This window comes from Streptomyces sp. NBC_00425 (genome assembly GCF_036030735.1).
Classification (GTDB): domain Bacteria; phylum Actinomycetota; class Actinomycetes; order Streptomycetales; family Streptomycetaceae; genus Streptomyces.
Genome location: NZ_CP107928.1, coordinates 8,513,762 through 8,568,209, shown reverse-complemented (window position 1 = coordinate 8,568,209; position 54,448 = coordinate 8,513,762). Strand labels below are relative to the sequence as shown.

At 73.0% G+C, this 54,448-nt stretch carries 59 protein-coding genes and 1 pseudogene (2 of these 60 cut by a window edge); 30 read left to right on the top strand and 30 right to left on the bottom strand.

All coding sequences use genetic code 11. The features are described from left to right. Positions 1–1,655, bottom strand: the 5' portion of a protein-coding gene (locus OHS82_RS37730) for a lipase family protein (protein WP_242433368.1). It extends 664 nt beyond the left edge of the window; the window shows 1,655 of its 2,319 coding nt (coding positions 1–1,655); the start codon lies at positions 1,653–1,655; the stop codon falls past the left edge of the window. 279 nt (positions 1,656–1,934) lie between these two features. Between OHS82_RS37730 and OHS82_RS37725 the strand changes: the two genes are divergently transcribed. Beyond that, positions 1,935–2,765 carry a DeoR/GlpR family DNA-binding transcription regulator gene (locus OHS82_RS37725; protein WP_057582515.1) on the top strand — a complete coding sequence of 277 codons (831 nt, stop codon included), beginning with the start codon at positions 1,935–1,937 and terminating at the stop codon, positions 2,763–2,765. Positions 2,766–2,820: 55 nt separating this feature from the next. Beyond that, positions 2,821–3,291, top strand: coding sequence for an SRPBCC family protein (locus tag OHS82_RS37720; protein WP_057582516.1), 471 nt, complete (start codon positions 2,821–2,823; stop codon positions 3,289–3,291). A 31-nt stretch (positions 3,292–3,322) separates the two neighbouring features. Here OHS82_RS37720 and OHS82_RS37715 read toward each other — a convergent pair whose 3' ends face one another. After that, positions 3,323–4,447, bottom strand: coding sequence for a PLP-dependent cysteine synthase family protein (locus OHS82_RS37715; protein ID WP_057582517.1), 1,125 nt, complete (start codon positions 4,445–4,447; stop codon positions 3,323–3,325). Positions 4,448–4,755: 308 nt separating this feature from the next. On the opposite strand from OHS82_RS37715, the gene OHS82_RS37710 reads away from it, so the two are divergent. Together OHS82_RS37710 and OHS82_RS37705 are read left to right on the top strand one after the other, a co-directional pair. Then, complete coding sequence (locus OHS82_RS37710) at positions 4,756–5,079, top strand: hypothetical protein (RefSeq protein ID WP_057582518.1); 324 nt, start codon at positions 4,756–4,758, stop codon at positions 5,077–5,079. A gap of 246 nt (positions 5,080–5,325) precedes the next feature. After that, positions 5,326–5,826 carry an ATP-binding protein gene (locus tag OHS82_RS37705; protein WP_057582671.1) on the top strand — a complete coding sequence of 167 codons (501 nt, stop codon included), beginning with the start codon at positions 5,326–5,328 and terminating at the stop codon, positions 5,824–5,826. Positions 5,827–6,064: 238 nt separating this feature from the next. Here the strand turns inward: OHS82_RS37705 and OHS82_RS37700 are convergent, their stop codons facing one another. Further along, a complete protein-coding gene (locus OHS82_RS37700; protein WP_057582519.1) occupies positions 6,065–6,358 on the bottom strand; it encodes an SHOCT domain-containing protein in 294 nt (97 codons plus the stop codon). 196 nt (positions 6,359–6,554) lie between these two features. Here OHS82_RS37700 and OHS82_RS37695 point away from each other — a divergent pair, with 196 nt between their 5' ends. From OHS82_RS37695 to OHS82_RS37685, 3 genes are all read left to right on the top strand, one after another. Continuing rightward, positions 6,555–7,154: a TetR/AcrR family transcriptional regulator gene (locus OHS82_RS37695; protein ID WP_199863946.1), complete on the top strand. Its 600-nt coding sequence runs from the start codon at positions 6,555–6,557 to the stop codon at positions 7,152–7,154. Continuing rightward, entirely contained in the window at positions 7,130–7,714 is a 585-nt protein-coding gene (locus OHS82_RS37690; RefSeq protein ID WP_057582521.1) for a DUF4865 family protein, read from the top strand. Before OHS82_RS37695 ends, OHS82_RS37690 begins: the two co-directional genes overlap by 25 nt. 207 nt (positions 7,715–7,921) lie before the next feature. After that, on the top strand, positions 7,922–8,110 hold the full coding sequence (locus tag OHS82_RS37685) for a DUF1272 domain-containing protein (protein WP_057582522.1): 189 nt from the start codon (positions 7,922–7,924) through the stop codon (positions 8,108–8,110). 56 nt (positions 8,111–8,166) lie between these two features. Here OHS82_RS37685 and OHS82_RS37680 read toward each other — a convergent pair whose 3' ends face one another. The 3 genes from OHS82_RS37680 to OHS82_RS37670 all read right to left on the bottom strand — a co-directional run bounded on the left by OHS82_RS37680 (position 8,167) and on the right by OHS82_RS37670 (position 11,259). After that, positions 8,167–9,051 (bottom strand): NAD(P)-dependent oxidoreductase, encoded by an 885-nt coding sequence (locus OHS82_RS37680; RefSeq protein WP_057582523.1) that lies wholly within the window; start codon positions 9,049–9,051, stop codon positions 8,167–8,169. Positions 9,052–9,324: 273 nt separating this feature from the next. Further along, complete coding sequence (locus OHS82_RS37675) at positions 9,325–10,569, bottom strand: ROK family protein (protein ID WP_057582524.1); 1,245 nt, start codon at positions 10,567–10,569, stop codon at positions 9,325–9,327. 27 nt (positions 10,570–10,596) lie between these two features. After that, complete coding sequence (locus OHS82_RS37670; protein WP_328435467.1) at positions 10,597–11,259, bottom strand: alpha-ketoglutarate-dependent dioxygenase AlkB family protein; 663 nt, start codon at positions 11,257–11,259, stop codon at positions 10,597–10,599. 82 nt (positions 11,260–11,341) lie between these two features. Between OHS82_RS37670 and OHS82_RS37665 the strand changes: the two genes are divergently transcribed. Further along, entirely contained in the window at positions 11,342–12,493 is a 1,152-nt protein-coding gene (locus OHS82_RS37665; protein ID WP_242433369.1) for a methyltransferase, read from the top strand. 291 nt (positions 12,494–12,784) lie between these two features. Then, positions 12,785–13,351 (top strand): dihydrofolate reductase family protein, encoded by a 567-nt coding sequence (locus OHS82_RS37660; RefSeq protein ID WP_328435466.1) that lies wholly within the window; start codon positions 12,785–12,787, stop codon positions 13,349–13,351. Positions 13,352–13,388: 37 nt separating this feature from the next. On the opposite strand, the gene OHS82_RS37655 is transcribed toward OHS82_RS37660, so the two are convergent. The 4 genes from OHS82_RS37655 to OHS82_RS37640 all read right to left on the bottom strand — a co-directional run bounded on the left by OHS82_RS37655 (position 13,389) and on the right by OHS82_RS37640 (position 18,456). Then, the gene (locus tag OHS82_RS37655; protein WP_079041528.1) at positions 13,389–14,711 is read right to left on the bottom strand and encodes an MSCRAMM family protein; all 1,323 of its coding nucleotides are present in this window, start codon (positions 14,709–14,711) and stop codon (positions 13,389–13,391) included. A gap of 147 nt (positions 14,712–14,858) precedes the next feature. After that, on the bottom strand, positions 14,859–16,760 hold the full coding sequence (gene htpG, locus OHS82_RS37650; protein WP_328435465.1) for a molecular chaperone HtpG: 1,902 nt from the start codon (positions 16,758–16,760) through the stop codon (positions 14,859–14,861). A gap of 122 nt (positions 16,761–16,882) precedes the next feature. Next, the gene (locus OHS82_RS37645; RefSeq protein WP_328435464.1) at positions 16,883–17,734 is read right to left on the bottom strand and encodes a hypothetical protein; all 852 of its coding nucleotides are present in this window, start codon (positions 17,732–17,734) and stop codon (positions 16,883–16,885) included. 89 nt (positions 17,735–17,823) lie between these two features. Beyond that, complete coding sequence (locus tag OHS82_RS37640) at positions 17,824–18,456, bottom strand: hypothetical protein (protein WP_328435463.1); 633 nt, start codon at positions 18,454–18,456, stop codon at positions 17,824–17,826. 115 nt (positions 18,457–18,571) lie between these two features. On the opposite strand from OHS82_RS37640, the gene OHS82_RS37635 reads away from it, so the two are divergent. Beyond that, complete coding sequence (locus tag OHS82_RS37635; protein ID WP_328435462.1) at positions 18,572–19,318, top strand: maleylpyruvate isomerase family mycothiol-dependent enzyme; 747 nt, start codon at positions 18,572–18,574, stop codon at positions 19,316–19,318. A gap of 56 nt (positions 19,319–19,374) precedes the next feature. Here OHS82_RS37635 and OHS82_RS37630 read toward each other — a convergent pair whose 3' ends face one another. After that, a complete protein-coding gene (locus OHS82_RS37630) occupies positions 19,375–19,779 on the bottom strand; it encodes a MarR family winged helix-turn-helix transcriptional regulator (protein ID WP_079041529.1) in 405 nt (134 codons plus the stop codon). An 86-nt stretch (positions 19,780–19,865) separates the two neighbouring features. Between OHS82_RS37630 and OHS82_RS37625 the strand changes: the two genes are divergently transcribed. Both OHS82_RS37625 and OHS82_RS37620 read left to right on the top strand, forming a co-directional pair. Further along, positions 19,866–21,368 (top strand): MFS transporter, encoded by a 1,503-nt coding sequence (locus OHS82_RS37625; protein WP_057582532.1) that lies wholly within the window; start codon positions 19,866–19,868, stop codon positions 21,366–21,368. Positions 21,369–21,453: 85 nt separating this feature from the next. Continuing rightward, positions 21,454–21,738 (top strand): DUF6332 family protein, encoded by a 285-nt coding sequence (locus tag OHS82_RS37620; protein ID WP_057582533.1) that lies wholly within the window; start codon positions 21,454–21,456, stop codon positions 21,736–21,738. Here OHS82_RS37620 and OHS82_RS37615 read toward each other — a convergent pair. The 3 genes from OHS82_RS37615 to OHS82_RS37605 form a co-directional block, all read right to left on the bottom strand. Further along, positions 21,699–22,364: a response regulator gene (locus OHS82_RS37615; protein ID WP_057582534.1), complete on the bottom strand. Its 666-nt coding sequence runs from the start codon at positions 22,362–22,364 to the stop codon at positions 21,699–21,701. The genes OHS82_RS37620 and OHS82_RS37615 overlap by 40 nt on opposite strands. Then, positions 22,361–23,644, bottom strand: a complete 1,284-nt coding sequence (locus tag OHS82_RS37610) for a sensor histidine kinase (protein ID WP_107105330.1) — start codon at positions 23,642–23,644, stop codon at positions 22,361–22,363. The genes OHS82_RS37615 and OHS82_RS37610 overlap by 4 nt, the downstream gene beginning before the upstream one ends. Positions 23,645–23,951: 307 nt before the next feature. Further along, positions 23,952–24,644 carry a TetR/AcrR family transcriptional regulator gene (locus OHS82_RS37605; RefSeq protein WP_057582535.1) on the bottom strand — a complete coding sequence of 231 codons (693 nt, stop codon included), beginning with the start codon at positions 24,642–24,644 and terminating at the stop codon, positions 23,952–23,954. A 153-nt stretch (positions 24,645–24,797) separates the two neighbouring features. Here OHS82_RS37605 and OHS82_RS37600 point away from each other — a divergent pair, with 153 nt between their 5' ends. Then, positions 24,798–25,253: a nitroreductase family deazaflavin-dependent oxidoreductase gene (locus OHS82_RS37600; protein ID WP_057582536.1), complete on the top strand. Its 456-nt coding sequence runs from the start codon at positions 24,798–24,800 to the stop codon at positions 25,251–25,253. A gap of 10 nt (positions 25,254–25,263) precedes the next feature. Here the strand turns inward: OHS82_RS37600 and OHS82_RS37595 are convergent, their stop codons facing one another. Further along, a complete protein-coding gene (locus OHS82_RS37595) occupies positions 25,264–26,541 on the bottom strand; it encodes a geranylgeranyl reductase family protein (protein WP_057582537.1) in 1,278 nt (425 codons plus the stop codon). 203 nt (positions 26,542–26,744) lie between these two features. Between OHS82_RS37595 and OHS82_RS37590 the strand changes: the two genes are divergently transcribed. Then, positions 26,745–28,100, top strand: coding sequence for a dipeptidase (locus OHS82_RS37590; RefSeq protein WP_057582538.1), 1,356 nt, complete (start codon positions 26,745–26,747; stop codon positions 28,098–28,100). A 304-nt stretch (positions 28,101–28,404) separates the two neighbouring features. On the opposite strand, the gene OHS82_RS37585 is transcribed toward OHS82_RS37590, so the two are convergent. Then, positions 28,405–29,448 carry an NUDIX hydrolase gene (locus OHS82_RS37585; protein WP_057582539.1) on the bottom strand — a complete coding sequence of 348 codons (1,044 nt, stop codon included), beginning with the start codon at positions 29,446–29,448 and terminating at the stop codon, positions 28,405–28,407. 143 nt (positions 29,449–29,591) lie between these two features. Further along, a complete protein-coding gene (locus OHS82_RS37580; protein ID WP_057582540.1) occupies positions 29,592–29,786 on the bottom strand; it encodes a hypothetical protein in 195 nt (64 codons plus the stop codon). A 118-nt stretch (positions 29,787–29,904) separates the two neighbouring features. Here OHS82_RS37580 and OHS82_RS37575 point away from each other — a divergent pair, with 118 nt between their 5' ends. Continuing rightward, on the top strand, positions 29,905–30,840 hold the full coding sequence (locus OHS82_RS37575; RefSeq protein ID WP_328435461.1) for an ADP-ribosylglycohydrolase family protein: 936 nt from the start codon (positions 29,905–29,907) through the stop codon (positions 30,838–30,840). Between the two features lie 150 nt (positions 30,841–30,990). Here OHS82_RS37575 and OHS82_RS37570 read toward each other — a convergent pair whose 3' ends face one another. Then, positions 30,991–31,953 (bottom strand): ROK family protein, encoded by a 963-nt coding sequence (locus OHS82_RS37570; RefSeq protein ID WP_328435460.1) that lies wholly within the window; start codon positions 31,951–31,953, stop codon positions 30,991–30,993. 232 nt (positions 31,954–32,185) lie between these two features. On the opposite strand from OHS82_RS37570, the gene OHS82_RS37565 reads away from it, so the two are divergent. The 3 genes from OHS82_RS37565 (at position 32,186) to OHS82_RS37555 (ending at position 34,443) form a co-directional block, all read left to right on the top strand. Then, positions 32,186–33,223, top strand: coding sequence for a LacI family DNA-binding transcriptional regulator (locus OHS82_RS37565; RefSeq protein ID WP_057582674.1), 1,038 nt, complete (start codon positions 32,186–32,188; stop codon positions 33,221–33,223). A gap of 7 nt (positions 33,224–33,230) precedes the next feature. Beyond that, complete coding sequence (locus tag OHS82_RS37560; protein ID WP_057582543.1) at positions 33,231–33,968, top strand: hypothetical protein; 738 nt, start codon at positions 33,231–33,233, stop codon at positions 33,966–33,968. 85 nt (positions 33,969–34,053) lie between these two features. Continuing rightward, positions 34,054–34,443 (top strand): VOC family protein, encoded by a 390-nt coding sequence (locus OHS82_RS37555; RefSeq protein WP_057582544.1) that lies wholly within the window; start codon positions 34,054–34,056, stop codon positions 34,441–34,443. Positions 34,444–34,531: 88 nt separating this feature from the next. On the opposite strand, the gene OHS82_RS37550 is transcribed toward OHS82_RS37555, so the two are convergent. After that, complete coding sequence (locus tag OHS82_RS37550; protein ID WP_057582545.1) at positions 34,532–35,836, bottom strand: DUF6986 family protein; 1,305 nt, start codon at positions 35,834–35,836, stop codon at positions 34,532–34,534. A gap of 200 nt (positions 35,837–36,036) precedes the next feature. Here OHS82_RS37550 and OHS82_RS37545 point away from each other — a divergent pair, with 200 nt between their 5' ends. Beyond that, complete coding sequence (locus tag OHS82_RS37545) at positions 36,037–36,960, top strand: endonuclease/exonuclease/phosphatase family protein (RefSeq protein WP_057582546.1); 924 nt, start codon at positions 36,037–36,039, stop codon at positions 36,958–36,960. Positions 36,961–37,021: 61 nt separating this feature from the next. On the opposite strand, the gene OHS82_RS37540 is transcribed toward OHS82_RS37545, so the two are convergent. The 4 genes from OHS82_RS37540 to OHS82_RS37525 all read right to left on the bottom strand — a co-directional run bounded on the left by OHS82_RS37540 (position 37,022) and on the right by OHS82_RS37525 (position 40,176). Continuing rightward, positions 37,022–37,984, bottom strand: coding sequence for an electron transfer flavoprotein subunit alpha/FixB family protein (locus tag OHS82_RS37540; RefSeq protein ID WP_057582547.1), 963 nt, complete (start codon positions 37,982–37,984; stop codon positions 37,022–37,024). A 53-nt stretch (positions 37,985–38,037) separates the two neighbouring features. After that, entirely contained in the window at positions 38,038–38,826 is a 789-nt protein-coding gene (locus OHS82_RS37535; protein WP_057582548.1) for an electron transfer flavoprotein subunit beta/FixA family protein, read from the bottom strand. A 218-nt stretch (positions 38,827–39,044) separates the two neighbouring features. Then, complete coding sequence (locus OHS82_RS37530) at positions 39,045–39,554, bottom strand: flavin reductase family protein (protein WP_057582549.1); 510 nt, start codon at positions 39,552–39,554, stop codon at positions 39,045–39,047. 208 nt (positions 39,555–39,762) lie between these two features. Continuing rightward, positions 39,763–40,176, bottom strand: a complete 414-nt coding sequence (locus OHS82_RS37525) for a TlpA family protein disulfide reductase (RefSeq protein ID WP_057582550.1) — start codon at positions 40,174–40,176, stop codon at positions 39,763–39,765. Between the two features lie 75 nt (positions 40,177–40,251). Between OHS82_RS37525 and OHS82_RS37520 the strand changes: the two genes are divergently transcribed. Both OHS82_RS37520 and OHS82_RS37515 read left to right on the top strand, forming a co-directional pair. After that, the gene (locus OHS82_RS37520) at positions 40,252–40,668 is read left to right on the top strand and encodes a DUF4395 domain-containing protein (protein ID WP_328435459.1); all 417 of its coding nucleotides are present in this window, start codon (positions 40,252–40,254) and stop codon (positions 40,666–40,668) included. A gap of 187 nt (positions 40,669–40,855) precedes the next feature. Further along, complete coding sequence (locus OHS82_RS37515; RefSeq protein WP_057582552.1) at positions 40,856–41,584, top strand: lysophospholipid acyltransferase family protein; 729 nt, start codon at positions 40,856–40,858, stop codon at positions 41,582–41,584. Positions 41,585–41,684: 100 nt separating this feature from the next. Here the strand turns inward: OHS82_RS37515 and OHS82_RS37510 are convergent, their stop codons facing one another. From OHS82_RS37510 to OHS82_RS37495, 4 genes are all read right to left on the bottom strand, one after another. Continuing rightward, complete coding sequence (locus OHS82_RS37510) at positions 41,685–42,278, bottom strand: transglutaminase domain-containing protein (protein WP_328435458.1); 594 nt, start codon at positions 42,276–42,278, stop codon at positions 41,685–41,687. A 103-nt stretch (positions 42,279–42,381) separates the two neighbouring features. After that, positions 42,382–43,452, bottom strand: coding sequence for a threonine aldolase family protein (locus OHS82_RS37505; RefSeq protein ID WP_057582554.1), 1,071 nt, complete (start codon positions 43,450–43,452; stop codon positions 42,382–42,384). Beyond that, positions 43,449–44,195 (bottom strand): SDR family oxidoreductase, encoded by a 747-nt coding sequence (locus OHS82_RS37500; RefSeq protein ID WP_057582555.1) that lies wholly within the window; start codon positions 44,193–44,195, stop codon positions 43,449–43,451. Before OHS82_RS37500 ends, OHS82_RS37505 begins: the two co-directional genes overlap by 4 nt. Before the next feature lie 71 nt (positions 44,196–44,266). Beyond that, the gene (locus OHS82_RS37495; RefSeq protein ID WP_057582556.1) at positions 44,267–45,664 is read right to left on the bottom strand and encodes a DUF6421 family protein; all 1,398 of its coding nucleotides are present in this window, start codon (positions 45,662–45,664) and stop codon (positions 44,267–44,269) included. 272 nt (positions 45,665–45,936) lie between these two features. Here OHS82_RS37495 and OHS82_RS37490 point away from each other — a divergent pair, with 272 nt between their 5' ends. Beyond that, positions 45,937–46,620, top strand: coding sequence for a glycerophosphodiester phosphodiesterase (locus OHS82_RS37490; protein WP_057582557.1), 684 nt, complete (start codon positions 45,937–45,939; stop codon positions 46,618–46,620). Between the two features lie 52 nt (positions 46,621–46,672). Here the strand turns inward: OHS82_RS37490 and OHS82_RS37485 are convergent, their stop codons facing one another. Next, a complete protein-coding gene (locus tag OHS82_RS37485; RefSeq protein WP_057582558.1) occupies positions 46,673–47,224 on the bottom strand; it encodes a GNAT family N-acetyltransferase in 552 nt (183 codons plus the stop codon). A gap of 74 nt (positions 47,225–47,298) precedes the next feature. Between OHS82_RS37485 and OHS82_RS37480 the strand changes: the two genes are divergently transcribed. After that, positions 47,299–47,709: a VOC family protein gene (locus tag OHS82_RS37480; protein ID WP_057582559.1), complete on the top strand. Its 411-nt coding sequence runs from the start codon at positions 47,299–47,301 to the stop codon at positions 47,707–47,709. A gap of 226 nt (positions 47,710–47,935) precedes the next feature. Further along, a complete protein-coding gene (locus OHS82_RS37475) occupies positions 47,936–48,700 on the top strand; it encodes a VOC family protein (protein WP_057582560.1) in 765 nt (254 codons plus the stop codon). Between the two features lie 246 nt (positions 48,701–48,946). Here OHS82_RS37475 and OHS82_RS37470 read toward each other — a convergent pair whose 3' ends face one another. Next, entirely contained in the window at positions 48,947–49,438 is a 492-nt protein-coding gene (locus OHS82_RS37470; protein ID WP_057582561.1) for a MarR family winged helix-turn-helix transcriptional regulator, read from the bottom strand. A 317-nt stretch (positions 49,439–49,755) separates the two neighbouring features. Then, positions 49,756–51,402, bottom strand: a complete 1,647-nt coding sequence (locus OHS82_RS37465; protein ID WP_328435457.1) for an FUSC family protein — start codon at positions 51,400–51,402, stop codon at positions 49,756–49,758. A 348-nt stretch (positions 51,403–51,750) separates the two neighbouring features. Between OHS82_RS37465 and OHS82_RS37460 the strand changes: the two genes are divergently transcribed. From OHS82_RS37460 to OHS82_RS37435, 6 genes and pseudogenes are all read left to right on the top strand, one after another. Continuing rightward, the gene (locus OHS82_RS37460; RefSeq protein WP_057582562.1) at positions 51,751–52,299 is read left to right on the top strand and encodes a DUF5134 domain-containing protein; all 549 of its coding nucleotides are present in this window, start codon (positions 51,751–51,753) and stop codon (positions 52,297–52,299) included. Positions 52,300–52,383: 84 nt separating this feature from the next. After that, positions 52,384–52,640, top strand: a pseudogene (locus OHS82_RS37455) (M56 family peptidase); the annotation flags it as partial. Positions 52,641–52,662: 22 nt separating this feature from the next. Beyond that, complete coding sequence (locus tag OHS82_RS37450) at positions 52,663–52,794, top strand: hypothetical protein (protein WP_277922417.1); 132 nt, start codon at positions 52,663–52,665, stop codon at positions 52,792–52,794. A 415-nt stretch (positions 52,795–53,209) separates the two neighbouring features. Next, positions 53,210–53,881 carry a phosphatase PAP2 family protein gene (locus OHS82_RS37445; protein WP_057582563.1) on the top strand — a complete coding sequence of 224 codons (672 nt, stop codon included), beginning with the start codon at positions 53,210–53,212 and terminating at the stop codon, positions 53,879–53,881. Next, positions 53,869–54,405, top strand: a complete 537-nt coding sequence (locus OHS82_RS37440; protein WP_443041023.1) for a hypothetical protein — start codon at positions 53,869–53,871, stop codon at positions 54,403–54,405. The genes OHS82_RS37445 and OHS82_RS37440 overlap by 13 nt, the downstream gene beginning before the upstream one ends. A 37-nt stretch (positions 54,406–54,442) precedes the next feature. Continuing rightward, positions 54,443–54,448 carry the 5' portion of an HAD family hydrolase gene (locus OHS82_RS37435; RefSeq protein ID WP_057582564.1) on the top strand. 684 nt of this gene lie beyond the right edge of the window, so the window shows 6 of its 690 coding nt (coding positions 1–6); its start codon is at positions 54,443–54,445; its stop codon lies off the right edge, out of view.

Sequence of the window (54,448 nt, the reverse complement as noted above, 5' to 3'; positions counted from 1 at the left end):
GAGCCCACCGCCTGGGCGGTCTGGGCGGCGCCCTGCACGAAGGGCTGAGCCGTCTGCGCGGCGCGGGCCGGGGTCCGTCCGGTGCCGAAGGCGCCGACGAGCGCGCCCGCGCCGAGGAGCAGGGTCGCGGTGGCGACGACGGCGACGAGGAGCGGGCCGCGGTCGGTGAGGGCGGCCGTCGCACGGGCCCGGGCGATGAGCCGGGTGCGCGCCGCGTCGCCCGGGCGCACCCCGTACGTCCGGAGCACCTCCTTCTCCTCGGCCCGGATCAGCAGCAGGGTGCGCCGGGCGAGCAGCGCGCACAGCGCCAGCACCACCGCGAGCAGCACCGGGATGACGGCCGCCTGCCAGGTCAGCAGCACCGGCGGGCCGTCGAGGGAGGTCCCGGCGCCGTCGAGCCAGTCCGACACCCGCTGCGACACCCCGCCGGACATGACGCCGCCCAGCGCGCAGGCCAGCATCGCGACGGCGGGACCGCCGAGGCCGTGCAGCGCGCAGCGCTCCGTCGGCGCGCCGGGCCCGCGCCTTCGCGGACAGTGGTGCAGGCCGCGGGCGACGACGGCGAGGGCGATCACCAGGGCGCCCTGGGCGAGGGCCAGTGCGCCGAAGGTCGCGTCGCCCGGCAGCCGGCCCTCGGAACTCCAGCCCGGGCGGTCCCATCCGGCGTACACGAGGGTGAGGGCGAGCAGCACGAGGGCGGCCGACGGCAGCGCGCGTACGAGGTGCGCATCGACGCGCCGGTCGAGTCGGCGCTCGCTGCGGCCCCGGCGGCACACCACCCACACCGTGGCCACCGCGCCCACGGCCAGGGACGCCTCCAGGGCGCGGCCCAGCAGGTCGAGATGGGCGGGGCCGCCGGGCCTGCGGTCCTCGCGCACGGCCGCCGTGCCCACCGCTGCGGCGACCGTCAGCAGGCCGGCCGCGGTGTGCGCGGCGCGGAGCCGGGCGACCAGGCGTCGTCCGTACCAGAAGCCGGGCCGGCCGAGCGCGGTGTGCGCGGGGCCGGTCTCGGGCTCGGGCGCGCGGTCCAGGGGTTCCTGGGACTCGTACGCCCGCCAGGTGCGGTGGGAGAGGTACCACAGGAGCGCGGTGAGCGCGGTGGGCAGCAGGGCGGCGAGGGCGAGACGGCGGCCCGGCAGGCTCCACCAGCCGCCGTCCGAGACGGTCGGCGACAGGAAGCCCAGCCAGGTGTGGCGTTCGGCGCAGGCGGTCGTGCCCGCGCACTGCCAGGCCGTCAGGTCGAGGGCGACCTCGCAGGCCGCGGCCACCAGCAGCACCGTCAGGCTCAGCGCCGCGAGCCGCACCAGCAGGCCGTACAGCCGCACCGCGCGCGTGCGCTCCCGTGCGGCGGGGCGCATCCAGTGGGCGAGGTTGACGACCATGAACGGCAACAGCAGCAGCCACAGGGCGCGGGTGCCGTTGCCGGACGTGAGGTTGGACCACACGTACGCCTCGGGGACCGGTACGCCGCGGCCGCGGTCGACGCCGGGTCCGGTGTCGGCGGCGACGTCGTCGGCGCGCCGGTAGACGGCCGCCGTCCCGTCGCCGGTGATCCGCACGGTGCGCGGATCGTTCAGCATCTTCTCGGGCGTGGCCCCGCCCACGCCGTGGACCAGGAGTTCCAGGGCGGCTCCGCCCGAAGAGGCAGGTTTCACGATGCGCACTTCCCCCATGACACGCCTTCGGATGTGTCCGTGCGGGCATAAGGATCGCCACTTCGGACGCGTGATACACCTCCGGTCACGGAATCTCCTCGTGGTGTGCGACGGACACGCGCCCCACCGAACTGGCATGCACGCGTCGGGGTGGTGGTACAGCTGTGACCCCGCCGTGCGAGGATGGGACGCCCGCACACCGGCGTCGGGGGCGAATCTCCTCGTCGCCGCAGGTGAGCGGGCCCGTCGGACGGCTTGAGGGAAAGGACCGGAGCGTACGTGAGTGAGAATCAGAACCTCCTCGCGGAGCAGCGGCGCTCCCTGATCCTGGACGAGGTGCGACGCCGCGGCGGCGTCCGCGTCAACGAGCTCACCCGCAAGCTCGGCGTGTCGGACATGACGGTGCGGCGTGATCTGGACGCGCTGGCCCGGCAGGGCGTGCTGGAGAAGGTGCACGGCGGCGCGGTGCCGGTCGTCGAGGCGAGCACCCACGAGCCGGGCTTCGAGGCGAAGTCGGGTCTGGAGCTGACCGCCAAGGAGGACATCGCCAAGGCCGCGGCGGAAATGGTGGCCCCGGGCAGCGCGATCGCGTTGTCGGGCGGTACGACGACCTACGCGCTGGCCCATCACCTGGTGGACGTGCCGGACCTGACCGTGGTGACGAACTCGGTGCGCGTCGCGGACGTCTTCCACGTGGCGCAGCGCACCGCGGGCCCCCGGCAGGGCGCGGCCACGGTCGTGCTGACCGGCGGGGTGCGCACACCGTCGGACTCACTGGTGGGACCGGTCGCCGACCAGGCCATCGCGGCACTCCACTTCGACGTGCTGTTCCTCGGCGTGCACGGCATATCGGCCGAGGCCGGGCTGTCGACGCCGAACCTCGCGGAGGCCGAGACCAATCGGCGGCTGGTGCAGTCGGCGCGCCGGGTGGTGGTGGTCGCCGACCACACCAAGTGGGGTGTGGTGGGGCTGAGTTCGTTCGCCGCACTGGATCAGGTCGACACGCTCGTGACGGACGCCGGTCTGCCGGGGGCGGCGCGCGCGGAGATCTCCGAGCACCTGCGCCGGCTGACGGTCGCGGGCGAGCCCGACGAGGGTGCAGACATCTGAGAGGGCTGCGGCTAGGGTGGCGCACCCGTCTCCCCGCCATGAGGAGGTCGCGCGTATGCCTCGCCGGTTGCGTCCCGAAGGGCTCGACTTCGTCCGGACCGCTCCCGTGCGGCTGGTCTTCGCGACGGACATGTCCGCGCCCCCCGAGCGGGTCTTCCGCGCGCTCGCAGAGGACGTGCCCGGGTGGGCGCGGTGGTTTCCGGCCGTGACGTCCGCGGAGCCGCTGGAGGGTGGGGCGGCGCGCGAGGTGCGCCTGCGGGGCGGCACGCGTTTTCGTGAGACGGTCCTCGCGGCCGAGGAGCCGGAGGTGTACGCCTACCGCGTCGACACCACCAACGCTCCGGGCGTCGGGGCACTGGTCGAGGAATGGCGGCTGGCGGCGGCCGGGGCGGGGACGCGCGTGCAGTGGACGTTCGCCGCGGACGGGAGCGGGGCCTTCCGCACGGTGCTGCGGCTGGCCCGGCCGGGGCTCGGGCAGTCCTTCCGCGGGGCCGTGAAGCGGCTGGACCGACGGCTCTCCGGCTGAGCGCCGCCGGTGGGAGCTGGAGTGCTCCGGTTCAGCCCTGCCACACTCCGGTGGCCAGCAGCGTCTCGATCGCCGCGGTGTAGGGGGCGATGTCCAGTCCCTGCTCGGCGAGCCAGTCGTCGGAGTAGTACTTGTCCAGGTAGCGGTCGCCCGGGTCGCACAGCAGGGTGACGACGCTGCCGCGGCGGCCGTCGGCCACCATCTCGGCGACGATCTTGAGCGCGCTCCACAGCCCGGTGCCCGTCGAGCCGCCCGCCTTGCGGCCGATGGCCCGTTCCAGGGCGCGCACCCCGGCGACGCTGGCGGCGTCCGGGACCTTCATCATGCGGTCGACGGCGCCGGCGACGAAGCTGGGCTCCATCCGGGGCCGGCCGATGCCCTCGATGCGTGAACCGCAGTCGCAGGTGACGTCCGGATCGCCGCTCGTCCAGCCCTCGAAGAAGCACGAGTTCTCCGGGTCGGCGACGCAGATGCGGGTGTCGCGCTGGGTGTAGTGGACGAAACGCGCGAGGGTCGCGGAGGTGCCGCCGGTGCCGGCCGTGGCGACGATCCAGGCGGGCTCCGGGAACCGCTCCAGTTCCAGTTGCCGGAAGATGGATTCGGCGATGTTGTTGTTCCCGCGCCAGTCCGTGGCCCGCTCCGCGTAGGTGAACTGGTCCATGTAATGGCCCTCGAGGTCCCTCGCGAGACGTGCCGACTCCTCGTACATCGTGCGCGAGTCGTCGACGAAGTGACATCGGCCGCCGTGGAACTCGATCAGTCGGATCTTCTCGGCGCTCGTCGTACGCGGCATGACGGCGATGAAGGGCACGCCGATCAGCTTGGCGAAGTACGCCTCGGACACCGCCGTCGAGCCGCTGGACGCCTCGATCACCGGGCGGTCCGGCCTGATCCAGCCGTTGCACAGGCCGTAGAGGAAGAGCGAGCGGGCGAGCCGGTGCTTCAGGCTGCCGGTGGGGTGGGTCGACTCGTCCTTGAGGTACAGGTCGATGCCCCACGCCTCCGGGAGCGGGAAGCGCAGCAGATGGGTGTCGGCCGAGCGGTTGGCGTCCGCCTGGACCTTGCGGACGGCTTCTTTCAGCCAGTCGCGGTAGGCGGCGTCGCTGTGGTCGACGTCGAGGGTGGCACCGGTCCTGAGGGGCGGGGAGGCGGTCACGGCGGGGCTCCTTCGGGCTGCGCGCCGACGGTGGTCCGCGCGGCCGGCACACTCCGATCATAGACACCTTCCACACGCTTCTCACCTGCATAAACACACCTTTGGGGCCCTCAAAGGCGGCCCTGGGGGCGGGCGCGGACGCCGAGGGGGCGCATTCACACGAATGCTCCGGACGGCCCCTTGCGGACCTGCGAACGCACTGGTGCTCGAGGACGGGCGCGGGCAGACTGCACCGGGTCGGGGCGGGCGCCGGACGGGGGCGCGCCCCGGATCACCGGACGAGTTCGAACGCGAGGGGGCGGGACGGCATGGCGGAGCCGGAGTTCACGGCTACGGGCGTGCGTATCGGGAAGCGGCTGCGCTCGCTCACCCGGGCCGGGCAGGTCCGGATCAGCGACGGCAGGCTGGAGTTGCTGACCAGCTACGGCAGCGAGATCGACAGCGCGCCCGTGCAGGCGGTCCGCGCCTCGAAACCCTGGTTCGCCCCGGAGGACCGGGCGCTGGCCGACCTCAACGGCAACCGGTACCTGCTGACGCTCGGCGAGCACGACCCGGCGCCGGGGGAACCCGGACCGCCCGCGGCACGCCGCTTCATCGAGGCCGTGCGCAGGGCGGCGGGGCGCGGCGGCTGAGCCGCAGGGGGCGAGAGACCGGCACGGGTGGCCGAATCACCGCGAGTTGCGCTACCGCATCCGCTGCGCCACTCTGGTCTCACGTCACTCTGGGTTTACCGGCGATAACGCTGCGAACCAGCCCGCCGGCCAAGACAGCAGGCGGCCGCCTTGCGCAGACGCCCTGCTCGATCCGAACTCCGTGTTCTTCCGGACCTCAGTCGGGGAGTCGCAGCCGTGATCAGCAACCCAAGCAGGCACTGCATGGTGGAGCTTCAGGCCCTGCCGTCGCGGATCGGTCAGGTCCGCAGAATCGTATCGGCGCAGTTGCGCTACTGGCATATGGACCCGCTGATAGACCGGGCTGCGCTCGGTGTGACGGAGCTGTTGACCAACGTCCACCTGCACGCCCAGCCCGACAAGACCTGCGTCGTGGAGATGGAGCTGCTGCTGGACCGGCTGACCGTCTCCGTGCGCGACCACGATCCGCGGCTGCCGGTCGTCAAGACCGCCGAGACGCTCGCCACCTGCGGACGCGGGCTGGCCATGGTGGCCGCGGTCAGCGAGAGCTGGGGCGCCCGGCCGGACGGCGAGTCCGGCAAGGTCGTGTGGTTCACGCTGCCGGCGCCCGTCGCCGCACGGGAGCTCGCGGCGCGTCCGCCGCGCCGCACGCCGCGGGAGCAGGCCGCGCCCCGGTTCACGGAGGTCGTGTCCGTCGACGATCTGCGGCCCGCGCATGCCCCCGCCCGGTCGGCCGTCGTCGGCTGACCGGGCGGTGACGTCCCGTACGGCGAGGCGCCCCCGTGCCCGGTGTGCGGCCCCCACCGAGGGTCGGCACACCGGGCGCAGGCGTTCCCGGAGGCCGGCGGCTGACACCGGCGCCACGGTGCCGCGCCGCCGGCCGCAGGAGAGCGGGGAGGCCGACGGTTTCGCCGGCACACCGCACGCCTTCACGGCGTAGACGCCCCGTACCCCGTCCCGTGTCAGGGCGGGGCGGTCACCGCGCTCACGCCGTGCCGCCCCTGCCCACGCGGCCGAACTGCTCGTCCAGGACGGACAGTCGGCGCCAGTACTCGTCTTCGTCGATCTCGCCGGAGGCGAAGCGGCGGCCGAGGACGGCGAGGGGTGAGTCCCCGGTGGGTCGGGGGTCGCGCGTCGCGCCCCAGGGACCGGGGCGGCCGCGCCACACGGTACGGCGCACCAGCGTGAGCGCGCCGATCACCACGGCCGCCCAGATCAGCGGGAGGAACAGGATCCACGGGCCGGGGCCGCCGCCGTGCCAGTCAGCCAGGGTGTTCATCTCAGGTCATCTCCTCGGGGATCTGCAGTGGGTCTGCAACGGGTTCTGCTCGACGTCTCGAGAGTCCCGCGGGGCGGGGGCCGGCGTCGTCGCACGGCCGGCGTCAGTGCGCGTACCTCGCAGGGAGTACGCGAGCGTGCCACGGGTGCTCCCTGAGCCCTCGACTTCTGTACCTACTGGTATGTACAGTCGCTTCATGAGCACGTCGGAACGACTGATCGAGTCCACTCGGGAACTGCTCTGGGAGCGCGGTTACGTGGGGACGAGCCCCCGGGCGATCCTGGAGCGGGCGGGCGCGGGACAGGGCAGCATGTACCACCACTTCAAGGGCAAGCCCGATCTCGCACTGGCGGCGATCCGGCGGACGGCCGAGGAGATGCGCGCCTCCGTCGAGGAAGTGCTGAACGGTCCGGGCACGCCCTATGAACGCATCGAGGCGTACCTCACGCGCGAGCGCGACGTGTTGCGCGGCTGCCCCCTCGGACGCCTGACGATGGACCCGGACGTCATCGCGGACGAGGCGCTGCGCGAACCCGTGGACGAGACGATCGACGGGATCCGCGAACTGATCGCCCACATCGTCGAAGAGGGCAAGGAACAGGGGCAGTTCGGCCCGGAACTGGACGGTGAGGCGATCGCCGCCACCGTCGTCGCGACGGTCCAGGGCGGATACGTGCTGGCCCGCGCGGCCGGTTCGCCGGCCGCCTTCGACGCGGGCGTCCGCGGACTGCTCTGCCTGCTCACCCCCCGCCCGGCCGTCCAGGAGGCCCCGTGCACGCCATGCAGTACGAGCTGACCCTGCCCGCCGACTACGACACGGGCGTCATCCGCGCGCGCGTGGCCCGTGTCGGGCATCTGCTGGACGACTGGGCGGGCCTCGGTCTCAAGGCGTATCTGCTGCGCGAGCGCGGGGTGCACGGCTCACCGGTCAGCCAGTACGCGCCGTTCTACCTCTGGAACACCGTGGAGGGCATGAACTCCTTCCTGTGGGGCGCCGGATTCCAGGGCCTGAGCGACGACTTCGGGCGCCCGGCGGTCCGCCAGTGGACGGGTCTGACCTACGAGGAGGGGGCCTACGGCGCGGCCCCCGCCCGGTTCGCCGTACGGCGGCGCCGACCCCTTCCGGACGGCGGCCCGGTCTCCGCCGGCGTGCAGGAGGCGGTGGACGAGGCACGACGGCTGGCGCGGGAGGACGGGGCGGTGCTCGCGGCTGCCGCCGTCGACACGAGCCGGTGGGAGACCGTTCAGCTGTCCCTCTGGGAGCACGACGCGCCGAAGGCCGAGGGCGAGCTGTTCCAGGTGCTGCACCTGTCCACGCCGGGGCGGGCCGCGCTCCCCACGGGCCGCCAGTGGTGAGGTGAGCCCTGGGCGCACGAGCGGTCGGCGCGGGCTACGGGCGCCGGCGGTGGCCGCAGGGGGCTGCGGGCGGCGGGCGCTGCGGGCGGCTGGCTCCGGAGGCCCGATCCTGCGGATGTGTGGCCCGCCGAGCGGCCGACGGACGCCCGCGTCCGGCGGACCATGGAGGGCGACACACGAACCCCCTGACGAGGAGCACCTGGCACGATGGCCCTGGAGATGCGCGACCCCTGCGAACGCTGCACCACCGCCGCCCTGCCGCCCGACGGGCCGGCCCGGATCTGCTCCTACGAGTGCACGTTCTGCGTCCCGTGCGGGGAGGCCATGGGCGAGGTCTGCCCCAACTGCGGCGGGGAGCTGGTCCCCCGGCCGCGCCGCCGAGCCCCCGCCGGCTGACGACGGCGGGGGGTGAGCCGGGGTCTCCTGGGTCTCCTGGGTCTCCGCCGGGTTCCTCAGGGGGCGCTGTCGAAGCTGGCGAAGTAGGCGGCGGCCATGTCCTCGTCGCCGTGGCCCTGTGCGGCGGCCCGCTCCAGACGCTCGGCGCTCGCGGCCGCCACGTCCAGGCGGACGCCGTTCCCGCGCCCGGCCTCGACGATCAGCCGGGCGTCCTTCGCTGCCGTCGCGACCGCGAACTGGGCCGGCGTGAGCCGTTCCTCGAGGATCAGGGCCGCCTTCGCCTTCAGGTACCCCATGTCGAGCGGACCGCCCTCGATCAGTGCGAAGAACGCGTTCGGGTCGACGCCCAGGGACCGCGCCAGGGCGAGGACCTCACCGGTGGCGGCGGTCGCCGCGATCACCCAGCTGTTGGCCACCAGTTTGAGCCGGGTGGCGCTGCCCGCGCCGCCGTCCTCGCCGGTCCACACGATCCGTGCGCCCACGGCGTCCAGGACGGGAGCCACCGCGGCCCGGCTCGCGGACGGACCCGCCGCGAGGACGGTCAGCTGGCCTGCCTCGGCCGGCTGCCGGGTGCCCAGGACGGGGGCGTCGAAGAACGCGAGACCATGTGCACGGGCAAAGTCCGCCAGGTCGGTCACGGCCTCGATCCCGGCGGTCGTCGACTGCACCCAGGCCGTCCCGGCGCGCAGGGCCGGAGCGGCCTCGCGCATCACCTCCAGGGTGGCGGGGCCGTCGTAGAGCATGGTCAGCACGACGTCCGCGCCCTCGACGGCCTCCGCGGGCGTGGCGGCGACGTGCACGCGGTCCGCGGCGAGCGGCTCGGCCTTGGCACGGGTGCGGTTCCAGACGCGGACGGTGTGGCCGGCCCGAGCGATGCTGCGGGCCATCGCGGCGCCCATGATGCCGGTGCCCAGGACGCTGACGGTCAGGTGGTCTGTCATGGCGTCAACCTACGTCGGCACACGGGCGCCCGGCGCCTTTCCCCTGGCACGGCGGTATCCGTGTGCGGCTTCCCTCGGCCGACCGGCTGACGGCCCGTCACGAGCGCGCCGGGACGGCCGCGTCGTACACACACGGTCCTGCGGGCACAGTCGTACACGCACGGTTCCTGCGGGCACAGTCGTACAGGCACCGTCGTACAGGTACGGCCGTACAGGCGCCGTCGTGCAGGTACACCGGCGGCAGGGCTGCCGGGAGGGCGGGCGCGCCGGGTCTCACGCCGCGGTGAGCGCCCCCAGCGGGTCGTCCAGGACCGGCTGCCAGGCCAACTCGGCCGCTCCGACCAGGCTGTTGTGGTCGAGGGAGCAGCCGAGGATCGGCACCCCGCCGTTGTGGCCCCAGAGGCTGCGGTCGGTGACGACCGCGCGGAGCCGGTCGGGGTCGGCCGCGAGGAGGGTGCGGTGCAGTCCGCCGAGGATGATGCGGTCGGGATTGAGGATGTTCACCAGGCCCGCCAGGCCCAGCCCCAGCCGGTCGATCAGCGCGTCGACGGCCATGCGGACGACCGGGTCGCCGTACTCCTCGCGGATCAGTTCGTTGGCCTGCTGCAGCAGGGAGCCTTCGGGGCCGGGCTGCCGGCCGGCGGTGTTCAGCAGGGCGAGCGGATCGGCCTCCACGTCGAGACAGCCGCGGCTGCCGCAGTAGCAGGCACGTCCCTCGGGATTGACGGTGAGGTGCCCGACCTCCAGGGCCAGTCCCGAACTGCCCGTGTGCAGACGGCCGTCCAGCACGAGCGCGCCGCCGACGCCCCGATGCCCGGTGGCCACGCACAGCAGGTCACGGGCGCCGCGCCCGGCCCCGTGCCGGTGTTCGGCCAGGGCGGCGAGGTTGACGTCGTTCGCCGCGAACGCGGGTCCGGTGACGCCGGCGGCGCGGATCCGCTCGGCGAAGATCTCTCGCACGGGCGCGCCCGCGGGCCAGGCCAGGTGCAGGGGGTTGAGCGCCAGCCCTTCGGGTTCGGTGATCGCGGAGGGCACGGCGAGCCCGGCGCCCACACAGCGCCGGCCGGTGCGCCGCAGCAGCTCCGCGCCCGCGTCCACGGCGGCCCCGAGCACTTTCGCGGGGTCGGCGTCGACGGCCTCACAGCTGGGCGTGGTGGCGACGATGCGGCCGCCGAGACCGACCAGCGCGGCCCGGAAACCGTCGGCGTGGACCTGTGCCGCCAGAACGACCGGGCCGTCCTGCGCGACCTCGAGCCGGTGGGAGGGGCGGCCCTGCGAACCGGCTGCGGCGCCGGGCCGCGCGTCCACCCGGATCAGGCCCAGGGCGACGAGTTCGGCGGCGACCGCGCCGGCCGTCGCGCGGGTGACGCCGAGCTCGGCCGTGAGCACCGCCCGGGTGGGCGCCCGTCCGGTGTGCACGAGCTCCAGCGCGGGCCCGAGCGCACCGCGCCCCCGGTCCAGCCGCGCCCTCGAGGTGGTCCCTTCCCCCGCCGGCCGGGGGTCCGCCTTGCCGCTCATGGGGGCGAGTCTCCCATGATCCGTTGTTCAGGCGGCGTCGGGGAAGCCGCTCACCCGCAACGTGATGTTCAGCCGTCCCGTGAGGCCCAGCGCGGGCGGAGAGGTGCCCGGCAGCACGCGGGGCACTCCGTGGTACGCAAGCCGGGAGGGGCCTGCGAACACGAAGAGGTCGCCGCTGCGCAGCTCGACGTCGGTGTAGGGCCGCGTCCGGGTCCGCGGGTTCCCGAAGCGGAAGACGCACGAGTCGCCCAGGCTGAGGGAGACCACGGGTGCGTCGGATCTCTCGTCGGCGTCCCGGTGCATGCCCATCCGGGCGTCGCCGTCATAGAAGTTGATCAGCGCGATGTCGTACGCAGCCGACGGGGACTCCTGCGGCCCGAGCGCGTCGGCCACCGCGCGCCGGCCCAGCTCGCCCAGCCAGTCGGGGAACGGCTTGACGGCCGTGCCGTCGCCGTCGGTGACCGTGCGGGCGTATGCATACGGGCGCCAGTGCCAGCCGAGACAGACCTGGCGGGCGGACATCGTGCCGCCGCCGGGCGTGCGGACCGTGCGCAGCCCGGCCGGCGGTCGGGCCCACTCCCGGCACGACCTCAGCAGCTCGCGTTGGCGGGCCGCGTCCAGCCAGTCGGGCAGGTGCACCGCCCCCGGCGCGACCTCCGTACGCCCACGGGGGAACAACTCCGTGTCCATGGACCCATCCTCCCGCATGTCCGTGGTGCCGCGGCCGACGGTGACACCGCGTCTGAGCTGCGGCTCGGCTAGCCTGACCACGATGAACGACCGTATGACGACGCCGTGGGGCGAGGTCGAGCTGGCCCGCCACCCCGAGGACCCTCGCGATCAGCTGCGCGCCTGGGACGCTTCCGACGCCTACCTGCTCAGACACCTCGCGGCGCAGGACGTCCCACTGACCGGCACGGTGGTGGTGCTCGGCGACCGCTGGGGCGCGCTGGTCACGGCGTTGGCGGCGCACCGGCCGACGCAGATCACCGACTCCTGGCTGGGGCAGGAGGCGACCCGGGCCAATCTGGCGCGGGCCGGGGCCGAGACCGGTTCCGTGCGGCTGCTCACCACCCAGGACCCGGCGCCGGAGCGGATCGACGTCCTGCTGGTCCGCATCCCCAAGAGTCTGGCGTTGCTGGAGGACCAGTTGCTGCGGCTGGCGCCCGCCGTGCACGCGGGGACGGTCGTCGTCGGCGCGGGCATGGTGAAGGAGATCCACACCTCGACTCTGAAGCTGTTCGAGCGGATCCTCGGGCCGACCAGGACCTCCCTCGCCGAGCAGAAGGCCCGGCTGGTCTTCTGCACCCCCGATCCGTCGCTGAAGCCTCCGGCCACCCCGTGGCCCTACTCGTACGACCTGCCCGGCGACCTCGGCCCCACCCTCTCCGGCCGTCCGGTCGTCAACCACGCGGGGGTCTTCTGCGCCGACCGCCTCGACGTCGGCACCCGGTTCTTCCTCCGGCATCTGCCGAGCGCCGGGGGCGGCCGCCGGGTCGTCGACCTGGGCTGCGGCAACGGGATCGTCGGCACGGCGGTGGCGCTGTCCGACCCGCGGGCGGAGGTGCTGTTCACCGACGAGTCGTTCCAGGCGGTGGCGTCGGCGGAGGCGACCTACCGGGCGAACGGGGTGCCTGGGCACGCCGAGTTCCGGGTCGGGGACGGGCTGGCGGGCGTCGCGGACGAGAGTGTCGACGTCGTGCTCAACAACCCGCCGTTCCACTCCCACCAGGCCACCACCGACGCGACGGCGTGGCGCATGTTCACGGGGGCCCGGCGTGCGCTGCGGCCGGGCGGCGAGCTGTGGGTGGTGGGCAACCGGCACCTGGGCTACCACGTGAAGCTCAAGCGGCTGTTCGGCAACAGTGAACTGGTCGCCGGCGACCGGAAGTTCGTGGTGCTGAAAGCGGTCAGGCGAGCGTGAGTCCCGTCCCGGCGACGACCTGTTCCAGCAGGCCTTGTCGTCGGCGAGGTGGCTCTCCTCGGTGAGGCTGCCGCGGGACGTCCGGCGTTCTTCGCCTGCCGGGTCGGCCGGAAGTTTCCGCACCCGCGAGGGCGAGGGCGAGGGCGAGACCGGGCGGCTTGCCCGTGTCGGCCGAGTACACCACGCTGAGCCCCGAGCACGTGGACCACCGGCGAGCCCGGATCGCGCGCCGATGAGTTTCCCGCGGCGCGCCGGTCTCTACGCCGGACACCCACGGACGGAAGGCTGGACATGCGGAAGCTGATCTACGGCATGAACCTGACCCTGGACGGCTACATCGCCGCGGCCGGCGACGACATCGGCTGGGGGGGACCGCCGAGCCCCGAGCTGTTCCAGTGGTGGCTCGACCAGGAGCAGGCGAGCGGCCTGACGCTGTACGGGCGCAAGCTGTGGGAGACGATGAGCTCCTACTGGCCGACCGGCGACCAGCTGCCCGACGCCACCCCGGCGGAGATCGAGTTCGCGCGGAACTGGCGGGACACGCCGAAGGTGGTGTTCTCCTCGACGATCGACGAGGTCGACTGGAACACCCGCCTGGTCACCGGAGACGCGATCGCCGAGATCACCCGCCTCAAGGCCGAGGACGGCGGCCCGATGAGCATCGGCGGCGCGACGCTCGCCGGGGCGGCCCTGCGTGCCGGGCTGATCGACGAGTACGTGATCGCCACCCATCCGGTCCTGGTGGGCGGCGGCACGCCGTTCTTCACCGCGTTGGACAGCTGGGTGCACCTGAACCTGCTGGAGACTCGGACGCTTCCCGGCGGTGTGGTGCTGACCAGGTACGAGACAAGGCGCTGAGCGGCAGCACCCCGCGCGCCAGGACTGCCCGGAGCACTCAGCCGCGAGACCCTGCGTCAGGGATCACCACTGCGGACAGGCCCTGGTCGCCCGCGTGGGCGAGTTCGATGTCGTGGTCGTCCTCGTCGGCGCCGCCGACGCTGATGTGATCGGCCCGGGGCGGGTAGCCGGCCGCCACGACCGTGTACGGGCCGTCGTCCAGGTCGGTGAAGGCGTACGCCCCGTCGCCGCCGGTCGTGGCGGTCGCCACGACGTTGCCCGCGGCGTCCACCAGGGTCACCCGGGCGTCGCGCAGGGGAACGCCCGCGCCGCGTACCGTGCCGCGCACCTGTGCGCCGGGCCGCAGCTCGAGGTCGACCCGGGTGACACCGGCGGCGCCGATCTCGACGGATTGTGCCTGCGGCCGGTGCTCCGGAGAGCTGACCGTGAGGACGACGGCCCCCGGCACCAGGTCGGCGACGGTGAACTCGCCCTTGCCGTCGGTCCGCGCGGTGGCCAGCACGTCGCCGCGCACGTCCATGACGACGACCACCGCCTCCGCGACCGGCGCTCCGTCGGCCGTGGACCGCACGGCACCGGTCAGACCGCTGGCGCCGCTGAGCAGCACGTCGTGCGTGACGGGCGTCGTCCCGACCACGACGGTGGCGGCCTGCGGCTGATGGCCGTCGGCCGAGGCGATGAGCACGTAGGCGCGCTCACCGGGCGTCAGGAGCTCGTAGGAACCGTCGAGGGCGGTGACCGCACGGCCCACCTGCCGCCCGCCCAGCGAGATCAGCGTGACAGCGGCGCCGCCCACCGGTATGCCCTCGGCGCCCCGCACCCGCCCGCGCACCGCTCGGCCACCGCCCGCCGGACCGCCGTCGGACAGTCCGGGAACGGTGGCGACGAGCTCCGCGACGGCCCGTGCCAGCGGCACCGCCACCGCCGCGCCCGACGCCCCCTCCCCGGCCGTGCCGGCGCCCGGCTGCTCCGGGTGCGGTCCGATCGGAGTCGGTTGGTTCAGAGCCGGCTCGACCGGAGTCGTTGGGATCACGCCCGGTGCGGTCGAGGCCTGCTCGCCGGGGGACGGAGCGGCCTGCGCACCGGCGGACGGCGTGGCCGGCGCTCCGGTGGCCGCGGTCGGCCGCCCCGGGAGGAACACGGCGACGGCCAGGGCGAGGACCGCCGCGCCGACTCCCGCGACCGTGACCAGCTCGAAGCCGGTCCCCGAGGTGGGTGGGCCGCCGCCGACGTCGGTGGTCGTCCAGGCCAGGATCACGCCGGCCACGGCGACGAAGGCCGGCACCGCCACGGCGACACCGGCCCGGGGCGGCGCGGCCCCCTTCTCGATCCGCACGGATCGGGTCTGCGCAGGGGACATGGGCCGGGCCTCCGTGGGGGGTGCGGTGCTGCACGACTGCACAGCATCCTAGGCCCGCTTGATTGACTCAAGCAACTAGCATGTTCGGTGTGCGGACTGTGAAGGTTCCGGGCAGGGAAACCCTGCCCGGAACCCTTTTCCCGCCCGTTACAACGAGCGCTCCAGGCTGTCCGCCACCAGCTTCACGAACCGGCCGGGCTCCTTCGGCCGCCCGCCTTCGGCGAGCACCGCCAGGCCGTGCAGCAGCTCCGCGGTCTCGGCGAGGCCGGAGCGGTCCTCGCGCTCCTGGTAGGCCTTGTTCAGGCCCTTGACGAGCGCGTGCCCGGGGTTGAGCTCGAGGATCCGCCGGGCCCGCGGCACCTCCTGCCCCATCGCCCGGTACATGTTCTCCAGCGCCGGGGTGAGGTCGTTCGCGTCGGAGACGATGCAGGCCGGCGAGACCGTGAGACGGGACGACAGCCGCACGTCCTTGACGTCCTCGTCCAGGTGCTCGTTCATCCAGGCGAGCAGGCCCGCGTACTCCTCGCTCTGCTTCTCGCGCTCGCCTTCGGCCTGCTCGCCGCTCTCCCCGTCGAGATCGACCTCGCCCTTGGCGACCGACCGCAGCGGTTTGCCGTCGAACTCGCCGACCACGTCGGCCCACACCTCGTCCACCGGGTCGGTGAGCAGCAGGACCTCCACGCCCTTGGCCCGGAACGCCTCCATGTGCGGGGAGTTCTCGATGCTCTGCCGGGACTCGCCGGTCAGGTAGTAGACGGCGTCCTGGCCGTCCTTCATCCGCTCGACGTAGGCCCGCAGGGTGGTCGGCTCGTCCTCGCTGTGCGTGGTCGCGAAGGAGGAGACCGCGAGAAGCGCGTCGCGGTTGTCGGAGTCGGACAGCAGCCCTTCCTTGAGGACGGCGCCGAACTCCCGCCAGAACGTGGCGTAGCGGTCGGGCGCCGCGGTCATCATGTCCTTGACCGTGGACACGACTTTCTTGGTGAGCCGGCGCTGCATCATCCGGATGTGCCGGTCCTGCTGGAGGATCTCGCGGGACACGTTCAGCGACAGGTCGGCGGCGTCGACCACGCCCTTGACGAAGCGCAGGTACGGCGGAAGCAGCGCCTCGCAGTCGTCCATGATGAAGACGCGCTTCACATACAGCTGCACACCGCGCTTGTAGCCCTGGTTGTACAGGTCGTGCGGGGCGTGCGAGGGCACGAACAGCAGCGCCTGGTACTCGAAGGTGCCCTCCGCCTGCAGCCGGACGGTCTCCAGCGGTTCGCGCCAGTCGTGGCTGATGTGCTTGTACAGCTCGTGGTACTCGTCGTCGGACACCTCGTCGCGCGAACGCGCCCACAGGGCCTTCATCGAGTTCAGCGTCTCGGCAGCGGGCGCGGCGTCGTCGCCCTCGCCCCGCTTCGGGGTCATCCTGATCGGCCAGGTGATGAAGTCCGAGTAGCGCTTGACGATCTCCCGGATCGTCCACTCCGAGGTGTAGTCGTGCAGCTTGTCCTCGTCGTCCGCCGGCTTGAGGTGGAGGGTGACGGAGGTGCCCTGCGGTGCGTCGTCGACGCCCTCCAGGGTGTACGTCCCCTCACCGCGCGACGACCAGCGGGTGCCCTGCGCCTCCCCTGCACGCCGGGTCACCAGGGTCATCTCGTCCGCCACCATGAAACCGGAGTAGAAGCCGACGCCGAACTGCCCGATCAGCCCCTCGGCGCTGCCCGTGTCCTGCGCCTCACGCAGTTCCCTGACGAACTGGGCCGTGCCCGAGTTGGCGATCGTGCCGATCAGCCGCCCGACCTCGTCGTACGACATCCCGATCCCGTTGTCCCGCACGGTGAGGGTACGGGCCTCGGGGTCGGTCTCGATCTCGATGTGCAGGTCGGAGACGTCGGCGTCGGACGCGTCCTCGCGCAGCGCGGCGAGGCGCAGCTTGTCCAGCGCGTCGGAGGCGTTGGAGACGAGTTCGCGCAGAAAGACGTCCTTGTTCGAGTAGACCGAGTGGATCATCAGCTGCAGCAGCTGACGGGCCTCTACCTGGAACTCAAACGTTTCGGTCGACATGGTTGGCGTGTTCCTCACAGGTTCCGAAAGAGTCTCCTGAACTGGCGGAAGCCACTTTAGGACACCTTCTCGGGCTGCGTGGGCCGGTGGCTCATGCTTCCCGCGAAACGCGTGGCGGGTCGTCAGCGCATGAGCGCGGCGCGCAGGGTGAGGCCGTAGCCGACGCGGAGCCGGCGCAGTTCCCACAGGGCGACCGCGGTGACCGACAGCGGTGCGCCCAGCAGAAGCAGGATCCGCACCGGGCCCGGAACGCCCTCGTACGCGCCGGTGAACACGTCGATCACCGCCATCTCCCACACGAGCACCAGCGCCAGCAGCGGCGGGACCGTCTCATGGATGTCCGCGGTGCGGAACACGTGCACGAGGGACATCCCGACGCCGTAGACGACGAACGGCAGAACCCACACGATCATGAACAGCGCGACGACGACGGTGATCACGGTCGTTGCGGGACCGGTTGCGAAACGTCCGTCGAGGAGACCGGTCAGCACGGCCGCGGGGAACAGGGCGACTGCGGCGATGATCGCCACGATCGAGCCGAGCGGCCTGGCCGCCCGGCGCAGCAGTTCGCGACGGGCCGGCGGGCGCGCCGCGCAGATCAGCGCGCCGACGACGAGAGGGAGGGTCACCGCCAGGACGAGGACGTTGTTCCAGGTCTGGTCCACCCGGTCGTCGGCGAAGTCCCCGACGGACGCGACGAGTTTGTAGGAGATCATCACCCACACCACGGCGGCCAGTCCGACGGCGGTGCGGATCCGTTGCATGCGGGTGACCGCCGGATCGTCGACCCTGCCGGGCCGGGACGGCCGGAACACCGTACGGCCCACCGCGATCGGGCCGACGGCCCGCCACAACCTCCCGAACAGGCCCACGCGGGGAACCGGTTGCGGCAACGGCTGCGGCCCGTAGGGGCCGTAGGGAGGGTGGTACGGGTCGTGCGGCGGCTGTCCGCCCTGCTGGTTCCAGGCGTTCATGATGTCGGCCCCCCGAGGCGCTGCGCTGATGACGGATGCGCGCGGAAGCCTAGCGACCGCGTCGCCCCGGCATCGGGGCCGTGCGTGGATCAGCGCGGAATCTCCTCCACCTGTGCGAAGCCTCCCGTCGCGTTCCAGTCCAGCCGGGTCAGCGTCTCGGTGGAGTTCCTGGTGAAGCGCAGCCGGCGCGCGTCACCGTCGCCCTGCGCGGCGACCTTCGTCCAGCCGTCGAAGTCCTTGGTGAGCTTGGTGTCCCAGTGTCCGAGGCCGGCCGTGCCGACCGCGGCGATCGACTCGGTCGGCGGTTCGCCGTCGTAGCAGTAGTCACCCCAGTCCGCGATGACGGCGACCGTGTCCCCGAACGCCTTGAGCGTGAGGCTGTGACAGCGGTCCGTCGCAGTCGCGTACACCAGGCGGGGCGGGCTCCAGGCGCCCGTCGCCGCCTCCCGGTGCCGCTCCACCAGTCCCCGTCCGGCCGCGTACGAGAAGCCCACGCGCCGGCCGTCGGCCAGGTGGATCTCCCCGTCGAAGCGCGGGTCCGGGGACGGCGTCGACGAGGCCTCGATGACGGGCCTCGTCGGCGTCGCGGCCGCCCCGGTCTCCGCGTCCGTGGCTCCCGCGCCGGTCGCCCCGGTGCCCGCCGTCCCGCCGCAGGCCACCGCGAGGCCCGTCACCGTCATCGTCGCAGCCAGGGCCCGCAGCCGGTCTCCGCTCATGCGCATCCCCCCATGGTGCCCTCTCCGCCACGCGCGAAGACGACGCGTGACACGGCCGGCCGCCTCCGGCCGGACGCGCCGCCCCTCCCCGGCTCCGCACTCCGTCCGGCAGACTCCCCACATGGAGACTGCCGAATTCATAGAGATCCTCGACCACGAAGGCCGGGCCCTGGCCGACGCCGCGGCGGACGCGGGCCCCGACGCCAAGGTCGTGACCTGCCCGGGCTGGCAGGTGCGGGACCTGTTGCGGCACACGGGCGCGGTGCACCGCTGGGCCACGTCGTTCGTCGCCGAGGGCCACACCGGGTTCCGCCCCATCGAGGAGCCGCCGGAGCTGGACGACGAGGCGCTGCGGGACTGGTTCCGCGCCGGACACCGGCGGCTCGTCGACACCCTGTCCACCGCTTCGCCGGATGTGCGGTGCTGGCACTTCCTGCCCGGGCCGACACCGCTCGCGTTCTGGGCCAGGCGGCAGGCGCACGAGACGGCCGTGCACCGCATGGACGCCGAGTCGGCCCGCGGCCGCGACCTCGAGGAGACGGGGCGGGAGTTCACCGCCGAGTTCGCCGCGGACGGCGTCGACGAGTTGCTGCGCGGTTTCCACGCGCGCGACAGGAGCAGGGTGCGCAGCGAGGAGCCCCGGGCACTGAGGGTGCGGGCGACGGACACGGCCGACGCGGTGTGGTCGGTACGCCTGTCGTCGGAACCGCCGGTGACCCGGCGCGGCGCCGACGGGCCCGCCGACTGCGAGGTGTCCGGGCCCGCCGCCCTGCTCTACCTGTCGCTGTGGAACCGGCTGCCGCTGCCCGCCGTGACCGGTGACGCCGCGCTCGCGACGCTGTGGCGGGAGACGTCCGGGGTGGGCTGAGCGGCGGTCCCGGTCCGTCCACCGCGCGGCCGTCGGTCCGTCAGTCCGTCAGTCCGTCAGTCCGTCAGCATTCTGGTCAACACCGCGCGCTGCAAAGGCCGTACGTCGCCGTGCAGCGCGCGTCCCTTCCCGGTGAGCGCCACGCGGACGCCTCTGCGGTCCTCCGCGCACAGGCCTCGTTCGACGAGACCGTCCTTCTCCAGACGGGCGATGAGCCGCGACAGCGCGCTCTGGCTGAGATGGACGCGTTCGGCGATCTCCTGGACGCGGAAGCCGCACGAGACGTCCTGCGCGGCCGACTCGGCGAGGACGTCGAGCACCTCGAAGTCGCTGGCGCACAGGCCGTGCCGGTGCAGTGCCCGGTCGAGTTCGCACTGGGTGCGTGCGTGCAGGGCCAGCATGTCGCGCCACTGCTCCACGAGCGCCTGCTCGGCCTCGGCCCCGCCCTTCTCCACCGCCATGGGGCGCACCGTAGCAGAGCACTGAATTTGTTGCACCTGAATTAAATGCATTTGCATTCGATGCATGCGCATGTACTCTCCTGGGCATGACCTCTCCGCTCCCCTCCCCCGCGGTCACCCTCCCCGAGGGCCGCTGGACCTCCCGGCTCTGGGGCACGCTCCTGGTGCTGTGCGCCGCGATGTTCCTGGACGCGCTCGACGTGTCCATGGTCGGCGTCGCCCTGCCTTCCATCGGCTCCGACCTCGGACTCTCCACCTCCACGCTGCAGTGGATCGTCAGCGGCTACATCCTGGGCTACGGCGGACTGCTCCTCCTCGGCGGCCGTGCGGCCGACCTGCTGGGCCGCCGACAGGTGTTCCTGGTCGCGCTCGGCGTCTTCGCGCTGGCCTCGCTCCTCGGCGGTCTCGTCGACTCGGGTCCGCTGCTGATCGCCAGCCGGTTCGTCAAGGGCCTCAGCGCCGCCTTCACCGCCCCGGCGGGCCTGTCGATCATCACCACGACGTTCCCGGAGGGCCCGCTGCGCAACCGCGCGCTCTCCATCTACACCACCTGCGCAGCGACCGGCTTCTCGATGGGTCTGGTCCTCTCCGGCCTGCTCACCGAGGCCAGTTGGCGCCTGACCATGCTGCTCCCCGCCCCGATCGCGCTGGTCGCGCTGGCGGTCGGCCTGAAGCTCCTGCCGCGCAGCGAACGGGAGAAGAACCACAACGGCTACGACGTCCCGGGCGCGGTCCTCGGCACCGCGTCGATGCTGCTGCTGGTCTTCACCGTGGTGCAGGCCCCCGAGGCCGGCTGGACGTCCGCCCGGACACTGCTGTCCTTCCTGGCCGTGGCCGTCATGCTGACCGTCTTCGTCCGCGTCGAGCGGCGCTCCGCCGGTCCGCTGATCCGGCTCGGCGTGCTGCGTTCGGGCAGTCAGATCCGCGCCCAGCTCGGGGCGATGGCCTTCTTCGGCTCCTATGTCGGCTTCCAGTTCCTGGCCACCCTGTACATGCAGACGCTGCTCGGCTGGTCGGCGCTGCACACGGCGCTCGCCTTCCTGCCGGCCGGCGCGCTGGTGGCGGTGTCCTCGACCAAGGTGGGCTCCGTCGTGGACCGCTTCGGCACCCCACGGCTGATCGCGGCGGGCTTCGCCCTCATGGTCGCCGGGTACGCGCTCTTCCTCCGCGTCGATCTGGACCCGGTCTACGCCGCCGTCATCCTGCCGTCGATGCTGCTGATCGGCGCTGCCTGCGCGCTGGTCTTCCCATCGCTCAACATCCAGGCCACCAACGGCGTGGCGGACCACGAGCAGGGCATGGTCTCGGGTCTGCTCAACACCTCGGTGCAGGTGGGCGGCGCGATCTTCCTCGCCGTCGTGACGGCGGTGGTGACCGCGGGCGCACCCGCCGACCCCACCGCACAGGCCGTCCTCGACAGCTACCGGCCCGGACTGGCCGTGGTGACGATCGTCGCCGCCGCGGGTCTGCTCATCACCCTCCCCGGCTTGCGCACCCGGCACGCCCGCAGCTCCGTCGTCGTCGCCAAGTCCCCCTCCGCAAAGGCTGAGTTCGAGGCGGAGACGGAGCCGGTGGGGGTCCGCGACTGACCCGGAGCGCCCGGAGCGCCCTCCGCACCGGACGCCCGGCGGGGCCGATTGCCCCGCCGGGCGTCCGGCTGTGACACTCACTCCCATGGACGGTCACGGGGGACGGCGCACACAGGCCGAGCGGGATGCGATCACCGTCGAGATCGGGTACGCGCTCGTCAGCGCAGCGTTCGCCTCGGCGGTGGTCTTCGGCGCGGTCGCGGGCCCGGCGCTGCTGTTCGACCTGCCCGGCCTGGCGGAGACCTGGCTGGTGCGGGCGGCCCTGGTGCTCGCCCCGGTGCTGTTCGCGACCCGCGTGCTCTCCGTGCTGGTCCGCTTCCGGCCGGGCGCTCAGCCCAGCCAGCCCGGCCGGACCAGCCCCGACTCGTAGGCGAGCACGACCAGTTGGGCCCGGTCACGGACGCCCAGCTTCACCATCGTGCGGCTGACGTGCGTCTTGGCGGTGAGCGGGCTGACGACCAGCCGGCGGGCGATCTCCTCGTTGGACAGACCGATGCCCACGAGCGCCATCACCTCCCGCTCCCGCTCGGTGAGCCGGCTCAGCGCGTCGTCCGAGGCGGGGGCCTTGGAGCGGGCGGCGAACTCGGCGATGAGCCGGCGCGTCACTCCCGGCGAGAGCAGCGCGTCGCCGGCGACCACCGCCCGTACGGCACGCAGCAGTTCGTCCGGCTCGGTGTCCTTGACCAGGAAGCCGGAGGCACCGGAGCGGATCGCCTCGAACACGTACTCGTCGAGTTCGAAGGTGGTGAGCATGACCACCCTGACCTGGGCGAGGGTCTCGTCGTCGGTGATCCGGCGGGTGGCGGCCAGGCCGTCCAGGAGGGGCATCCGGATGTCCATCAGGACGACGTCGGGCCGCAGTTGCCGCACGGCGCGCACGGCCTCCTGCCCGTCCGCGGCTTCCCCGGCGACCTCGATGTCGGGCTGCGCGTCGAGCAGCGCCCGGAATCCCGCCCGGACCAGCGCCTGGTCGTCGGCGAGCAGTACGCGGATCACCGGTCCTCCCTCGCTCCCTGGTCCTCCCCGGACGTCGCGGGCAGCACGGCCAGCACCCGGAAACCTCCCCCGGGCCGTGGCCCCGCCTCGATCGTGCCACCCAGCGCCGCGGCCCGCTCCCGCATTCCGGCGAGACCGTTGCCGCTGCCGCCCGCGTCGGCGCCGGTCGCCGGTCCGTCGTCGTCGATCCACAGCCGCAGCGTCGTGCCGCTCACGTCGAGCCGCACGCGCGCGTGACGCGAGCCGGAGTGGCGTACGACGTTGGTCAGGGCCTCCTGGACGATGCGGAAGGCGGCGAGGTCCGTGTGCGGCGACAGCCGCGGCGGCCGTCCGCTCACGTCGACCGCGAGGCCGGCACGCGCGGCCTGTTCCACCAGTTCGGGCAGCCGGTCCAGGCCGGGTGCGGGGGCTCGCGGCGCGTCCCCCGGCGCACGGAGGGTGTCCAGCACCTGGCGCACCTCCCCCAGCGCCTCCTTGCTGGCGGACTTGATGGCGCCGAGCGCGGTGCGCGCCTGCTCGGGGTCGGAGTCCAGGAGCGCGAGGCCCACGCCCGCCTGCACGTTGATCACCGAGAGGCTGTGCGCGAGGACGTCGTGCAGTTCGCGCGCGATGCGCAGCCGCTCCTCCCCGGCGCGCCGCCGGGCCGCCTGGGCGCGTTCGGCCCGGTCACGGGCCCACTGCTCACGCCGGCTGCGGACCAGCTCCGCGAGCGCCACGACGGCCAGGACCCATCCGGCGACGACGAGCTCCTGCCCGAACGGCGCCGGATCGTCGCCGGCGGGCGGCAGCCACCGGTACCACCAGTGCGCGACCAGCAGATGGACGGCCCACAGCAGGCCCAGGGCCGTCCAGGCAGCCCGGCGGTGCCCGCGGACGACGGCGGCGAAGCAGGCCACCGCCACGGTCAGGAACACCGGGCCGTAGGGGTAGCCCGCGCCGAGATAGAGCGCGGCGACCGCCGAGGCGCCGAACACGACGACCACGGGGTGCCGCAGGCGCCACAGCAGGAGCCCCGAGGCGACCACCAGCAGCACACGCGCGAAGACGTCGAGGGAGGCCCGCTCCCCTTCCTGCGCGTGGGCCGCGAAGGTCGAGCCCACGAGCACGACCACGGTGATCAGCACAGTCGAAGTCCACGGCAGGCCGGCGGGGCCGGGCTCCGTGTCGCCCGGTCGCCCGGCCCACCGCTCCCTCCAGCGGCGCAGCCACGGTGACAGCACACGCGAGCGCCCGCCCCGTCGCTGCGGGCCGACGCGCCCGCCCACCTGCTCTGCGTCCATGCCCGCCACGCTAGACGCGACCGCGCTCGCCCGACGTCCGCCGGGCGAGGTGACCGGCCGTACTCCCCCGGAAGTACGGCTGGGCGACGGTTGCGGACAGGAGGCGAGGGGCGGCGGCGGGAGACGAGGGGGAGGCGGGCGGCACGCACACCGTGGCGGTTCCGACACCGAAGCGCCCGGGCGTCCGCGGGGCGGGCGGGCCGGGCCGGGCGGGCCGGGCCGGGCCGGGCCGGGGCATCGAAGCCGTCGAAGCCGTGAGAGCTGAGCCACCGGAGACTGACCGGTCGGCGGGGTCGGCGGGATCGGTCTAGCGCAGGCCCACCTCGCGGGCCAGGCGGGCCACCGCGTACCGGAAGAACGGCTCGCGTTCCTCCACGACGCGGTGGAACTGCCCGAAGAGCTCGAACCCGACCAGCCCGTACAGCTGGGCCCAGGACGCGACGAGGGCGGTGACCGCTCCCGGCGGGAGGTCGGGCGCGAGGTCCGTCGCCATCCGGACCGCCTCGGGGACCAGGTCGTCCGTCAGGAGCGGTACGTCCAGCCGGTCCTCGCGGCGCGCGTCGCGCACGATGCCGATGAGGAGGCGGCCGACCCGGGCGGCAGCGGGGACGGTGCTCTGCGGGGCGCTGTAGCCGGGCACGGGCGAGCCGTAGATCAGCGCGTACTCGTGCGGATGCGCCAGCGCCCAGGCGCGCACCGCTTCGCCGACCGCGATCCAGCGCTCCAGGGGCTCGGCACCCGCGACGGCCGTGTGCGCGGCCTCCGCGCTCTCGCCCAGGGAGTCGTAGGCGTCGATGATGAGCGCGGTGAGCAGATCGTCGCGGCTCGGGAAGTACCGGTAGAGCGCCGAGGAGACCATGCCGAGTTCACGGGCCACAGCGCGAAGCGAGAGCTTGGCCGCGCCCTCGGACGCCAGCTGTCTGCGGGCCTCCTCCTTGATGGCGGCCGTGACTTCGATCCTGGCCCGGGCCCGTGCGCCTCGAACGGTGTTGCTGCTCATGTCTGCAGTGTCCCACGGAACCGGAGCGGTGCACACAGCCGTGAGCGGCGCACAAAAAAGAGAACACCGCTCTTGCCACGGCGCACCGCTCTCCGGCACACTCTTCTCGAGCGAGAGCAGTGCTCACACTTTCCGCCTCAGGAGGCAGCAGCCATGTCGACCCACGTGCAGAAGCCCGGCTGGTTCACCGTCAACGTCTTCAACCGTGCGGTGGCCTGGCTGACCCGTCGCGGTCTCAGCGTGTGGGGGTCCAGGGTGCTGGCGGTCCGCGGCCGCAAGAGCGGCGCCTGGCGGACCACCCCGGTGAACCTGCTGACCGTGGACGGACAGCAATACCTCGTCGCCCCGCGCGGCCACGTCCAGTGGACGCACAACATGCGCGCGGCGGGCGGCGGCGAGCTCCACCTCGGCAGAGCAGTGGAGGAGTTCACGGCCGCCGAGGTCGCCGACGACGACAAGTCACCGCTGCTGCGCGCCTACCTCAAGCGCTGGAAGGCCGAGGTCGGCGTCTTCTTCAACGGGGTGGGTCCGGACTCCTCCGAGGCCGAACTGCGACGTATCGCTCCCGACCACCCGGTGTTCCGGATCACCGTCACCGGCCGGCGCTGAACGGGAACCGTCAGGAACCGCTCTCCTCGGCAGCGGGCGCCGGCTCCGCGGTGGCCGCGATCCGGCGGTCCATCGCGGTCAGAGCCCGCTGGGCCATCGGGTGGGACCGGACGAGTTCACCGAGCGTCGTCCGGCCACGCGTGATGTCGGTGAACGCCCGCCAGGCCGGACGGAAACCGGTGAGCGCCGCGTGGAAGAGCCCGGGACGGCGCTCGAACGCGGCGAGCATCCGCTTGCCGACGCTCATCTCCACGCCGAGACCCGCCTTGACCGCGAAGGCGTAGTTCAGCGCCTGGCGGCGGGCGTCGACCGCGTCGTGCGCCTCGGCGATCCGGACCGCCCACTCGCCCGCGAGCCGACCGGAGCGCAGGGCGAAGGAGATGCCCTCACGCGTCCACGGTTCGAGCAGCCCCGCCGCGTCCCCGCAGACCAGCACCCGTCCGCGCGAAAGCGGCGAGTCGTCCGCCCGGCAGCGGGTCAGATGACCGGAGGAGATGCTCGGCTCGAACCCGGCGAGGCCGAGCCGCCCCACGAAGTCCTCCAGATACCGCTTGGTGGCCGCGCCTTCGCCGCGCGCCGAGATCACGCCGACGGTCAGCGTGTCCCCCTTGGGGAACACCCAGCCGTAGCTGCCCGGCATCGGGCCCCAGTCGATGAGGACCCGGCCCTTCCAGTCCTCGGCGACCGTGTCCGGCACCGGGATCTCCGCCTCCAGGCCGAGGTCGACCTGGTCGAGCTTGACCCCGACGTGTGCTCCTATCCGGCTCGCACTGCCGTCCGCCCCGACCACCGCGCGCGCCAGCAGCGTCTCGCCGCCCTGCAGGACGACGGCGACGGAGCGCCGGTCCGGCACCGCCGAGCCGTGCTGCTCCACGCGCTGCACGGTCACGCCGGTGCGCAGCTCGGCGCCCGCCTTCTGGGCGTGCTCGACCAGCTGCTGGTCGAACTCGGGCCGGTTGATCAGCCCGAACAGCATCTGCCGGGAGCGGCGCGTCCGGGTGAAGCGCCCGTTGTTCGAGAACGTCACCGCGTGCACGCGGTCGCGGAAGGGCAACTCGAACCCGGGCGGCAGCGCGTCCCGGGAGGGGCCGATGATGCCGCCGCCGCACGTCTTGTAGCGGGGCAGTTCCGCCTTCTCCAGCAACAGCACGCGCCGTCCCGTGACCGCGGCCGCGTAGGCGGCCGAGGCCCCCGCGGGTCCCGCGCCCACGACCACGACGTCCCACACCTGCCGGGCGTCGTCCGCCGAAGAGTTCTCGTCGTCCGCCGAAGAGTTCTGGCTGCTCACGATGGTCTACTGCTCCCGATCAAGCCGCTTGCCGCACCTGTCTCCCCGCATCCTACGGCGGAGATCGTCACGGTCCGATGACGGTCCGCTGTGGCAGGATCGGCGGCGTGCGCGCCCCCACCCGGCAGGCGCGTACGCTCGCACGGTCCCTCGGACGGACCAGTGCCACCCTGTACAACGTCGCACCCACAAGGAGCGTGCCCATGTCGTCGAATCCGGTCGCCGAAACCGTCGCCTCGCTGATGCCCAGGGCGCGGGCGGAGCTCACCGAACTGGTGGCCTTCGCGTCGGTGGCGGACTTCGACCAGTTCCCGAGGAGCGAGAGCGAGGCCGCCGTGGACTGGATCTCGGCGGCCCTGCGGGCCGAGGGCTTCGAGGACGTGGCCGTCCTCGACACTCCCGACGGCACCCAGTCGGTCTACGGCTGCCTGCCCGGCCCGGCCGGCGCCAGGACCGTCCTTCTGTACGCCCACTACGACGTGCAGCCGCCGCTGGACGAGGCCGCCTGGACCAGCCCGCCCTTCGAGCTGACCGAACGCGACGGCCGCTGGTACGGCCGCGGCAGCGCCGACTGCAAGGGCGGCGTGATCATGCACCTGCTCGCGCTGCGCGCTCTGAAGGCGAACGGCGGCGTGCCGGTCACCGTCAAGGTGATCGTCGAGGGCTCCGAGGAGCAGGGCACCGGCGGCCTGGAGCGGTACGCGGAGGAGCACCCCGACCTGCTGACGGCCGACGCGATCGTCATCGGCGACGCGGGCAACTTCCGCGTCGGCCTGCCGACGGTCACCTCCACCCTGCGCGGCATGACCATGCTGCGGGTGCGGGTCGACACCCTCGAGGGCAATCTGCACTCCGGTCAGTTCGGCGGCGCGGCCCCCGACGCGCTGGGCGCGCTGATCCGCGTCCTGGACTCGCTGCGCGCCGAGGACGGCTCGACGACGGTCGACGGCCTCACCGACGACTCTCGGTGGGAGGGCCTGCAGTACGACGAGGCGCAGTTCCGCCAGGACGCCAAGGTGCTGGACGGCGTCGGCCTGATCGGTTCCGGCACGGTCGCCGACCGCATCTGGGCCCGTCCCGCCGTGACGGTCCTCGGCATCGACTGCCCGCCGGTCGTCGGGGCCACCCCGTCCGTCCAGGCCAGCGCCCGCGCGCTGATCAGCCTGCGCGTGCCGCCGGGCGTGGACGCCGCCGAGGCCACGAAGCTGCTCCAGGCCCACCTGGAGGCGCACACCCCGTGGGGCGCGCGGGTGAGCACCGAACAGATCGGCCAGGGCCAGGCGTTCAGCGCCGACACCACCAGCCCGGCGTACGCGGCGATGGCCGAGGCGATGGCCGTCGCCTACCCGGGCCAGGAGATGCAGTACGCGGGCCAGGGCGGCTCCATTCCGCTGTGCAACACCCTCGCGGGTCTCTATCCGCGGGCGGAGATCCTGCTCATCGGCCTGAGTGAGCCCGAGGCGCAGATCCACGCGGTCGACGAGAGCGTGTCCCCGCAGGAGCTGGAGCGGCTGTCGGTGGCGGAGGCCCTGTTCCTGCGCCACTACGCGGCCGGCTGAGCCGCGCCGGGTACGCAAACCCACGGGGGGCGTGGGAAGCCCGCGATCTGCCTGCGGAGGCGTGCGGGTCGGTGCCCGACCGGAGGCCGGAAGGCCGTTTCTCGCGGAGGTTCGCCTCGGGCAGCCCACGTGACGGGAAGGCCGTTTCGGGCGGAGGCCAGGTCCCTTCGGCCGGGAGGGCACGTCGCGCGGGAGGCCGGGAGGCCACATCGGGCGGGAGGGTCGGGTGGTCACGCCGGGCGGGGGGGGCGGGTGGTTGTTCCTGTTGGGGGCCGTGCGGCGCGTCGTTGCCCGACCGCCGTGCTCACCCCTGCGGAACGCCGGCTTCGAGGTAGAGCGCGGCCCCGCGCTCACGGGCCCGCAGCGCCCAGCGCAGCCGCTCGTAGCGGACCGGCGGCAGCAGGTCGGCCGCCTCCTCCTCCGTCACGAAGCGCCAGGCCCGCAGCTCGGGGCCGGGCAGCAACAGCCCTTCGACTGCGGCGGCGTCGAGTCGGCCGCCGTCGAAGAGGAGACGCAGGCCCCCGTAGCGCGGCGGTGCGGGCCGCTCCCAGTCGACGACGAGCAGCCGGGGCACGTCCGCCAGGCGGATCCCGGTCTCCTCCTCGACCTCGCGGATGCCCGCGCGCGCGGGCGCCTCGCCGGGTTCCACCACACCGCCGGGAAACTCCCAGCCGGGCTTGTAGGTCGGGTCGACGAGCAGCACCCGGTCCTGATCGTCGAAGAGGAGCACCCCTGCCGCCAACGTCTCGGCGGTGGGCTCGGGGGTCTGCACGATGTCGCACGCGGACGCCGCGCCGCTGCCGACGGCCTCGGCGATCCGGACGGCGGTCTCGTTCGGGGTGAGAGCGCCGTTGTCCACGAGGTGGGCGTCGGCGGTGAGCCAGGACGCGAGGGCGGCGCGGTAGGGCTCGATGTGGTCGTACGACCACTGCCGGACCCGTATCTCGCCGTCGGGGAGGTCCACCGGGATCTCCCGGCCGGCTATGCGCTCGCGCAGGATCGTTTCCGCCGGAGCGAGGAGCACGTGCCGGACGGCGATGCGGCGGGCCGCGAGTCCGCCGAAGATCTCGTCGCGGTACTCCTGCCGCAGCAACGTCATGGGGACGACGAGGGTGCCGCCCAGGTCGGCGAGGAGCGCGGCCGCCGTGTCGATCACGAGTCGTCGCCAGACCGGCAGGTCCTGAAAGTCGCCGACCTCGGCGAGGCGCTTGGGCGGCAGCAGGTGCGGGAGCGCCGCGCCGACGACCTCGGGGTCGAAGAGCGTGCTGTTCGGGATCAGGTCGATCAGTTCCCGTGCGGTGGTCGTCTTTCCCGCACCGAACGCGCCGTTGATCCAGACGACGGTCACGGTTCCCCCTCTTCTGTTGGCCCCCTGTGGCTTGCCCGCTCCACCCTGCCACGGAAACCAGTTCGCGTTGAGAGCGCGCGAACGCGCCGACGCCGGCGCCCCTCGCGGTGGGACGCCGGCGTCGTGGCCTCGGGGGCGGTCCGTCAGTCGGCCTGGCCGAGGGCGTTGTCGTCCACGGCGAAGCTGTCGCTGGAGACGGTCTGGTCGAGCGTGCTGAGCGTGTCTTTGACGTTCAGTCCGTCGAGGTCGTCGGCGGCCAGGCCGTGCGAGGGGCTGATCGCCGCGACGACGAAGCCGGTGGCGAGGGAGGCGATGGCGAGCATGCTGCGCTTCTTCATGCGCGGATCAACTGCGGGCGCGGGCCCGGAGTCACGCACGGTCCGGCAATCCGTTGGCGCGGCCCACCCGCCGGCGGTGAGAATGCCGTGGTCGCCGACCTCACCGAGGAGTTGTGTCATGAGTGGTCCGCCCCACGCCCACGCCGGCCTGGACGGGCTCGTGACGGGAGACGCGTTCGGCGACGCCTGGTTCACCCGCTCCGACGAGCCCGCGGAGGAGCTGTGGGCGGCTCGCGAGCCGCGTCCCGCACCCTGGCTGTGGACGGACGACTCGGCGATGGCCTTCGTGCTGTTCGCCCACCTGACGGCCAACGGAGAGGTCCGGCCGGGCGACCTGGCGAGCGAGTTCGCCGCCGAGTACGGCCGTGACCCGGGCCGCAAGTACGGCCCGTCCATGCACGGCGTGCTGCGGCGCGTCGCCGAGGGCGAGGACTGGCGCGCGGTGACCACCGGCCAGTTCGGCGGACAGGGTTCGCACGGCAACGGCGCCGCCATGCGGGTGGCCCCCCTCGGCGCCTGGTTCCGGGACGACCCGGGCACGGCCCGCGAGCAGGCCCGGCTGTCCGCGCTCGCGACCCACGCCCATCCGGAGGCGGTGGCGGGCGCGGTGGCCGTGGCGGTCGCCGCCGCGCTGGCCGCCGGCCTCGAGGGTCAGGACGTTCCGCCGCGCGCCGCGTTCCTTCGGGAGGTGGCCGGCCATCTGACGGACTGCGACGTCCGCTCCGGGCTGCTGGTGGCCGCCGGCCTGCCCGGGCACACCTCGGTGCGCCACGCGGCGTCCGTGCTGGGCTCGGGGCGGCTGATCTCCGCTCCGGACACCGTGCCGTTCGCCCTCTGGTGCGCCGCGGGCCACCTGGACGACCTGCCCGAGGCCCTGTGGGAGACGGTGGGCGGATGGGGTGACCGCGACACCACCTGCGCGATCGTGGGAGGAGTCGTCGCGGCCCGCATCGGCACCGCGGGCGTTCCGGCCGCCTGGCGCGCGGCGCGCGAGGACATCCCCGCCCGGAGCGGCTGGGACCCGCTCGTCGCGGCAGAGGTGGGCGTGGGCTGAGGCCTGCCCCCCCCCCCGCGGCGGGGACCGACGTCGCCCCGACGGAGGACGACACGGACCCCACACCCCGACGGCACGTACCCCACACCACCAGCACCAGCACCACGGCAGGCGCAGGGCCGTGCGCCGGAACGTTCCTTCTTCGTCCCGTCAGACCGCCGCCGCCGTGGTGCCGGCCCCCGCTCCGGTCGCCGCCAGGGCGGCCGCCGCCGCTCCCACCAGTCCCGCGTCGGTGCCCATCTGCGCGGGCGTCACCGTCAGGCGGCGGACGAAGGAGAGGGTCGCGTAGTCACGCAGGGCCCGGCGCAACGGGGCGAAGAGCACTTCCCCCGCCTTGCCGACGCCGCCGCCGATCACCGCGATGTCGATCTCGACCAGGGTCGCGGTGGCCGCGATGCCGGCGGCGAGGGCCTGGGCGGCCCGTTCGAAGGACGCCACGGCGACCGGGTCGCCCGCGCGGGCGGCGGCGGCAACCGAGGCCGCGGAGACGTCGCCGTCGGGGCCGGGCAGCCAGCCGTTCTCCAGCGCCCGTCGGGCGATGTTGGGGCCGCTGGCGATGCGTTCCACGCAGCCGCGCCCTCCGCACGGGCACGCGTCGCCGTCGAGTTCGACGCTGATGTGGCCGATGTGCCCCGCGTTGCCGGTGGGCCCCGGGTGCAGCCGGCCGCCGAGGACCAGGCCGCCGCCGACGCCGGTGGAGACCACCATGCACAGCGCGTTGTCATGGCCGCGCGCGGCGCCCTGCCAGTGCTCCGCCGCCGTGATCGCGACACCGTCGCCGATCAGCTCGACCGGCAGCCCTCCGGTCGCCGTCCGGACCCGCTCGACCAGCGGGTAGTCCCGCCAGCCCGGCACGTTCACCGGACTGACCGTGCCCGCGGAGGCGTCCACCGGGCCGGCGCTGCCGATGCCCACCGCGTGGACGCGCTCCCAACGGGGGGACGCGGTCAGCTCACCCAGCACCTGCTCGACGGCCCGCATCACGGCGTCGCCGTCCTCCTGTGCCGGCGTGGGTCGCTGGGAGCGGGCCAGGATCGTTCCGTCGCCGTCCACCAGCGCTCCGGCGATCTTGGTGCCGCCGATGTCCAGCGCGGCCACGAGGTCGGTCTGCATCAGTCTGGGTTCTCCCCGTCCACCATGGAAAAGAGCTGCCGGTCCAGCGGTGTGGGGGACGCGGGCCGGAGATTGCGACGGACAGTGTCCCCCGCAGCTGACAACGTTGTCCAGGCTCTATGCTCGACGCCACATCCTCATACAAACCCAGGGGCCACGCACCCCCGTGCGCAACATTCTGTGGAAGGTGTGCGTGACCGCCCCCGTGGACGACAGGACAGGACACACCATCGTGCCCGAAACGCAGCGCCGGCCCGAGAATCGTTACGGCAACCGTCCCACCATGAAGGACGTGGCGGCTCGGGCCGGGGTCGGCCTCAAGACCGTGTCGCGCGTGGTGAACGGCGAGCCCGGGGTCACGCCCGAGACGGAACGGCGTGTCCAGGAGGCCATCGACGCCCTCGGCTTCCGGCGCAACGACAGCGCGCGGGTGCTGCGCAAGGGCCGCACGGCCAGTATCGGGCTGGTCCTGGAGGACCTGGCCGACCCGTTCTACGGACAGCTCAGCCGCGCGGTGGAGGAGGTGGCCCGGGCACACGGGGCGCTGCTCATCAACGGCTCCAGCGCCGAGGACCCGGACCGCGAGCAGGAACTGGCGCTCGCGCTCTGTGCGCGACGGGTGGACGGGCTGGTGGTGATCCCGGCCGGGGACGACCACCGCTATCTGGAGCCCGAGATCAAGGCGGGGGTGGCCACGGTGTTCGTCGACCGGCCCGCCGGGCAGATCGACGCCGACTGCGTCCTGTCGGACAACTTCGGAGGAGCCCGGGAGGGCGTGGCCCATCTGCTGGCGCACGGGCACCGCCGGATCGGCTTCATCGGCGACATGCCGCGCATCCACACCGCCGCCGAGCGTCTGCGCGGCTACCGCGCCGCGATGGAGGACGCCGGGATACCGGTCGAGGACGCCTGGATGTCCCTGGGGGCGACCGATCCGGCGCGGGTGCGGCGGGCGGCCGAGGAGATGCTGGCCGGGCCCGCGCCGGTGACGGCGATCTTCTCGGGCAACAACCGGGTGACGGTCACGGTGATCCGGGTGCTCGCCGAGCGGCCCCGCAGAACCGCGCTGGTGGCCTTCGACGACCTGGAGCTCGCCGACCTGCTGCAGCCCGGTGTCACCGTGGTCGCCCAGGACGCGGCCACGCTCGGCCGGACCGCCGCGGAACGCCTGTTCCGTCAACTGGACGGCACCCTGCTCGTGCCCGAGCGGATCGAACTGCCCACCCGGCTCGTCGCGCGCGGCTCGGGCGAGCTGCCGCCGGCGGACTGAGGCGAGCGTGGACGCCCGCGGCGCGCGCCGCACCCTGGAGGCGCTGGGGCTGGCCGAGGCGCCGCGCGACCGTCCGCTGAGCTATCCGGGAGTGTGGCCGGCCGGGTCCGGCCTGCTCGACGGCGACGAGTGGCTGCCGCTGGACCGGCTGACGCATCCGGGCCGGACCCCGGTGGTGGCCGTCGGCTCCAACGCCAGCCCCGCCCAACTGCGGCACAAGCTGGGCGCGTTCGACGTCTCCGCGGCCGTCCCGATGACGAGGGCACGGGTCACCGGCGTGGAGGTGGGGGTGTCCGCGCACATCAGCCGGGCCGGATACGTGTCCGCGTCTCCCGTCCACGCCCCCGCCGTCACCCGGGAGTTGTTCGTCATCTGGCTGGACGCGGGGCAGCTCGACGTCCTCGACGCGACCGAGCCGAACTACGACCGGGTCCTGCTGCCGGCGCCCGGGTTCCGGGTCGAGCTGGAGGACGGCGAGGCGCTCCTCGACGCGTTCGCCTACGTGAATCACCATGGAGTGCTGCACGACGGGTCCGGCGTTCCGCGCAGCCATCCAGGACAGCGCGCCCTGCTCACGGAACTCCTGGCGGATTCAGCGGAGTTGCGGCGGTTGTTCGGCACCACGCCCGAGGAGTTCTGCGCCCGGGCCCGGGCCGACGCACAGCGTTGCGAGCAGGGCACTCGCCTGTTCGCACAGGAGAAGAGAGTGACCGCGTCCGGCCTGGAACATCTGCGCGTCCGTTAGGGTGATCGAACGGCGTCGCGTGTCGGTCACCGGCCGGGTGAGGCATGGAGGCGCCCGTGAGTCTGCCTTACGGAGGCATTCACACATGTCAGTCGAGTTGAACCACACCATCGTCCATTCCCGTGACAACCGGGAGTCCGCCGAGTTCCTGGCCCACATCCTGGGACTGGAAGTCGGGGCCGAGTGGGGCCCGTTCGTCCCGGTGGCCACCAGCAACGGGGTCACCCTGGACTTCGCCGCGATCCCGGCGGAGTCGATCGTCATGCAGCACTACGCGTTCCTCGTCTCCGACGAGGAGTTCGACGCCGCCTTCGACCGGATCGAGCGGGCGGGAATCGCGTATTTCGCCGATCCGCACGGCAGGCAGCCCGGTGAGATCAACCGTCACCACGGCGGCCGGGGCGTGTACTTCAGGGATCCCGCGGGGCACGGGATGGAGATCATCACGACCCCGTACACCTTTCCCGCGCAGTAGCCGCGTTTGAGGCGGGGGCCGACGGACGGGGCACGTCCCCGCCCGGCCGGCCCCCGTCGGCGCGACGGTGCGCGCGGCGGCCGACGCCCTACTGCGCGGAGGCCGTCAGGTCGCCCCGCCGGGGCGCCGCGAATCCCTCCAGCGCCGGCCGGGTCAGCCCGGTCGCCTCGCTCACCTCCGCCGGATCGAGCGCGCCGCAGTCCAGACCGCGCAGCAGATAGCCGCTGAGGGCCTTGGCGGTCGCCGGCTCGTCCATCACGTCCCCGCCGGCCCGGCCGGCGTACCGGGACAGCCGCTCGGCCGCCTGGACGAAGCCCTCGCGGTAGAAGGCGAAGACGGCCGCGTACCGGGTGGGCAGGTGGCCCGGGTGCATGTCCCAGCCCTGGTAGTAGGCGCGGGCCAGAGCGCGGCGGGTGAGGCCGTAGTGCAGCCGCCAGGCGTCGTGGACCTGTGCCGTCGGGCCGACCGGCAGGACGTTCGTGGAGCCGTCCGAGACGCGGACGCCGGTGCCCGCGGCGGCGACCTGCATGACCGCCTTGGCGTGGTCGGCGGCGGGGTGGTCGCTCGCCTGGTGGGCGGCGGAGACGCCGAGGCAGGCGCTGTAGTCGAAGGTGCCGTAGTGCAGGCCGGTGGCCCGGCCCTCGGCCGCCTGGATCATGCGGGCGACCGCGGCGGTGCCGTCGGCGGCGAGGATGGACTGGCTGGTCTCGATCTGGATCTCGAAGCCGAGCCGCCCGGGGGTCAGGCCGCGCGCCTCCTCGAAGGCCTCCAGAAGCCGGACCATGGCGGTGACCTGCTCCGGGTACGTCACCTTCGGCAGGGTGAGGACCAGGCCGCCCGGCAGTGGGCCGGCGTCCGTCAGGCCGGTGAGGAAGACGTCGAGGGTGCGGATGCCCCGGTCGCGCACGGCGGCCTCCATGCACTTCATGCGGATGCCCATGTAGGGGGCCGCGGCGCCTTCGGCGTACGCCCGTGCGATCAGCCGGGCCGCCCTTGCGGCCGCCTCGTCCTCCTCCGCGTCCGGGCGGGGTCCGTAGCCGTCCTCGAAGTCGACCCTCAGGTCTTCGACGGGCTCGCGTTCCAGCTTGGCCCGCACGCGTGCGTACACGGGCTCCGCGAGGTCGTCGGACAGGCCGAGACAGGCGGCGAAGGAGGCCGCGTCGGGGGCGTGCGCGTCGAGGGCCGCGAGGGCCTGGTCGCCCCAGGATCGGATCGTGTCGCCGTCGAAGACGTCGCCGGGCACATAGACGGTGTGGACGGGCTGTCGGGTGCCGGGGTCGCCGGGATAACAGCGGTCCAGTTCGGCGTCGACCGGGGCCAGGGAAGCGCTGATCTTCTCGCTGACGGCGCCCGCGAGGCTCGTCGCCACCGTCTCCTGCTGGCCCTGACCCATTCCACATCCTCCAGTTTTCCGCTGTACGGAATCAACAATCCGTAGAACGAAGCTATCGGGGCGTCTCGCGGCGGGTCAACACCCTGTCCACGGCGTGGTCCCGCGCACCTCTCGCCGCACCCACGCCCTCTTCCGCACAACAGTTCACCCCTTCATCCTGTCTCACGGGGAGCGCGCGGGACCGGAGACGAGGGGGACGCATGACGAGGAGCGGCAGGCCGACCCGGCGGGCGGGGCTGAGGACCGTGGTGGCGGCCCTGGCCGCCGTCCCCCTGATCGGCACGGCGGGGGCGTCCGCCGCCCGGCAGGAGAGCCGCTCGCGCGAGCTGCTGAGGCCCGTGCCCTTCCCGCCCCTCGAGGTCATGACGTTCAACCTCCGCTTCGCCTCCGCCGAGAAGCCGCACAGCTGGGCCGTCCGCCGCCCCGTGATGCGGACACTGCTGCACCGGGCGGCCCCGCACGTCATCGGCACCCAGGAGGGCCGCCCGCAGCAGTTGCTGGACATCGGGGCCGACCTCGGACCGCACTACGCCTGGATCGGGACCAGCAGGGGCGTGGGCGCCGACGAGGCGGTGGCCGTCTTCTACGACACGCGCCGGCTCGCCCCTGCCGGGTACGAGCACTTCTGGCTCTCCGACACCCCGCGGGTGCGGGGCTCCAACACCTGGGGCGGTGGCCATCCCCGCATGGTCACCTGGGTCCGCTTCCGCGATCTGCTGGCCGCGGGGCGGCAGTTCTGTGTGCTCAACACCCATCTCGACAACGCGAGCCAGTACGCGCGCGAACGGTCCGCCGCGCTCATCGCCGCGCGGATCTCCCGGTTCGACCCCGCGCTGCCGTTGCTGCTGACCGGCGACTTCAACACCGTCGCGCACGAGAACCCGGTGTACGACAGGCTGCTCGCCGCCGGGCTGGTCGACACCTGGGACACGGCACGCACGCGGGGCGACGCGTACGCCACGTACCACGGGTACAAGGCGCTGACCCCGAACGGAGGCCGCATCGACTGGATCCTCGCGACGCCCGGCGTGCGGGTCCAACGGGAGTGGACCGACACCTTCAGCGAGAACGGTCAGTACCCGAGCGACCATCTGCCGGTGCAGGCCTCGCTGACCCTGGGATGAGCGAAGCCCCCGCGACCGGGAGGTCACGGGGGCCCGGTGCGGTCCTGGGACCGCGAGGTGATCAGCCCTTGCGGGTCTTGACCTCTTCGGTGAGCTGCGGGACGACGTCGAACAGGTCGCCGACGACGCCGTAGTCGACGAGGTCGAAGATCGGGGCCTCGGCGTCCTTGTTGACGGCGACGATGGTCTTCGAGGTCTGCATGCCGGCGCGGTGCTGGATCGCGCCGGAGATGCCGTTGGCGATGTAGAGCTGCGGCGAGACCGACTTGCCGGTCTGGCCGACCTGGTTGGTGTGCGGGTACCAGCCGGCGTCCACCGCGGCGCGGGAGGCGCCGACGGCCGCGCCGAGCGAGTCGGCGAGGGCCTCGATGAGTCCGAAGTTCTCCGCGCCGTTGACGCCGCGGCCGCCGGAGACGACGATCGCGGCCTCGGTCAGCTCCGGGCGACCGGTCGACTCGCGCGGGGTGCGGCCGGTGACCTTGGTGCCGGTGGCCTGCGCCGAGAAGGTGACGGCGAGGGCCTCGACCGCGCCCGCGGCGGGAGCGGCCTCGACCGCGGCCGAGTTCGGCTTCACGGTGATGACCGGGGTGCCCTTGGAGACGCGGGACTTGGTCGAGAAGGACGCGGCGAACACCGACTGGGTGGCCACCGGGCCCTCGTCGCCGGCCTCGAGGTCGACGGCGTCGGTGATGATGCCGGAGCCGATGCGCAGCGCCAGACGGGCGGCGATCTCCTTGCCCTCGGCGGAGGACGGGACGAGGACGGCGGCCGGGGAGACGGCGGCGACGGCGGCCTGCAGCGCGTCCACCTTCGGCACGACGAGGTAGTCGGCGTACTCGGCGGCGTCGTGGGTGAGGACCCGGGTGGCGCCGTGCTCGGCCAGCGCGGCGGCGGTGCTCTCGGCACCTGCGCCCAGCGCGACGGCGACGGGCTCGCCGATGCGGCGGGCCAGCGTCAGCAGCTCCAGGGTGGGCTTGCGGACGGCGCCGTCCACGTGGTCGACGTAGACGAGGACTTCAGCCATGGGATTTGCTCTCCTGCGAAACGAAGTTGAGGGGCGGTCGCGGCGAGGGGCCTTTAGATGAACTTCTGGCCCGCGAGGAACTCGGCGAGCTGCTTGCCGCCCTCGCCCTCGTCCTTGACGATCGTGCCCGCGGTGCGGGCGGGGCGCTGGGTCGCGGAGTCGACCGCGGTCCACGCGCCCTCGAGACCGACTTCCCCGGCCTCCAGGTCCAGGTCCGACAGGTCCCAGGACTGAACCGGCTTCTTCTTCGCCGCCATGATGCCCTTGAAGGACGGGTAACGCGCTTCACCCGACTGGTCGGTGACCGACACGACGGCCGGCAGGGACGCCTCGAGCTGCTCGGAGGCGGCGTCGCCGTCGCGGCGGCCCTTGACCGTGCCGTCCTCCACCGAGACCTCGGAGAGCAGGGTGACCTGCGGGACGCCCAGGCGCTCGGCCAGCAGGGCCGGGACGACGCCCATGGTGCCGTCGGTGGAGGCCAGACCGGAGATGACCAGGTCGTAGCCGGCCTTCTCGATCGCCTTGGCCAGCACCAGGGAGGTGCCGATGACGTCGGTGCCGTGCAGGTCGTCGTCCTCGACGTGGATCGCCTTGTCGGCGCCCATCGACAGCGCCTTGCGCAGCGCGTCCTTGGCGTCCTCCGGACCCACCGTCAGGACGGTGATCTCCACGTCGTCGTCGGAGTTCTCGGAGATCTGCAGCGCCTGCTCGACCGCGTACTCGTCGAGCTCGGAGAGCAGACCGTCCACGTCGTCCCGGTCGACGGTCAGGTCATCGGCGAAGTGCCGGTCGCCAGTGGCGTCGGGCACGTACTTCACAGTGACAACGATCCTCAAGCTCACGCCGGCTCTCCTACTGCATCGTCAGTTACGGCTGCCTTCTTCCAGGCAGCATAGGCGTCACAAGCGGCCGATCCCGGTTGGGGCGGCCTGCGCTCCCGACCGAAATATTACTCGTCAGTACACCCAGTTCGTTCCCGCTAAGCAAGCGCTTTGAACTGTGACCTTTGCAACGCAGCGTAACCGGAACCCGACGACCTCGCAGGGGACCGCGGCCGTGATCAATCCCGCAGCGCCGTGAACCGCCCCTGGTGGTACAGCAGCGGACGGCCCGCTCCCTCCGGATCCCCCAGCACCACCTCGGCCAGCACGATCCGGTGGTCGCCGGCGGGCACGCGCGTGACGACGCGGCACACCAGCCACGCGAGCACGCCGTCGAGGACGGGGACGCCCTCCGGCCCCTCGTGCCACGCGGTCGGCGGGCCGAAACGGTCCGCGCCGCTGCGGGCGAAGGTGGCGGCGAGCTCCTGCTGGTGCTCGCCGAGTATGTGGACGCCGACATGCCGCGCGCGGGAGACCGCCGGCCAGCTGGAGGCGCCCGTGCCGATGCCGAAGGAGAGCATCGGGGGCTCGGCGGAGACCGAGCTGAGGGAGGTGGCGGTGAAGCCCACCGGACCGTTCGGCGCGGCCGCGGTGATCACGGCGACTCCGGCCGCGTGCCGCCGGAAGACGGAGCGCAGGAGATCGGGCGAGGCGAGCTGGGGGGCGCGGAGGCCGGGCAGGGCCGTCATGGAGTTGTCCTTCTGCGGGGAGGGGTGTCGGGGTCCGTGGATGCTCAACGGGCCGGACAGCACGCGCTCGCGGTACGGCCCAGGTCGACGTGGGCCCGTCCGTGGAGAAGGAGTTCCTCAGGCATGGGGCCAGGCTGACGAGGGGCGGCGGCCGCAGTCAAGTGCGTCCCGGCATCTGGGAGATGCCTCACCGTCCCCCACGAAGCGGTCACACCGCTTCCCCCAGCGCCGCGACGACGTCGGCCTTGCGGGGCTGACCGGCGGCGCGCCGGACGATCCGGCCCTCGGCGTCGAGCACCAGGACCGTCGGCGTCTTGAGGATGTCGAGCTCGCGCACGAGGTCGAGGTGCGCCTCGGCGTCGATCTCGATGTGGGCCACCCCCGGGACCACCGCCGCCACCTCTCCCAGGACCCGGCGGGTGGCCCGGCAGGGGGCGCAGAACGCGCTGGAGAACTGTACGAGCGTGGCGCGTTCGCCGAGTTCCGCGCCGAGGCGGTCCGCTCCGATCCTTCTGCCGTCGTCGCGCCCGCGCACCCGTACCCTCCCGCTCCGCCGCCGCTGCAGCACTCCGAAGGCGCTCGCCGCCGCGAGCACCGCCACACACACCACCAGTCCGGTCATCTGCCGCTCCAGCGTTCATGAGACTGCAAAGATTCCCGAGCCCAGGAATCGTCTCCGATGCGGAATGCTTGATTCATGGACATCGACGCGAGGGGCCCGCGCTTCGGGGCCGCCGTGACGACCGTAGTGCTTGCGGTCGTTCTGATCACCGGGAACGTCTGGCTGCTGGCCTGGCAGACGCTGGCGTTCGCGCTCGGCGCGGCGGGCGGGCCGGGGCGTTCGCCCTACGGCTGGGTGTTCCGCACGGCCGTTGGCCCCCGGATCGGGCCGGCCACGGAGTTCGAGGCGCCGCAACCGCCGCGGTTCGCGCAGGCGGTGGGGCTCGCGTTCGCCTGCGTCGGTCTGGTCGGATTCGCCCTGGGTCCGCAGTGGCTCGGTCTCGCCGCGACCGGCGCGGCTCTGGCGGCCGCGTTCCTCAATGCCGCTTTCGGGTACTGCCTCGGATGCGAGATGTACCTGCTCGGACGGCGGGTCGCGGTGCGAGCGGAGTAAAGACGATCTAAAAGCCCGAGGTGGATCAAAGGGGTTGACGTGACGAGGATCTCGCCGTTCCGGGGCACCAGGGCTGGCTCCCCGGCCGTTCTTGGGGCACGATCTGCGAGATGCCGCAAACCTACGGCAGCGTAACTTTGCCGTCGGAAGTCTCCTCGGCAGAGAGAAGGAAGGGTCCGCCTCACCCATGGCAGAGCTCGTCTACCGCCCCGTCGTCGGCCTCGCCCAGACGTTGTTCAAGGTCTGGGACCTCAAGATCGACTGCAAGGGGTCGGAGAACATCCCGCGTTCGGGTGGAGCCGTGCTGGTGAGCAATCACATCAGCTACCTCGACTTCATCTTCGACGGTCTGGCCGCCCTCCCGCAGAAGCGGCTCGTGCGCTTCATGGCGAAGGAGTCCGTCTTCCGCCACAAGATCTCCGGTCCGCTGATGCGCGGCATGAAGCACATCCCGGTCGACCGCAACCAGGGCGAGACGGCGTACCAGCACGCGCTGGACTCGCTGCGCTCCGGTGAGATCGTCGGCGTCTTCCCCGAGGCGACCATCTCCCAGTCCTTCACGCTGAAGAGCTTCAAGTCCGGCGCGGCCCGGATGGCCCAGGAGGCGGGCGTCCCGCTGATCCCGGTGGCCCTGTGGGGTACGCAGCGGCTGTGGACCAAGGGCCACCCGCGCAACTTCAAGCGCAGCCACACCCCGATCACCATCCGCGTCGGCGAGGCCGTCGAGGCCTCCCGCGACAAGTACGCGGGCGCCCTCACCCGTCAGCTGCGCGAGCGCGTCCAGGAGCTGCTGGAGGCCGCTCAGCGCGCCTATCCTGTGCGCCCCAAGGACGCGAACGACACCTGGTGGATGCCGGCCCACCTGGGCGGCACCGCGCCCACTGCCGAGCAGGTGCGGGCGGCCGAGGCGAGCTGACCCCCGCCCCTTCAGCAACGTTCAGGCCCTCTCCCCGGAGAGGGCCTGAACGTTTTCCCGGGCAGCGGACGCGGTGCGCGGTGGCGGGCGCCGACAGGGCTCACAGCGTGGCGGGGAGGCCCTCCCACAGCCCCGGCCGGTCGGAAGCGGTGCGCAGCGCTTCGAGGACGCCCGGATGCGGCGAGGCGTAGAGGCCGGGGCAGTCCCACTCGCCCGCCTCGGCGTCGGCGCGGAAGGCCAGCCGTTCGCCGTCCAGGGAGAACCGCGCGTCCACGCCCGGCTTGTTGCCGCGCGGGTCCTGGCGGTGCCATGCCCCGTGGAAGCGCACCGCGACGAGTCCGTGCAGGACGTGTCCGCCGCCCTCGTCGCGCGCCAGCCGCTGGTAGCACAGCGCGGTCGGGATGTCCTGCGCCCGCAGCAGCGCGGCCAGCGCGTGGGCCTTGGCGTAGCAGATGCCCGTCCGCTGCTCGATGACGTCCGAGGCGCGCCAGGTCACCCGCGGGTCTTCGGCGTCCTGCGAGTGGGAAATGGCGTCGCGCACGAACTCGAAGGCCATTCGCGCATAGGCATACGAGTCTTCGGCGTTCCGCGCGAGGCGTGCGGCGGTGGCCCGCACCGTCGGGTGGCCATGGTCGATGACCTCGTCGGCAGCCAGATAGGCGGACAGGTCGGGGTTCTCCTGGATCAGCTCCATGGCGGGAGAGCATAGGAAAACGATCACCTGAGAGTCAATGACTTTTCAGGTGATCGCATACCTATGCAGTGATCGCCCATGCCCTGCCGCTCGACGGCAGGCCCTACCGGGCCATCTCCTCCTTCAGGGCGGCGACGAACGCGTCCACGTCCTCCTCGGTCGTGTCGAACGCGCACATCCACCGCACGACTCCGGCCGCCTCGTCCCAGAAGTAGAACCGGAACTTCTTCTGCAGCCGCTCGCTCACGTCGTGCGGGAGCCGTGCGAAGACGCCGTTGGACTGCACCGGGTAAAGGATCTCCACGCCGTGCACGGCCCGCACGCCCTCCGCGAGGCGCTGCGCCATCTCGTTGGCGTGGCGTGCGTTGCGCAGCCACAGGTCCTTGGCGAGCAGGGCCTCCAGCTGCACCGACACGAAGCGCATCTTGGAGGCGAGCTGCATGGACAGCTTGCGCAGGTGCTTCATCCGGCGCACGGCGCCCTGGTCGATGACCACGACGGCCTCGCCGAACAGCGCGCCGTTCTTGGTGCCGCCCAGGGACAGGATGTCGACGCCGACCGCGTTGGTGAACGTCCGCATCGGGACGTCCAGGGAGGCGGCCGCGTTGGCTATCCGGGAACCGTCGAGGTGGACCTTCATGCCGTGCGCGTGGGCGTGGTCGCAGATCGCGCGGATCTCCTCGGGCGTGTAGAGCGTCCCGAGTTCCGTGCTCTGGGTGATCGAGACGACCTGCGGCATCGCGCGGTGCTCGTCCTCCCAGCCCCAGGCCTGCCGGTCGATCAGCTCGGGCGTGAGCTTGCCGTCGGGCGTGGGGACGGTGAGCAGCTTGAGACCGCCCATGCGCTCGGGTGCGCCGCCCTCGTCCACGTTGATGTGGGCGCTCTCGGCGCAGATCACCGCACCCCAGCGGTCGGTGACCGCCTGGAGCGCCACGACGTTGGCCCCGGTTCCGTTGAAGACCGGGAAGGCCTCGGCCGTGGCCCCGAAGTGGCTGCGGACGATCTGCTGGAGGTTGTCCGTGTAGTCGTCCTCGCCGTACGCCACCTGATGGCCGCCGTTGGCCAGGGCCAGGGCGGCCATCACCTCCGGGTGGGCCCCGGCGTAGTTGTCGCTGGCGAAACCGCGGACCCCGGGGTCATGACGGCGACGGGCGTCGGTCTTCGCCGGGTTCACGGCTTCTCGGTGAGCCACAGACGCTGTCCGTTCACTTCCTGGGCGGACTTCTCCCAGACGCCGGTGATGGCCTCGGCCAGGTCCTTGACGTCCGTGAAGCCCGCGAACTTCGCGTTGGGGCGGTCGGCGCGCATCGCGTCGTGCACCAGCGCCTTCACCACCAGGATCGCAGCCGCGGAGGTCGGGCCCTCGGCGCCCCCGGCCTTGCGGAAGGCGTCGGCGAGCGCGAGGGTCCAGGCCTCGGCGGCGGCCTTGGCGGCGGCGTACGCGGCGTTGCCCGCGGTGGGCTTCGTGGCCCCGGAGGCGCTGATCAGCACGTACCGACCGAGCTCGCTGCGCTGGAGGGCCTCGAAGAAGGCGAGCGAGGTGTGCTGCACGGTCTTGACGAGCAGCAGCTCGAGGAAGTCCCAGTCGTCCAGGCTGGTCTTGATGAACGTCTCGCTGCCCCGCCAGCCGCCGACGAGGTGGACCACGCCGTCGATCCGGCCGAAGTCCTTCTCGACGCGCTGCGCCCAGTCCCGGGTCGAGTCCAGGTCGAGCAGGTCGACCGGCTCGCCGGTGACGGCGGCGCCGCCGGCGCCGTAGCGGGCCGCGTCGACGGCCTCCGCCAGGCGCTCGGGGTCGTTGTCCGCGCCGACGACGGTCGCGCCGGCCTCGGCGAGCCTGAGCAGCGCCGCCCGGCCGGCGGGTCCGCCCGCACCGGCCACCACGACCACCGCACCGCTGAGAGCCCCGTTCCCCATGGTCTTCGCCTCCTGAGCAGTGTTCCGCTCCGCAGTGTCCCGCGGAGCGGTGTTCTCGGTTCGCAGGTCGCTCACGCGGCGATCCGCTCGGCGCTGGCCGCCGTGATGCCCTTGGTGGAGGCGATCACGTTCTTCAGCTTCTTGGACAGTGCCTCATAGAACATGCTCAGCGGAAACTCGTCGGGAAGCACGTCATCGACGAGCCTGCGCGGCGGCTGGGTCAGGTCGAGGGCGTCGGGACCCTTGGCCCACTTGGAGCCCGGGTGCGGGGCGAGATAGGTGGAGACCAGCTCGTAGCCGGCGAACCAGTGCACCAGCTTGGGGCGGTCGATGCCGTCGCGGTACAGCGTCTCGATCTCGGCGCACAGCTGGTTGGTGACCTGCGGGGCGCGCTCCCAGTCGATCTGCAGCCGGTTGTCGGTCCAGCGGAGGACGTCGTGCTTGTGCAGGTACGCGAAGAGCAGCTGACCGCCGAGGCCGTCGTAGTTGCGCACGCGCTCGCCGGTGACCGGGAAGCGGAACATGCGGTCGAAGAGCACCGCGTACTGCACGTCACGGGCCTGCGGGACGCCGTCGGCCTGCAGCTTCACCGCCTCCTTGAAGGCGGTGAGGTCGCAGCGCAGCTCCTCGAGGCCGTACATCCAGAACGGCTGGCGCTGCTTGATCATGAACGGGTCGAAGGGCAGGTCCCCGTGGCTGTGGGTGCGGTCGTGGACCATGTCCCACAGCACGAAGGCCTCTTCGCAGCGCTTCTGGTCGTGCACCATGTCGGCGACGTCCTCGGGCAGCTCCAGGCCCAGGATGTCGACGGCGGCGTCCGTCACGCGGCGGAAGCGCGCGGCCTCGCGGTCACAGAAGATGCCACCCCAGGAGAAACGTTCCGGCGCTTCCCGGACGGCGATGGTCTCCGGGAAGAGGACGGCCGAGTTGGTGTCGTACCCGGACGTGAAGTCCTCGAAGGTGATGCCGCAGAACAGCGGGTTGTCGTAGCGGGTGCGCTCCAGCTCCGCCAGCCACTGCGGCCAGACCATCCGGAGAACGACCGCCTCCAGGTTGCGGTCCGGGTTGCCGTTCTGCGTGTACATCGCGAAGACGACCAGGTGCTGGAGCCCGTCCGCGCGGCTCGCGGCGGGCTGGAAGGCCAGCAGCGAGTCGAGGAAGTCCGGCACCTCGAAACCGCCGTCGGCCCACACCCGCAGGTCCTTGACCAGCGCGTGGTGGTAGTCGGCGTCATGCGGGAGCAGCGGGGAGAGCTCCTCGACGGCCTCGATCACCCGCTGCACGGCCTGTTCGGCCTCGCCGCGCGCCGGGGCGCCCTCGGCCGAGAAGTCGATCGACCCGTCCTTCGACTGCCAGGGCCGGACCTGCTCCACGGCATCCTTGAGCACGCGCCACGCCGGGTGCTCCACCACCCTGGACGCCGGAGGAACCTGCTCCCCCGATGCTGCCTGCACAAGAATTTCCGTCATGTCCCATCCTCCGCTGAAGAACCTTGCGTCACCACACCGTAGACATATGGGGTTTCCTTCAGCAAGTGGCCTCTCGGGAAATTATCCTGCGTTACCGCTCCTTCACCGCACTTTTTCCTGCCGGGCATCGGAGGAGTGTCCGCTTCCGGTGGAGCAGGGCGGGTAGGGAACACGTCGGTGCGCACACATCCGTCCTCACCCCGCCCGGGGCCGCCACGCGGCCTGCCCCTCCGCTGCCCCTCCAGCCCCCGTCGTCGGAAGCGAGTCGCGTCTTGAACTTCCTCACCATCGGTCACCGTGGCGTCATGGGCGTCGAGCCCGAGAACACCCTGCGCTCGTTCGTCGCCGCCGAGCAGGCCGGCCTCGACGCCATCGAACTCGACCTGCACCTGAGCAAGGACGGCGCCCTCGTGGTCATGCACGATCCCGAGGTGGACCGCACGACCGACGGCGCCGGCCCCATCGCCGACCACACCCTCGCGGAACTGCGCGCACTCGACGCCGGCCGCGGGGAACGCGTCCCACGGTTCGAGGAGGTGCTCGACGTCGTACAGGCGCCGCTCCAGGCCGAGATCAAGGACGTGCAGGCGGCGCGGGCGCTGGCCGAGGTGATCCTCGAACGGGACCTCGTACGGCGGGTGGAGGTGTCCTCCTTCCACGACGAGGCCGTCGCGGAGGTCGCACGACTGGTGCCCGGGGTGCGCACCGCGCTCATCGGCAGCCGCTACGGCCTCGACATCGTGGACCGGGCCGTCGCGGCCGGCGCCGCGACGGTCTGCCTCAACCTGCGGCGGCTCACCCTGGAGATCGTCGAGGAGGCACGCAAGCGTGACCTGCGGATCATCGGCTGGGTGGTCAACACGCAGGAACAGCTGCGGCTGGTGCGCGCCCTGGAGCTGGACGGAGCGACCACCGACTACCCCGACATCAGGCGCACCGGCCGGTTCACCGCCTGAGCGGAGCCCGGCCGGCCCTGCAGCGTCGCGCGGCCCCGGACTGCGGCCGTGCTCAGGCCGACGGCTCGGCCAGCGGCTTGACCAGCAGCTCGAACTGCAGGTCGTCGCGCCGCGGAATGCCGAAACGCTCGTCGCCGTACGGGAACGGGGTCATACGTCCCGTACGGCGGTAGCCGCGCCGCTCGTACCAGGCGATGAGGTCCTCGCGCACGGAGATCACCGTCATCTGCATCTCGCCGACGCCCCAGTCCTCGCGGGCCTGCCGCTCGGCCTCCGCCATGACCGTCCTGCCGAGGCCGGCGCCCTGCGCCGTGGGGCTCACCGCGAACATGCCGAAGTAGGCGTGGTCACCGCGGTGGGCAAGCTGGCAGCAGGCGACCAGACGGCCGTCCTGCTCCACGGTGAGCAGCCGGCTGTCCGGCGCCTCGACGACCGCGCGCACGCCCTCGGGATCGGTGCGCTGCCCCTCGAGGATGTCCGCCTCCGTCGTCCACCCGGCCCGGCTCGAGTCTCCGCGGTACGCGGACTCGACGAGCGCGACCAGCTCGTCCACGTCGGCGTCGGTGGCGGTACGGAAGACGAGGTCGGTGGCTGCGGTGTCCATGCGGGCGGTCTCCGGTCTCTGACACGGTCTGGGGCTCGCCCGAGCGTAACCCCCTCCGGCTAGGCTCCCGCCGCATGGTGCACGTACTGAGCAGCAGGACCCTGCTTCGACCGGCCGATCCCGAACGTTCCCGCGTCTTCTACGGGGAGCAGCTGGGTCTGGCCGTCTCCCGTGAGTTCGGCACCGGCCCGGACCGCGGAACCGTCTACTTCCTCGGCGGCGGCCACCTGGAGCTCTCGGGACGCGCCGAGAACCCGCCGACGCCGACCGAGCGCGCGGCCGCTCCCGTGCGTCTGTGGCTCCAGGTGGCGGACGCCGCGGCGGCACACGACGAGCTGCGGGCGAAAGGCGTCGAGATCACGCGACCGCCGGTGAGGGAGCCCTGGGGTCTGATCGAGATGTGGATCGCGGACCCGGACGGAATCCCGATCGTGCTCGTGGAGGTGCCGGCGGACCACCCGATGCGGTACCGGCCGGGCATCTGAGAGGCCCTGCGGGACTGCGGACCGGCTTCCCCGGTCGCCGCGGGCAGCACCGCGCGCGACGACGGACGTCCGGCCGGGCGCCGGGGGTCCGAGCGGCGCCCGGGCCGGAGACCTCCGGGGCCGTCGGGGCTGGTCGACGGCGGCGGCGAGGGCGAGGCGGTCAGCGGATGCCGGGCGGCCGGGCGGGGCATAGCGTGCTGAGGGGGTGACCTTTCGGAGGAACGTCATGAAGCTCGACGCGCCCGTGCCGGGCGGGCCCTGCTGGGCCGAGCTGGGGACCGGCGACCTGGAAGCGGCGAAACGGTTCTACGCGGAGCTGTTCGGCTGGCGGGCGGAGACGGACCCGCGGCAGGAGGCCGGCGGTTACTCGGTCGCGCACCTCGGCGACGCGGCCGTCGCCGCACTCAGCCCCCGGCACCAGGAGGCGCAGCCCTGCGCCTGGAGCGTGTCGTTCGCCGTGACCGACGCGGACGTCAGCGCCCGGCTGGCCACGGAGGCCGGCGGCACGGTCCTGGTCGGACCTGTGGACGTCTTCGACGTGGGCCGCTTCGTGGTCGTCCTCGACCCTTCCGGGGCCGCGTTCCAGTTGTGGCAGGCGCGGTCATTCTCCGGCGCGGGCCTGTTCAACGCACCCGGCTCGCTCGGCTGGGTCGAGCTGCTGACCCGTGATCCCGACCGGGCGGAGACCTTCTACACCACCGTCTTCGGCTGGACCGTCCGCTCGTCGGAGAACTACCTGCAGTGGGGCGTCGGCGGCGCGGACTTCGGCGGCATGATCAGGATGGACGACAAGTTCCCGCGGGAGGTGCCCGCGCACTGGCTGCCGTACTTCGCGGTCGCCGACGTGGACGACGCCACGCGAACCGCCGTCGGGGCGGGCGGCGCCGCGCTCATGGAGCCGGCCACGATGCCGGACGGCCCGCGGATCGCCGTGCTGCGCGACCCCCAGGGTGCGGTGTTCGGGGTGTACCGCGCCGATCACGGCAGATGAACGCCTGAGCGCCACCGCCCGACCCGAGCCGGACGACCCGAACCCGGCCCGCGCCCGCGCCTTTACAGACGGGCTCCCGACGGTCCGGCACCGCTGCGGGGACCGGGGCCCGGGCCGAGGGGCCGAGGGACCGGGCCCGGTGCCGTGCGCCGGGGGTCGGGGGCCGGGGGCCGCGGCCCGGAGGTCGGGCCGGGGGCCGGGCCCGGGGGCCAGGGGTCGCCGTCGGCGGGCGTCCTCCTGTCGCGGTCACACGCCCAAGGACCGCATCTGTCCCTCCAGGCGGCTGAGCAACTCCCCCAGCAGGTCGGCCAGTTCACCCTGTCGCCCGTCGTCCATGGCGGACAGCGCCGCGCTCTCGTAGGCGAGCTGCTCGGGCATGACGCCGTCGACGAGGTCACGGCCGGCGTCGGTGAGCCGGAGGTGCGCGACACGGCGGTCGCGGGTGTCGCCCCGGCGCTCCACCAGGCCGCGTTCGGTGAGCTGCTTGAGGCGTTTGGTGACGGCCGCGCCGGACGAGAAGGTCTCGCGGGCGAGTTCGCCGGGTGTCAGTTCGTGGCCCTTGCGGCGCAGTGCGCCCAGCAGGTCGAACTCGGGGCGGCTGAGTCCGACCCGCCGCAGGGGCGCGTCCTCGGCCTGCTGGAGGAGGGCGGCGCAGCGGTTGACGCGGCCGATGATCTCCATGGGCCCGGTGTCCAGGTCCGGCCGGACGGCCTGCCACTGCTGCACGACGGCCGACACCGTGTCGTTCCTCGCCGAGCCTCGATCCCCGTCTCCGTCCTCTTCGGCGGTTCCGACCCCGTTCCCCTTCCCGGGCGGTCCGGCGCCCCCGTCCCCGCTCTCGCTCCCGGACGACCCGTCGTCCCCGTGCCCGTTCCGGGTTCCGGCACCGCCGCCCTGCCGACCCGAACGGTCACCGCCGGTCGACCGGTCGCCGTCGCCCGGTCTCGCCTCGGGCGTGGTCGGGGCGCCGGCTGCGGGGTTCCGTCGCGACGCTTCCCCGGTCGCGGGCCCTTCCGGTGTTCCGTCCCCGGCCGCTGCACGCCCCTGCTTCCCCGTCATCCCCGTACGTCCTCCGCTCTCGCCTTCGCGTCCCGGTCCAGGAGAAGTCCCCGGCGCCGTACCGTCGCCGCGAGCGTACGGTGTCCGGACTGCTCGGCCGTCACGACCCGCTCCTCGGGCAGCGCTCGCTGCCACCACTCGCCGGACGCGGCGTCCGCGGTGGCCCGCAGTTCGACCAGTGCGCCGGCGAGCGCGCGCCGCGCGGATTCCAGGGCGCCGGGGGCCGGCTGCCGGTCCGCCAGCAGGCGGGCGGTGTGCTCGCCGGCCCGTTCGACGGCGGTCAGGGCGTCTTCGAGACGGTCGCCTGCTCGGCGGTTGGTGACCGCGATCGCGGCGGCGAAGCCGACCACGGCGCCGACGGCGGTGTCCGCCAGTCGTTCGGTGACCAGCCGGGCCGGGTCCTGGGCCTGCGCGAACTCGGTGATGAGCAGAGCCATCGGCGTCACGCAGACGCTGCCCAGCCAGTAGTTGCGGCCGATGAGCGCCTCGGCGCCGAAGTTGAGGGCGAGGCAGACCAGGACGAGGGCCGCCGGCGCGAGGTGGGCGAGCGGGACGAGTGCGGCGAAGGCGAGGACGCCGACGATGTTGCCCACGACGCGCTGGACTCCACGGTTCCAGGTGAGGGTGACGTTCGCCTGGTAGAGGGACGCGGCGGTGACGAGCGCCCAGTAGGGGCGGCCGACACCGAGGGCGAGGGAGGCGTATCCGGCGAGGCCGCACCCGATCGCCGTGCGCGCCGCGATCGGGGCGAGCGGGCCGAGACGGCACCGCAACGACGTCCGGGTGACGGCGAGTTCGACATCGATGCCGAGGAGTTCGTCGTCGTCCACGAGATCGTCCGGGGAGGGGACCGGACCTGTGCCGCGCAGCTCGCGGGCCCAGTCGCGCAGGCGCGCCGGGTCGGCGTCGGCGGGCGCGGCGAGGGCGGTCTCGGCTCGGACGACGAGCCGTTCCAGGTCGCGGCGCGACGCGCCGGGGCGGGTCGACAGGAGGGTCTGCCAGGCGGCGTGCACGGCGGCGGCCGCAGCGGCGCGCGTTCGGTCGCGACCGGCGCAGTCGGCCCTGACGGCGTCGGCGTCGGCGTCGGCGTCGGCGGCAGCGGCAGCAGCAGCGGCAGCTGTGGTCAGGGCATGGGCGGTGGCCCGGCGCTCGGGGCCGTGCGGGCGCAGCAGCCCGGGGGCCATGCCGATCAGCCAGGCCCAGGTTCCGGCGGCCAGGGCCAGTCCCAGGTGGCCGGGCAGCTGCCCGGGCGTCTGCGGTGCGAACAGCGCGGCGGAGCTGATGAACGTGAGGACGACGTTGCCGGGCGGGCCGAGACGGGTCGCGTCGCAGAGGACCTTCTGCGCGGCCGCGAGCAGCGCACCGACGGTCACCAGCACGACGGCGTCGTCGGTGAGCGCGGCCGTGAGCAGCGCGAGGGCGAGACCGCCGGTCATGCCGAGCACCACCCCGGCCAGGACGCGGGCCCGAGCCGCGTAGGGGCGGTTGTGGGCGTACAGCGCGCACAGGGATCCCGCCATGGTGTACAGGGCCAGGTCCAGCCGCCCGAGCGCGAGCAGGGCGAGGTTGGGCGGGGCGACGGCCGCGACGACGCTGAGGGCGGGCTTGAACCAGATGTCGGAGGGCCTGCCGAGGCGCAGCACACCGGCCAGCGGGAGCCCGCGTCCCGGGCGGGAGCGGGGACGCCGCCCGGTCGGTCGTCCAGGGCGGGAGTCGGGCCGGGGTGCGGGCCGGGACTCGGACCCGGAGGACCCGGGTTCGCGCCGCGAGGGCCCGGGTTCGGGCCGGGGTTCGGGCCTCGAAGGCCCGGGTTCGGGCCGGGGTCGCTGAGGAGTCGTGCTGCTCATCTCATGAATTTAGCATGTGTTTTACTCGTAAACGATTTATCGCGCTCCGCCGGCGCTCCCCGTGTACCTCCTTGCGCCCGCGTGCGCGCTGCGCTGCCTGGGCATCGCATCCGGTGATTGGCGACGTCGAGCGGGGAGGTGCGCGTGCACGGTCCGGCTTCGCCCGGCTGGCTGCTGGTGGCGCTGTGTGCGGCGACCGGGGCCTACTGCCTGCTGCGGATGCGCAGCAGCGTCGAGGAACAGCGCCGGGCCGCGGGCGGCGAGGCGCTGATGGGCTTCGGGATGGCCGCGATGGCCGTGCCCCCTGCCGCGTTCACCCCCCCGGCCTGGGCCTGGCCCGCGTACGCCGTGGTCTTCGGCACGGCGGCCGTGCGGGCGCTGTGGGCGGCCCGCGCCGGCGCCTGCCATCTGCATCACCTGGTCGGCGCCGGGGCCATGGTCTACATGGCCGCCGCGATGGCCGCCTCCCCCGCCCCGGCACACGAGCACGAGCACGGCGTCGCAGGGGTGCCGCTGTTGACGGGCGTGCTGCTGCTGTACTTCGCCGGCTACGTCCTCGTTTCGGGGGTCAGGCTGCTGCCCGCGGCCGGGACGGGCACGTCCGCCGTCGCCTGGAGCGACCGACCCGAAGTCGTCCGCGCGTGCCGGCTGTCCATGGGGATCGGCATGCTGGCGATGCTGCTGGCGATGTGATCCACGCGACGACGGAGACGGCCTGCGTCACTTGGCCGCGAGCAGCCGCACTCCGGGCGGTGCTGCGCTCATAGGGTGCTGTTCATGACGGCCACCGCGATCCTGCCGCTGGGCGCGCTGACCGCCGTGGTCGCCCCCGGCTGGTCGCCCGGGCCGACCGGCCCGACCGCGAACCGGTGGTCGCCCTGTGGGCGTGGCAGTGCGTGGCGGCCGCGATCGTGCTGTGCTGTGCGCTGTCCATGACGCCGAGTGCGGCGTCCGCCCGGCAGGCGGTGCGCGGACAGGTCTTCGCGTCGGCTCCGCAGGCGGTCGTGGAGGCGTACACGCCGGGCGGGTCCGGGTCCGGCTCATGTCCCGGAACGCGTGAGCCGGTTGCTGGAGCCGCCCGACCGGCTCACCGCGGCCCGCCGGCTCGCGCTGACGGCCGCCGCCACGCTGCTGCCGGTGCTCCCGGTCGCCGTGACCCTCGTGCCGGGCCTTCGGGCGCCGGCCTGATCGCCGGCGACGCGTGAGCGGCATCGGGCCGGGTGTCCGCCGACGCGCGGACGCCGTCGAGCCGACTGTCCTCGGCCGACGCACGAACCGCATGTGGCCGAGTGCCCGCGCGGCCCGACGCACGAACCGCATGGGGCCGAGTGCCCGCGCGGCCCGACGCACGAACCGCATGGGGCCGAGTGCCCGCGCGGCCCGACGCACGAACCGCGTGGGGCCGAGTGCCCGCGCGGCCCGACGCACGAACCGCGTGGGGCCGAGTGCCCGCGCGGCCCGACGCACGAACCGCGTGGGGCCGAGTGCCCGCGCGGCCCGACGCGCGAACGGCATCGGCTCCCCCCTCCCGGATCAGGCTCCCGACCCCGTGTCGGCCGCCCCGCATGTGTTTCCGGTCCCATGGGTCGGCGAGGATCTGTTTATGCACCATGCGCCCCTCGGCTCCCCACCCCGTCCCGCGGCCCTGCACACGTTCCCCCGCGTCGCGGCGGCCCTGGGGCTGTGCTCCGTGCTGCTGCTCGTGCTGGTCGCGGTCGAGTGGCGTCCCCTGATCTCCGCCGACGGCGACGTCTCCCGCACCACACATCGCTGGGCCGTGGCCGATCCCGACGTCACGCAGGCGTGCCGCATCCTCACCGACTGGGTCTGGGATCCGGTGACGATGAGGCTGCTGGGGGCTGCGGTGGCGGTGTGGCTGGTGTGGCGGCGTGCGGACTGGTGGACCGCCGGATGGCTGGTCGCCACGGCCGCCCTGGGCACGCTGCTCCAGCAAGGACTCAAGGCCGCGGTGGGCCGCGCCCGACCGGTCTGGCCCGACCCCGTCGACTCCGCCCACTACGCGGCGTATCCCTCGGGGCACGCCCTGACCGCCACCGTCGTGCTCGGGCTGCTGCTGTGGCTGCTGTACCGGCGGGGCGTCGGCCGCGCGCTGTGGCGGGCGGCGCTGGCGGCGACGGCGCTGTCCGTCGTGGGCGTGGGGCTCACCCGGATCTGGCTGGGCGTGCACTGGCCCTCCGACGTCCTGGGCGGCTGGCTGCTCGGGGCGATGCTGGTGGCGCTGGCGATCGCGGTACAGCTGCGGTGGCGGCCGTGACGGCGCCGGGACGGCGGTACTCCTACGTGGGTCCGCCGGAGCTGCGCCGGGCGGTCGTCGACGGGTGCGGCGGCCGGGTGGTCCGCAGCGCCGCGGACCTGGACGGCGGGACGGGACGGGACGGCGGCTCGGCCGCGGAGGACGGCGGGGAGCCGTTCACCTATGTCGTCGGACTCGACGGGCTGCTGCGGCTCGCGCCCCGCCGCAGTGAGCACGTGGCCTGCGCCGAAGGTCAGGACGTGCTCGGCGCGGGCGAGATCTCCTTCCGCCGAACCCCGGGCGGGCCGCAGGTGCACGAGGTCAGCAACCAGTCCACCGGCTACTGCCCCGACCCCGACTCCTGGCCGGCCGTGGCCGCCGCGCTGGACCGGGCCGGCATCGCCCGCCCCGACGGCTTCACGCACGCCCTGGTGTTCCGGCGCTGCGAGGAATGCGGGGAGCACAACGTGGTGCGCGAGGGGGTCTTCGTCTGCGTCTTCTGCGACGAGGATCTCCCGTCGGCCTGGAACATGGCCGCTTCCTGAGCAGCCGCCTCTCGCACGGGCTTCCTAGGATCTCCGCATGACC

Bases quoted from the DNA above. Each gene is read 5' to 3' on its own strand.
- OHS82_RS37720 (WP_057582516.1), top strand. From the start codon at position 2,821: ATGCCTCGCCGGTTGCGTCCCGAAGGGCTCGACTTCGTCCGGACCGCT.
- OHS82_RS37710 (WP_057582518.1), top strand. From the start codon at position 4,756: ATGGCGGAGCCGGAGTTCACGGCTACGGGCGTGCGTATCGGGAAGCGG.
- OHS82_RS37700 (WP_057582519.1), bottom strand. From the start codon at position 6,358: ATGAACACCCTGGCTGACTGGCACGGCGGCGGCCCCGGCCCGTGGATC.
- OHS82_RS37695 (WP_199863946.1), top strand. From the start codon at position 6,555: ATGAGCACGTCGGAACGACTGATCGAGTCCACTCGGGAACTGCTCTGG.
- OHS82_RS37685 (WP_057582522.1), top strand. From the start codon at position 7,922: ATGGCCCTGGAGATGCGCGACCCCTGCGAACGCTGCACCACCGCCGCC.
- OHS82_RS37680 (WP_057582523.1), bottom strand. From the start codon at position 9,051: ATGACAGACCACCTGACCGTCAGCGTCCTGGGCACCGGCATCATGGGC.
- OHS82_RS37675 (WP_057582524.1), bottom strand. From the start codon at position 10,569: ATGAGCGGCAAGGCGGACCCCCGGCCGGCGGGGGAAGGGACCACCTCG.
- OHS82_RS37670 (WP_328435467.1), bottom strand. From the start codon at position 11,259: ATGGACACGGAGTTGTTCCCCCGTGGGCGTACGGAGGTCGCGCCGGGG.
- OHS82_RS37665 (WP_242433369.1), top strand. From the start codon at position 11,342: ATGAACGACCGTATGACGACGCCGTGGGGCGAGGTCGAGCTGGCCCGC.
- OHS82_RS37660 (WP_328435466.1), top strand. From the start codon at position 12,785: ATGCGGAAGCTGATCTACGGCATGAACCTGACCCTGGACGGCTACATC.
- OHS82_RS37655 (WP_079041528.1), bottom strand. From the start codon at position 14,711: ATGTCCCCTGCGCAGACCCGATCCGTGCGGATCGAGAAGGGGGCCGCG.
- htpG (WP_328435465.1), bottom strand. From the start codon at position 16,760: ATGTCGACCGAAACGTTTGAGTTCCAGGTAGAGGCCCGTCAGCTGCTG.
- OHS82_RS37645 (WP_328435464.1), bottom strand. From the start codon at position 17,734: ATGAACGCCTGGAACCAGCAGGGCGGACAGCCGCCGCACGACCCGTAC.
- OHS82_RS37640 (WP_328435463.1), bottom strand. From the start codon at position 18,456: ATGCGCATGAGCGGAGACCGGCTGCGGGCCCTGGCTGCGACGATGACG.
- OHS82_RS37635 (WP_328435462.1), top strand. From the start codon at position 18,572: ATGGAGACTGCCGAATTCATAGAGATCCTCGACCACGAAGGCCGGGCC.
- OHS82_RS37630 (WP_079041529.1), bottom strand. From the start codon at position 19,779: ATGGCGGTGGAGAAGGGCGGGGCCGAGGCCGAGCAGGCGCTCGTGGAG.
- OHS82_RS37625 (WP_057582532.1), top strand. From the start codon at position 19,866: ATGACCTCTCCGCTCCCCTCCCCCGCGGTCACCCTCCCCGAGGGCCGC.
- OHS82_RS37620 (WP_057582533.1), top strand. From the start codon at position 21,454: ATGGACGGTCACGGGGGACGGCGCACACAGGCCGAGCGGGATGCGATC.
- OHS82_RS37610 (WP_107105330.1), bottom strand. From the start codon at position 23,644: ATGGACGCAGAGCAGGTGGGCGGGCGCGTCGGCCCGCAGCGACGGGGC.
- OHS82_RS37605 (WP_057582535.1), bottom strand. From the start codon at position 24,644: ATGAGCAGCAACACCGTTCGAGGCGCACGGGCCCGGGCCAGGATCGAA.
- OHS82_RS37600 (WP_057582536.1), top strand. From the start codon at position 24,798: ATGTCGACCCACGTGCAGAAGCCCGGCTGGTTCACCGTCAACGTCTTC.
- OHS82_RS37590 (WP_057582538.1), top strand. From the start codon at position 26,745: ATGTCGTCGAATCCGGTCGCCGAAACCGTCGCCTCGCTGATGCCCAGG.
- OHS82_RS37580 (WP_057582540.1), bottom strand. From the start codon at position 29,786: ATGAAGAAGCGCAGCATGCTCGCCATCGCCTCCCTCGCCACCGGCTTC.
- OHS82_RS37575 (WP_328435461.1), top strand. From the start codon at position 29,905: ATGAGTGGTCCGCCCCACGCCCACGCCGGCCTGGACGGGCTCGTGACG.
- OHS82_RS37570 (WP_328435460.1), bottom strand. From the start codon at position 31,953: ATGCAGACCGACCTCGTGGCCGCGCTGGACATCGGCGGCACCAAGATC.
- OHS82_RS37555 (WP_057582544.1), top strand. From the start codon at position 34,054: ATGTCAGTCGAGTTGAACCACACCATCGTCCATTCCCGTGACAACCGG.
- OHS82_RS37550 (WP_057582545.1), bottom strand. From the start codon at position 35,836: ATGGGTCAGGGCCAGCAGGAGACGGTGGCGACGAGCCTCGCGGGCGCC.
- OHS82_RS37545 (WP_057582546.1), top strand. From the start codon at position 36,037: ATGACGAGGAGCGGCAGGCCGACCCGGCGGGCGGGGCTGAGGACCGTG.
- OHS82_RS37540 (WP_057582547.1), bottom strand. From the start codon at position 37,984: ATGGCTGAAGTCCTCGTCTACGTCGACCACGTGGACGGCGCCGTCCGC.
- OHS82_RS37530 (WP_057582549.1), bottom strand. From the start codon at position 39,554: ATGACGGCCCTGCCCGGCCTCCGCGCCCCCCAGCTCGCCTCGCCCGAT.
- OHS82_RS37525 (WP_057582550.1), bottom strand. From the start codon at position 40,176: ATGACCGGACTGGTGGTGTGTGTGGCGGTGCTCGCGGCGGCGAGCGCC.
- OHS82_RS37520 (WP_328435459.1), top strand. From the start codon at position 40,252: ATGGACATCGACGCGAGGGGCCCGCGCTTCGGGGCCGCCGTGACGACC.
- OHS82_RS37515 (WP_057582552.1), top strand. From the start codon at position 40,856: ATGGCAGAGCTCGTCTACCGCCCCGTCGTCGGCCTCGCCCAGACGTTG.
- OHS82_RS37510 (WP_328435458.1), bottom strand. From the start codon at position 42,278: ATGGAGCTGATCCAGGAGAACCCCGACCTGTCCGCCTATCTGGCTGCC.
- OHS82_RS37500 (WP_057582555.1), bottom strand. From the start codon at position 44,195: ATGGGGAACGGGGCTCTCAGCGGTGCGGTGGTCGTGGTGGCCGGTGCG.
- OHS82_RS37495 (WP_057582556.1), bottom strand. From the start codon at position 45,664: ATGACGGAAATTCTTGTGCAGGCAGCATCGGGGGAGCAGGTTCCTCCG.
- OHS82_RS37485 (WP_057582558.1), bottom strand. From the start codon at position 47,224: ATGGACACCGCAGCCACCGACCTCGTCTTCCGTACCGCCACCGACGCC.
- OHS82_RS37480 (WP_057582559.1), top strand. From the start codon at position 47,299: ATGGTGCACGTACTGAGCAGCAGGACCCTGCTTCGACCGGCCGATCCC.
- OHS82_RS37475 (WP_057582560.1), top strand. From the start codon at position 47,936: ATGAAGCTCGACGCGCCCGTGCCGGGCGGGCCCTGCTGGGCCGAGCTG.
- OHS82_RS37445 (WP_057582563.1), top strand. From the start codon at position 53,210: ATGCACCATGCGCCCCTCGGCTCCCCACCCCGTCCCGCGGCCCTGCAC.